The organism is Dechloromonas sp. CZR5 (genome assembly GCF_008711155.1).
Taxonomy (GTDB): Bacteria; Pseudomonadota; Gammaproteobacteria; order Burkholderiales; family Rhodocyclaceae; genus Azonexus.
On the sequence record NZ_VUYQ01000002.1, the window covers coordinates 57,672 to 111,462 of the forward strand.

Sequence of the window (53,791 nt, forward strand, 5' to 3'; positions counted from 1 at the left end):
CTCGAACGATTCGCCGGACACTCCGGACTGCTCGGCTGCCGGTTTCCATACCGACAGGGTCTCGACGCTGACACCGACACGTTGCGACATCTCGTCCAGCGCATCACCAGTGTCGATGGCCGATTTGACCATCGCGGTCAGACCGGCCACAGAGACAGCCACGCCGAGGTTGGCCAGCACGCCATTGACGCTCTTGGCGGTGTCGGTCAGGCCACCCAAGCCCCGCTTGATCGAGTCGAAGGCGGTCTTGGTCTGGTCGACGGCACTGATCAGGATTTGGGCACGATTGCTTGCCATCAGACTTTGTCCAGTTCTTGTTGAATCGCCCGCGCCAAGGCAGGTAGTGCGCGTTGCACGCCACCCGCCAGATTCAGTCGTCGTTTGAGATCGACGCGCTTGACCAGCACGGCGATGGGAATCTCCTGGCCACGCTTGATCTGCTTGGCCCCGGTACGACCACGCTCGGCACGCTTGAAGCGGCCCAGCTGCCCGGCGTTCTCTTTGATGTTCTCGGCCATCAGCAGCACGCGTCCGTTCTTCTCGATGAAGAAGGCATTGCCCGAGCGCATCAGGCCATCGATGACCGCCTTGAAGCGCTTGGGGCCGATGCGCCCGGGCAGCAGCGGTATCAGCAAATTGCCGCTCACCGTGCCGCCTTTTTCATGCAGACCGAGCCAAGGAATCTTGCTGCCGACCAGCAAGGCGGGCAGCAGTTCGGGCTTCTTGTCGAACACCTTCACGCCCATCGAAGAGATGAATCTGTTGCGCTTGACGGTGAAAGCACTGCGCATCTCGGATCGCGCCGCATCACGCACTTCACGCCCGCCCGATTGCATGCCCTTGGCGACAGCGGTGTGGATGGCACGACGCCGCTCGGTGCTCCACGCCGCCAACTGGCGCGGGTCCAACAAGCCGGTGGTGGTGAGCGAGAGGCGCATGGGTCAGTCCTTGAGCAGATCGCGTTGCAGTTGTTCGATGCCTCGCTTCTCGCCCTGTGCTGCCACGGCATGAATGCCGAGCAGCTGGGCAAGTTGCTGCCGTTCGATCTGTCCGTCGGCATCCAGAAAGGCTTGCGCCTGCGTGAGCGTGTAGGCCATCACGTCGCCCAGGCGGTGCCCGGTGCGGATCAGGCGGGCGACGGCACTGTCCCAGCCGAGGTCGTCAGTGAACGCAGCGTCGGCGCGAGTCGCTGGGCCGCACCCTGAATCGCCGGGACGACATGCGCCACGAAAAAATCCGCGTTCACCTCGAACACGGCGGCGGCCAGTTGCACAGCGTCCTCCAGCGACAGGTCGTTGATCCACGCGCGTTCACGCCGGGTGGTGATGGCCAGCAAATCCAACACGGCATCGCCATGCCGTCCCAGCAGCGCCATCCAGTCCGGATCACTGGTGATTTCCTCGGCCAGCGGGCGCACCACGGCCAGCAGCCGTGGCAACTCACCCAGCCGGATCGGCGTCAGTTCCAGCGCGGTGCCGGACAGCGTCACGACCACAGGCTCAGGGGGGAATGTCTTGAAGCCGTCCATCACAGCAGCACCAGACGGCCGAACTGACCGAGATCACCACCGACTGGCTTGGTCAGATCCGCCAGTACCTGGCCCGACAGCTCGAACTTCAGCAGTTCGTCCGTGATGATCGAGAGTTCCTTGGCCGGGTTGATGGCCACGCGGTAGAGGTCGATCACCACCTCGCGGTTGCCGTCGGCGGTGTTGAGCCCCTCGAAGCGAATCCAGCGCTCGGGCAGTGGCTGGGTGAACATCGCCGTGCTCTGCGCCGCGCCATAGGCGTAATCGACGGTGAACGGCTCGGTGTACGGGCCGCCCGACGTGGCATCCAGCACCACCAGTGAACCGTGTTTGGCATTGACGCTGTAGTGGCTGACCGGGAGCGTCTTGGGCGTGACGTCCGAGTCCTGGATCTGCACGGCGGACACGTTCTGCATGGCCAGCGGATACAGACTGCCCGGGGTGACCGGGTTGGGCAGCAGTTCACCGGTCACCGTACCGGGGGTGATCGTGGTCGTGGTGCCGTAGAGCGCGAGCGCAAGATTGGTGGCGATCAGTTCTTCCAGCGTGCAGGCGAATTCACCTTTCTTGGTCTTGATGAGCTGCAGGTCGGTCAGGCGCTGGCCCGACTGCGCTTCCTGGTGCTCGATGGTGTCTACTGACAGCGAGACCTTCAGCTCGGGCACGTTGCCGACGAAAGTCAGTCCAGCCGGGTTGCCGAATTCATCGCGTGCGCCGATGTAGACGCGGCCTTGTCCAGAAAAGTAAGCCATGTTCAGTCTCCTTGGGTGGCTGCAGTTGTGGAAACACCGGACGTGGCATCACGGCGGGTGGGTTTGGAATCAGTGGCGGGGGTGGCCGCTTTGGCCGTGCCTTGTGCGATCAGCCAACGGGCGCTGGCGTCATTCAGATCAAGGCGATCACCTACGAAGAGGCGCTTGCCTGCGTGGGTATGGGGTTTCAGTAGCTCGATGGAGAGGGTTTGCATAAGGTGTTCATCCTGTTTGGGTGAGATCGATGGCGTGGGTGCGGTAGCGGATTTCGTAGCGGGCGGGCAGCGCGACGGCCCCGGCGTCGGCGTCGTCGAACTCCCATTCGCAGTCGATCTCGCGCACGGCGATGGCCAGACCGCCCAGATTCGGGTCGGCGAGCATTGCCGCGTGGGCCGCGACCAGCGTCTGGTCGGCGACGTCGAAGGCATCCGCACCGCGTGCCACCACGGCAAGCCGGACGATCAGCAGCCGGTCGACCAGGTGGTTGGCGTGGGCGGTGATGCTGTCGCCATCGACGAACAGCAGCAGCGCTGGACTGGCCTCGCGGGTGACCGGTACGGCAGGCATGCGTAGCACCGGTGTCGGGGCAATCGCAGATGCCAGGCGCGTGACGATCTCCCGCAAGACGCGCTCGCGGACGGAGTTCATGGGGAGTTCCTCAGAGTTGGGAGAGCGAGGCGCGACGCTCGGTGCCGTCGCCGATGGCGCGCACGTCGCGCACCTGATAGGTATTGCCTGCCACCTCGACGGTGTCCCCGGCTGCCAGCGTCAGCCAGGACGCCGGGTAGTCGATCTGGTAGTCCCGCGACAGCGCAAAACCATCCAGCACGGTTTCGTCGGGGGCACGGAAGGCGCAGTGCACGGTGCTGCCCGCCACCGTGACGGCGGTCAGCAGTCCTGCACTTCGGGCCGCCTCGTACAACGTCGCGACATCCATCAGGCAGCAACGAGCTTGATCAGCACGCCAGGGCGATGGCACATCGGCAGCGGGTTGCTCTGCGTGTGCAGATCAGTGCCCCGGTCGAACTTGCGTGGCTCCTGCTTGGCATACAGTGGCTGGCCGATGGTGTTCACGGTCTCGTTGAAGTCCGCTGGCGCGAAGTAGGTCGCGAAGGTATCCACCGTGCCGACCGGGAAGGCATGGGCTTCCCCTGCGGCAATGAAGCGGCGCGACCCCAGCGTGCCGTCGGCCTGCACAAAGGACGCCTGGCCACGGTATTCCTCGAAGGTGATGCCGCTGTAGCTGAAGCCCGAGCGCATGTCGTTGATCAGCACTGCGCCCTGCTGCCAGTTCTGGTAGGCGGTCTTGACCTCCTTGTGGGTGGTCAGTGCCCGGAAGAACTCGGTCGAGCACAGCACATGCACGCCGGTCGAGAACTCGCCAGTGAGCCCATCTTCCATGAGGCCCAGCAACTCGAGGCAGGCAGTCTTGATTTGCCCGTTGTCGGCCGCCGTCGAAAACTCGAAGGACACCGATTGCGCAGTGATGTCGAACTCGTCGAACAGATCGACGAGCTCACTGCCATCAGCGTCGAGGATCTTGCCTTTGAGCGCACCCATGCGCAGATGCTCCAGGGTGATCGCGTGCTTGTTGCGCATGGTCTCCAGATGGCGGGCCATGACACCGCCGATGGCTTCCATTTCGGTTTCGGAACCGAAGGCGCGCAGTCCTTGCACTTCCTCGGGCAGCACCACGTCGTCGTGGGGGATGTGCGGGATCACGAAGGAGCGCAGGTTGCGCTTGCCACGCTCACCCACCGTGCCGGGCGAACCGGGCGCCCGGGTGGGCAGCAGATTCAGACGACCGGCGTACTCCTCGACGATGATCTGCCGGGTGCGCACCGGCTTGGCCGGGAACAGGTTGAGTTGCTCCAGCCGCCCATAGCGGTTGGGCAGGAGGTTGATGGCGGCCGTCAGGCTGGCCATCGAAAAGCCGGGGTTTTCAAAAGGGTTCTGCATTTGGGATCTCCAGAAATGACGAAACCCGCCAGCGGCGGGTTTTGGGGGGAGTGAAACGGAGCGTTGGAAGTGCGTCAGGCGCGGGTTTTAGGCACTCTCGCGGGCCAGGACTCCACGTTCTGCGAGTTGCTTGATGGCAGCCACTTTGTGCGCAGTGCTGATGCCGGTCGGCCAGACCAATGCGCCGCGCGCGACGATGGCGTGGCGGGCGATCAGGATCGCGTCCTCACGGTCGATCAGCGTCGCATCGACGTCATTGCCGAGCACGCCAACGGCGGTTTCCGTGCCGTCCGAGGCGCTCGGGTCGAGGGCCTTGAGCTTGGCGGTAGCCGTTTCGCGACCCACCACGGTGCCCAGCGACAGGTTCTGCGCGGCCGCGACGGTGTCCTGGTCACGCGAGTAGAGATTCGGCGCTTCGTACTTCAACAGGTCGCCGAGATTCTTGGGTTGAGAGACAGTGGGCATGGCTTACTCCTTGGCGGTGAGCTTCTTGACGGCAGCGACCACCGGACTGTTTTCCGGGCGCTGAATGGTTCCTGCCTCTGCGGTGATGCGCGAGGCGATTTCGGGTTGGTCGGCACGGGCGTCGAGCAAGGCGCGGCGCACCTGCGCTTCCGAGAAGCCTGCTGCGAGGAATTCCGCCGTGCGTTGGGATTGGCCCGCGATCAGGCACATCTCTGCAATGGCCTGAGCTTGGCCGCGCCCGCTGGCGAACGACTGCGCCAATGCGGCTTGGGCGGCAGGCGTCGGTTCAAGATCGCTGTCGGTCTGCGACTGGTCGCCCTGTGGGTCGGTGTCGGCCGGACGCTTAAGGTTTTCGTGGTCGTCTTTGGGGTCGGTCATGGTGTTCTCCAGGGTGAAAGGTTTGCTTCGGGGCGGGTTTGAAATGGATTGAGTGGACAAGCTTCGCGGCGAGGCGCGGGCCACGCCAGGCTGCGCCAACCGCTGCTTGGCCGCCAACGCGTCGGTGAACTCGGTCATCACCGCATCAAACGGCATCACCGCGTCGGCGAGGCCTGCTGCCACCGCCTGCTCGCCATAGAACAGCCCCGCCTCGGTGGCGCGCACGGCATCCGGATCGATGCCGCGCATCTGTCCGACCTGATTCACGAAGATGTCGTAGAGGCGATCCACCTCGGTCTGCAACGCGGTGGTGGCCTGGGGGGTGAGTGGCTCGTGCGGGGAGAAATCGTTCTTGTGGCTGCCCGCGAAGACAGCGGTGTAGTTCAGGCCGTCCTTGGCGTCCTTCACCGACTGGTCGACGTGTAGCGCGATCACGCCAATCGACCCAACGCCAGCGGTCTGCGACAGCGTCAGGCGTTGGCAGGCAGCCGCGATGGCAAAAGCCGCCGAGTACGCGGCATCGTTGGCGTGCGCCCAGATCGGCTTGATGGTGCTGGCGGCGCGGATGCGCTCGGCCAACTCGAACACACCCGAGGCCTCGCCCCCGGGCGAGTCCAAATCGAGCAGGATGCCCGCCACCTGCGGGTCGGCCAGCGCGGCATCCAGTCGGGCTTCGATCTCGCCGTAGGACATCAGGCCAGAGGCGGCTTCGATACCCATCGAACGTCTGACCAGCGTGCCGACCACCGGGATGACGGCAATGCCCGCCTGACCCGATGTGGCGTTCTGGCGCGGCATGGGCAGCGGCATCGCCATGTCCAGATCGGGCAAGCCGATGCGGGAACCCAGCACGGAGAGGATCACGTCGAGTTTGGGACGCGCAATGAGGAGCGGCGTCCCGTAGAGGCGGGACGCCAGATGAACGAGTTGCATGTCAGTTGTCCTGTTGGTCTTGCGGCACGGCCACTGTGGCGGCCGCATTCATGGGCGCGCCCAATGTCGATGGTTGGGGCGCTTTGTCATGGCGCGGGTCGGAGTCGAAGACCAGACCGAGCGCATCGGCACGCTGGTTGTCGGCGGCGATCTCGCGGTCGATGTCCTCGGCGTCGTAGCCGAAGGCCGAGATGGCTTCCGAGCGAGACAGCAGCCCGGCGCGAATGGCGGTCAGCATCGCGTCGAATTCCTTCTTGGGATCGACCCACTGCCAACCCTGTGGAATCCATTTGGCCGCGAAGTAGTCGCGCTTCTTCTCGGTGAACTGCGGCAGCGCCAGCGCGCCTTCAAGTAGCGCCTGCTCCATCCAGGCACGCCAGATCGGGCGGCACAGCTGGTGGACGATCACGCCGTGCTGGATGGCCTCACAGCGGCGGCGAAATTCCAGCAACCCGGCCCGGATCGACGAGTAGTTCACTTGCGTCAGGTCGCCGGTCAGCATCTCGTAGGTGATGCCCATCGCCGCTGCCACCGCCCGGAACTGCATGCGCAGGAATTCGGCGTAGCTCGCGCCAACGTCGGCAGGCTGACTGAACTTCACGTCCTCGCCGGGCTCCAGGATCTGCATCGTGCCCGGCTCCAGCCCGGCCAATGCTGCACCACTGGCATCCGGCAGTCCCTCACCCATCAGGTTGTCCTCAGGTGACAGGCGCGTGATGAAGCCCGCGAACATCGCGGCGGTTTTCTTGCGCACGAGCTCGGCGTCGTCGTACTGGTCGAGTTCGTTGAGCTTGACCAGTGCGCGCGCCAGCCACGGTTCTCCCCGGATCTGTCCGGGCCGCAAGGGACGAAACAGGTGAATGATTTCGCTGGCCGGGACACGCACTGTGTCGAGACCGCCCACCACGCCACCAGTGCCCGACATCGGAGCCAGTGAGCCATCACCCGGGTGTGAGCGATACAGGTGGTAAGCCACCCGCCGTCCGAGCTTGTCGAATTCGATGCCCGCACGGATCACATTTCCCGAAGCCAATTCCTGATTCAGCGTGGCTGGCAGGTGTTCGGGTTCGAGCAACTGCAATTGCAGGCCCACCGGCAGGCCATCTTCCGGGCGGCGATAGCGCAGCCGCACCAGACATTCCCCGCCTTCGAGCATGGCGCGACAGGCCAAGGCCTGCAGTCCGTAGAAATCAGTCAGTCCGGCGGCATCGGCCTCCTCGCACCAGTCCCACCACAGGCTATGAATGGCTTCACGCAAGGGCTGATCAGCCAGCATGCTCTGCGGCTTGATGCCGGTGCCGATGGCGTTCGAGACAAAGGCCTCGACGCCTGCCGCTGCCCAGGCATTGCGGCGTACCAGATCGCGGCTCTTGGCGCGCAATTCGTTCTGGGTGAACGCCAGCGCTGCAACCGCACCGGGATTGCCAATCTGCCACGCCAGGGCGCGACGGCCACCACCGATACCGTCATAGAACGGGGTGCCGCCAAGCAGACTCATGCCGACGCGTCTACGCATTCGGTCAAACCATCGCATGTTCAGAACCCTTTGCCGGTGGTGACCCGGATCTGGCGTGGCGCGCCAGGCCACAGTCCGGTGTCCACGGCCTGCTCGAAGAGGTCGCGCTTGACCGCCGCAATGGCAGCCTGGAGTTCATCGACGCTGCGGTACTCGACGGTCTTGTCGCCAAAGGTCACGCGCTTTTCGCCCTTGACAAGCGCCGCTTCCAGTGCGTCGAGGTGTGCTTGTGTGTAGGCCATCAGCGGAACACCGTAAGGTTGATTTCGGAGGAGTCGTCGAACGATGCGGCCGTGGTGGCGCAACTGATGTCGACGTACTGGGCGGTCTTCAGGTCGGTGCTGGATCGCACGATGGCAATGCGCTGCGTGCCACTGTTGGTGCTGCTGCGGGCGAGTGCCGTCCAGCAATAGTTGGCGTCGGGCATGGCAACGGTGAAGGTCACGCGGTAGCGACCCGCCGCCGTCCGGGTCACGCTGGCCACGTTGTGCGACGACCGCACGACGATCTGGTTGCCGACGTAGCCGAAGCACACCCACGCCCGGGCCAGACCGGGGTGGGTTGCGTCGATCTTGGTCTTGACCTCGAGCCCGACACGACTGGCCAGCGCACTGATGCGCGATGCGAGGCTCATCAGACAAGCACCCCCACAAAGACCGCGACAAAATCGGTGTCGGTGTTGCCGACATCACTGGCCGCGACGGCACCGATGTTGCTGCGCGCCTGGAGTTGTTCGGCGACGGTCAGCGACTGCGCCGCATCGAAGCGCACGCGGTTGTTCACGGCAGCGAGCAGCGCATCCAGACCACTGGTGCCGTTCTGCAGCAGTTGCTGGATTTCCACCAGCGTGTCGTACGCGGCATCGGCACCGCCCAAGATCTCGGTCTTGAGCGCATCGAGCAGCGAGACGATTTTGTTGGACGAGTACGTGGTCGTGGCCGCGACGTGCGCATCGTCGATCACCGCCGACGACACCACGGCGGCTTTCAGTTCGTTGATGGCCGCGACCAGATTCGACTTATCGGTGGTGGTGAGGTTGGCCAGGTTGCCTGCCTTGGCGCGGACGTCGTTGAACTCCTGCGCGACGCGGATGACCAGACTTTCGATACGGGTAGCAAGACTCATGTTTTCTCCTTGATGTGTCAGGACAGCCAGCGGCTTTTGATCACGCGCCGACCGGTGTTACGGTTGCCAGAAACAGCGAGGCCACCGCGTTGGGTGGCCTCGTTGATCGATTCAGTAGGTGTTTCAAGGGCTGGCGGACTAGACAGCCCCAGTTGTCGCTCCAGTTCCCGCCAGTGGCGTTCCTCGAAGCGATCCAGTCCCGCCGCCGATGCAGCCGCGCGGGCGTAGACGTAGCAGTCGAGCGCCTCATTGCGCTCACGCATCTTTTGCCACTCACGCACCGGGAAGCCGTTGCGGTCGCGGCGGGTGATCAGTTGTTCCGCGCAGAGTTGCTGGATGAACTCAGCATCGATCTTGGGCAGATGGACGAACCCGGCCGGGAACACCGTGGTCAATCCGTCCTCGCCAACATCGGCGCTCTTGCGCAGGTTGTTGTAGAACTCGAGCTTGGCGATGCTGACCGCCACCGAGTACACCTTGATGCCCCGGCGCAGCTTCTTTCCACCCTGCGAGACATCGATGGCGGTCGGCGTGCCGATCAAGGCTGCACCACGAGGTACCCCCTTGACCGCCATCACACGCGAATCGCGGCAAGCCCGCACAAAGGCGTAGGCCTCCTGCGTCGCAAAGCCGGTATCCAAGGCAAAACGCACCAGCGGCATCGCCGCGCCGGAGGCGTGTGTCCAGGTTTCGGCCAGCATTTCAGCAAGGCGCTTCCATACCGCGTCGCGGGCGGTGTCACCCATCAGCACGCGGTGCTCAACCAGCCAGGACTCCTTGCCGCGCCCAAAGGCCCAGACCGACGCCTCGATGCGATCTTTCTGCACGTCGGCCGCGCCGACCAAGAGCAGACCGCCTTGCGGCACGCTGCCGACGCGGTAGTCCTCGCGGCGTTCGACCAGTCGTTGCCAGTCCGGCGCTTCGCCTTCCTCGACCCAGGTTTCACCCAACTCGGTGTTCTTGAAGGTCTTGATGGCGGCGGCCGATCCCGACTCTTTACTGACGGCGGCCTCCCACGCAGCGGCGATCTCTCGCCACGAACGCCAGCCCACCGGGCTGTACAGCGACGACAGGTGGAAGCCTGCCGTCTTACCCGCGCCATCGGTGATCATCGCGCGCCACTCGCCGTGCTCCAGCATCCACGTCTTGTGGTGCTCGGCAATCGCGGTGTCACATGACTCGCAGATGTAGGCGGCGGTCTCCGGTTGCCCTCTGTCCCAACGCAGCTGCTCGAAACGCAGCCACTGACGGTGGGAGCAATGCGGACACGGCACAAAGTAGCGACGTTGGTCACTGGCCTCGTACTCGCGCTCGATAGCCGATGCCCCTGAGATCGTCGGCGTCGAGACGATGAAGATCTTGCGCCGCGCGAAGGTGCGTGTACGCGCCTCGGCCAGCGAGATCGCATCCCCTTCACCCTCAACGTCCAACGGATAGCCGTCGACCTCGTCGAGAAACAGATACCGCACCGGCATCGAGCGCAGTCCGACCGCGCTGTTGGCCCCAGTCATCACGAGCACGCCACCCCGGAACTCCTTGGCCAGGATGGTGTTGCCGGAATCCCGGCTGCGCGCCGGTGCAATCAGTTCGGCCAATGCCGATGACTCTTCGATCAGCGGATCAATCCGCTGCTTGGAGTTGCGCTTGGCCATCTCTACTGTTGGCCACACCGCCATCATCGGGCCCGGCGCGTGGTGGATCACGTAGCCGATCCAGTTCGATCCCATCTCCGTCGCGCCAAGCTGGGCGGCTTTCATGAACACGACGCGCTCGACCGGGGAGGTCGGCGACAGGCAATCCATGATTGCTTTCAGGTACGGCGTGCGGCTGGTGCGCCAGCGCCCCGGTTCGGCAGATGCCTTACTGGAGAGCATCCGGTGGCGATCTGACCATTCGGACACGGTGAGCAGCGGGTCTGGAGTCAGCCCTTCGCGCCACGCGCGTTCGATTTCTGCCGCGCCTTCGTAATCCATGTCCATCAATCCACCCTCGGGCGCATCTCGCCCAGTTCCTGCAGGTGCTCACGCACCGCCGCCTCCAAGGCGATGTGCATCGTGTGGGGATCGACGCCGAGCTTGGCTGCCATTTGTGCCGAGATGCGTGCGGGCCAGTTGAGCCACGCATCGCGTTCGGAGCGCGCCAGCTTGAAGACATGGGCGATGGCCTGCGGCCGATCCACCAGCTCGCCCTTGAGTCGGGCCAGACGCACCTTGTTGGTTTGCGCCTTGACCACTTCGTTGACCGTCCGCGCTTGCAACAAGGACGTGCCACCTGCTGCGGATGTTGCCAATGAGGCTGCTTGCCCGTCTCCTGTGGCCCCGCTGGATTCCTGGACGGCGACCTTGACCGCGCGGGTGGCCGTGCCATTGCGCGGTGCATCGGAATTGCGCGCCCACTCGCGGTCGACGCGCTCGGCATCAATCGTTCCGTCTGCCTCCGGCGTGATCCGCCCAGCAGCGATGGCCTTGCGCACCGCTGCATCGGACACCCCTCGGTGGCGTGCGTAGGCACGAATCGAAATACCCATATTTCCCCTTCGGGGCACCTTCAATCATTTGTTCGTCATTCCTTCGGATTGAGCTTGGCTTCCATCTGGAACAGCGCGTTCATACGTTCGTCATCAACACCATGAAAGGACACGGACATGAGCAAGCTCGAACAACTCCTGACCCAGATCGCGCAAAACAAGCTGGGCATCGAAACCCTGGAAACCCGCCGCTCAGACAGCCTCGATTTCCACGATGTGGCGGTCTGGTGCCTACGCGATGCGCTTGAAGCCGCCTTCAACGCGGGTCTCGAGCAGGGGCGCAATGCCAACCCGCCAGACAAGGCCAACACCTGATTGCGAAGCGAAGAAGCCAAGCAAAAAGCGCTTGGCTTCACTTGAGAACAGCGCGTTCATCACATCACCGTCCACCACATCGAAGGAGCAAAACATGACCACCACTCAACTGACCCCTGCCCAGCACGCGATCCTGGCCCACGCGGTTGAACACACCAGCGGCAAGATCGACTGGTTCCCCGACAACATCAAAGGCGGCGCACGCAAGAAGGTGCTCGACGGACTTTTCAACCGCGCACTAATCACAACCGACGGCACCAACTGGTTTGTCGCTGCGGAGGGCTACGACGCCCTGGGCATTCCGCGTCCCGACGTGAACAGGAAGGGCATCGGTCAGTTCGAAGCCAATCTCGACCGGATCATCGCCAACGCTGAAGGCGCGCCTGCGGCCGCGAGCGATCCCGAACTGGAAGCCGCCGTAACCGCCGCAGAAGCAACGTGGGTCAAGCCGCGCACCCGCGAGAACAGCAAGCAGGCCGAAGTGATCCGGATGCTGCAACGCCCCGAGGGCGCAACCATCGGCCAGATCTGCACCGCCACCGGTTGGCAGGCGCACACGGTGCGCGGCACCTTCGCCGGAGCCTTCAAGAAAAAGCTCGGCCTGAACATCGTCTCGGACAAGCCGAAGGGTGGCGAGCGGATCTACCGCATCGCCTGAAAACGAGCACAGCGAGTTTCGGCGAAGCCAAAAAGATGGCGAGAGGAGCCATGAATAGCTTGGCTTCTCTCCCCACCAGCGCGTTCATACAGATGTCGTGATTGACGACGCCATACCAGGAAAACCGCCATGAGCACCATGACCATCACCATCGAACGCACCCCACGCACTCTGCAGTTCGCAGGCCAAAGCCTCCAGGTCGAAGAGTTGAGCATCCGCCTACCGTTTGCACGCAAACCTGCCGACCTCGGCGAACCGGGCGGGAGCGACCAGCACAATGTCTACGTCACCGAGACCAAGGAGCTCACCCCTGCCGAATTCGACGCCTTTGGGCGCAGCCTGCTGGTGTCACGCGACTGGCTGCGTGGCAAGGGTGGCGGCACTGGCGACGGCTACCTCTGCGTCGAGGTCACTGCTCCCGGACGCCCTTACCTCTACGTCAATCCCGAGGGCGGTGATTACGCCCGCTACGTAGCCCGTCTCGGGTAAGCGAAATTGATCGAGAAAGAGGCCAGGAACAGCTTGGCTTCTCAATCGAACAGCGCGTTACTACAGGTGTCGCAACGATCAACCCGGAGAAGACACCATGACCACCAACCAGATACCCACCACCCAGAACGAAGCCTGGGGTTTTTGGGGCACGATGAACGAACACGCCAGCGCCGCATGGCCCCTGGCCATGAACGCCATTTCGGACGCCACCCACCAGCCCCTCGAATCGGTGCGGACCTTCCTCGACAGCCGTCACGGACGCCACTTTGCCGACGACGTCCAGAACGGCTTGTACCAAGGCCAAGCCTTGCAGGATGCGATCAAGGCCGCCACCCAACGTTGGATGGGCTGGACGATTGGCCGCCAGACCAGCAAGCAGTACGGCATCCCGCGCGGCCTGCCTTACCTGACAGGCTTTGTGATCCACTGCGAAATCTGCGAAGAGCTGGCTGCCTGATGAAAACGCCCGCCACCGAACGGGAGCAGGCACTGCGTTGGCTGACTGCCAACCGGCGTCCAGACATCTCCATCGAGCAGGCTGTGCTGGTAATGTGCATTGCACTGCCCTGAGATCTCAGCGCGGTTATCCGTAATCTGCGATTGATTCGTGCTTTTGCAATGCTGTATCGAAACGGCCTAGTAGTATTGCCTGCTCCAAATGACTGCGTTCGGCCAGAAGCAGACATTCGTTTTGCTATTTATATTCTATTGAGCCTAAATCCGGAGAATGGAGAATCAAATCTGCAAGGCTTGCCACCGGACCGCTTAACGAAGTTTCTGAGCGATGTACGAGATAAAGATCTTTGTAAACATCTTCTTCAATCGGAATTGCATGTAACCATCCGCTTGCCTGTTCATGCTTGACCGCGCTTTCCATCACAAGCGAGATTCCTAGCCCTGCGTGGACCGCGTGTTTGACCGCCTCGGTGCTACCTAACTGCATACCCACTGTGAACTCTGCCGAGTCGGCACCGGCATATTGTTGTAGTAGGCGCCCAGTTCCGGTAGCCGCTTCGCCTCCAAGCAAGTTCTGGGATTTTAACCACTTAAGTGGAATGGTCGACTCGGCAGCCCAAGGATGGCCGGGGCGAACAATGACAACCATCCTCTCGCGCCGCCATACTGTTGAGACGAACCCAGGACGTGAGTCCCACCACTCCATTACCGCTACATCCACTTCAAGCGTTTCCAGCAAAGCGGCAATCTCGATATTTTTGCCGATCCTCACATCGATCTTGTTTGCTAATTTATCTTGGAGCGCCTTGATATAGGGTTGTAAAAGATAAATGCCGATATTGGAGCTTGCACCAACGACCAGGCTTTTATTGTGGAGGGCTGCCGTAGCCTTATGGCTAGTACGGAGCAATTGTTCCGCATAGGGGAAAAAAATCTTTCCCTCCAATGTCAGGCTTTGCGGCATTGTTGCGCGGTCAATCAGCCGGGCCTGCAAAGACTGCTCCAGCCGCTTGATATGCTGCGTTACTGTTGGCTGGGACAATCCAGTTTGCTTCGCCGCTTCGCGAAAGCCCCCGCATTTGACGACGGCAATGAACGTCGCCACACGCTCCAGATCTATCACGCCGCCTTTACTCCCGGATACGGCAGATTAATCGCGCCCATCGGTTTTTCACCAGCGAGTGCCTGGATGATGTTCATCGCTGCCTGCCGCTCGATTTCAAGCCGAACTTCCTTGACCGCCGATCCCAAATGCGGCGTAAAAAACGTTTGTGCCGTATTGTCGAGCAGCGCCTTGGGGATAGCCTGCGGGCGATCAGCGCGTATCCATTCTTCCATCTCGAAGACATCGGCTGCATATCCAGCTAGTTTTCCAGACGCCAGTGCTGCTATCACCGCATTCTCATCCACGACCGAGCCGCGACATGCATTGATCAGGTAGCTACCGGTTTTCATCTTGGCCAACGCGGTGGCATCGATCAGATGCAGTGTCTCTGCGGCCATCGGAACCATCGGCACGACATAATCACATTTTTCGAGCAGTTCATCGAGCGTGACGCGCTGTACGTGCCAAGCCTTTTCTTGTTCGGCATTGAGCGGAATCGGATCGCAATACAAGAGATTCATTTCAAAGCCAGCCAAGCGCTGGGCGATTGCACGGCCGACCGCCCCCATACCAATGATGCCAAGCGTTTTTCCTGTCAAACCAGAGCCATATAGTGTCGGCCGCCAGCCTTGGAAGTGTCCGCTACGGATTTGCCTATCGCCTTCCAGCATATGCCTTGTCAAACCGAGAAGAAGGCCGATAGTCAGTTCAGCGGTCGGGATCGTAAGCAAATCCGGCACAATCGTAAGCCATACACCGTGGCGTGTGCAGGCGTTGACATCGAAGTTATCATAGCCTTTAAGCGCGGCGCCGATGACACGCAGCTTTGGACATTCCTCGAGAAACGCGCTGTCGATGCTGTCCGGCATGAAAGCCATGAGTGCATCCGCATCTTTGGCTCGCGCAATTACCTCAGAACGCGGCAAGGTTTCCCGTGTGGTGTTGGGGATAACATCGGCGCTAGCGGACAACAATTCGATGATTTCCGGGTGCACCCAGTGGGTGAGGACGACTTTGGGCTTCATAAAAACCTTTGTAAGCTTTGGGAGTTATTTGAACTTGCGACGCAGGAAGGAGCTGAAGGCGTCGACGAGGGTAACCATGCCTAAAATAACCAGCAAAATAGCCGAGACATCCTGGTATTGCATGATGCGCAGAGAGCCCATCAGCTCGAACCCGATTCCACCGGCGCCGACCATGCCCATCACGGTCGAAGCACGGAAGTTGTATTCCCATCGATAGATCGCGGTATCGGCCATTTGCGGAAGCACTTGGGGAAAGATCCCATGAAAAATCACCTGCAATGGCGTGCAGCCCGCTGCATGCGCGGCTTCTACCGGTGCCGGATCGGCATGTTCGATCGATTCCGAAAAAAATTTGGCGATCATGCCAACCGAATGTAAGCCTAGGGCTAAAACACCCGGCAATGCGCCGAAGCCAACGGCTGCCACGAACAGGATGCCCATGATCAGTTCGGGTATCGATCGCAAAGCGTTTAACAGGCCGCGTGTGGCTTGATACACGAGTGGATGAGGGCTAGTATTCCGCGCGGCGAGCACTCCTAAGGGAATGGATAGCAATACCGCGATTGCCGTGCCGGCGATACTCATGGCCAAGGTATCCAGTACCGGTTTGACCCAGGTGCCAGCCTGCGAGAAGTTCGGTGGGAACATCTCGCCGGCAATTTTTACCAGGCTTGGCATGCCATCCTTCAATCGCTCGGCATCAAATAGGCCGACGTAATACCAGCAACCGATCACAATCGCCAGCACAACGGCAAACTGCAGTATCGTGCGGTTCCATACGCGCTGGCGCTCGGCCAGAATCAAACCAAAATCAGCTTGCATGCTGTCGCTCACTTAGAACTTCGACAGATCGAGCTTGAGCAGTGTGCCAAGGCTGCGCACCACGTCATAGTCTTTGTCGCTGATCGGGCCGAAACCATCGGCTTTGAAAGGTTTCAGGACTTCCGGATCTTTGAGATTCAAGAAGGCTGCACGGATCTTTTCCTTCAGTTCCGGCTTCAGATTGCTGCGCATGGTCCACGGGTATTGCGGATATGGCTTCGATTCGGCAAGAACTTTTACTTTGTTGGGATCGACCAGTCCGCGCTGAACCAGGGATTCAAAAATCGGCTTACTCAAGCCGCCAGCCTGCGCGTGACCGTTTTGCACGGCCATGGCCACCGCGTCATGCGCACCGGCAAAGTGTTCGCGATAGTTTTCGCCGGCTTTCAAACCGTTTTCCGCCAATATCGACTTCGGAATCAAATGGCTGGAGGTGGATGCCTTATCACCGTAAGCGACATTCTTGTTGACGATATCACTGATTTTGGCGATGCCGGCGCCAGTATTGGCGATCAATACGGACTGGTAGGTAGTGCTACCCTTTTGCTTCATCGCTGCGAATGGCTCGATGTCGCTCTTTTGCTTAGCCAGCACATACGACAAGGGGCCAAAATATGCCATGTCGATACGGCCGTGACGCATGGCTTCGATCATTGACGAGTAATCAGTGGTAACCACCAGCTCAATTTTCTTTCCCAGCTCTTTTTCCAGATAGATTTCGAGCGGCTTGTTGTTTTTAATTACGGTCGATGCGTTTTCGTCCGGCAGCAGCGCAACTTTGAGCGTTTCTGGATCGGGATTGGATGATGCATGGCCAATGCTGCAGACGGCGGCAAGCAAGACAGACATTAATGCGGATGCGAGTTTTTTCATAATCAATCCTTTACGGTAGCAAGTTGCATGGGAAATGAAGTATCGATAAGCCGTTCCTCTCGAGCGTCTTGTGGAACGCTCAAAGAAGAACGGGGTACTTGTTCATACAGCGTGTCGTAACTGGCTTGATCCAAAGTCTGCGGGGCGGCATCAAAAATGACTCGGCCATGGGACAGGCCAATAATACGGTCGGCATAACGTTGAGCGAGGTCTACCTGATGCAGGCTGACGACCGCCGAAATCCCGTCCTCTTTACAAATGCGGTGCAGCAGACTTAGCACTCGCTCTGCAGTAGCAGGATCGAGGCTGGCTACCGGTTCATCAGCCAACACCAGTTTAGGTTGCTGAGCCAGAGCCCGGGCAATACCGATGCGTTGCTGCTGGCCGCCGCTCAATGCGTCGACACGGCTTAAGGCTTTGTGCAATAAGCCGACTCGGTCCAGACTTTGCAGGCATATGGATTGATCCTTCGCCGGGAGGGGGAATAGACTGCGTAATGCCGTGTGGTAGCCCATTCGGCCCATCGAAACGTTTTGCAAAGCCGTCAGTCGGCCAATCAATTGATGCTGTTGAAACACCATGCCAGTCTGTCGGCGATGCATGCGCAATGCACGCGAGTTCGCCAAATTTCCTAAGCCGGCGACAATGGTGGTGCCGCGCTGCGACGCATGCAGCGAGTTAATACAGCGAAGTAGCGTGGATTTTCCAGCGCCGGAAGATCCGAGCAATACGGTGAACTGTCCCTGATGGAGTTTGAGAGTGGTGGGATACAGTGCAATCGCATCACCATAACTGACTGAGACATTCTGTAGTTCGATCATGACACCTCCGGCAGATTTGAATTCGTAATCAAAAATGATGACCTGATTACGAATCTGAATTGCAGCGATGGTAATGTCGTGATATGACACCCTGATGACTCGTTGATGTCATTTTTGTGACATGGTCGCGGGTGCCTGTGAGGGAAATAAGTTGTGCTATCTATGCCAAATATAGACGTCTGCTATCGGCCAGGAGTGGACGCTGGTCAGCGACCGCTAAGTGGTCAGGTGCTATGGTGATCGTGAGTGATCGTCCTAGCTCATTAAACGTACTAGACCACAATTCCGCATGTCCCTCACTGACTTCCAAACACTTGTTCTTGATGAAGGGCTCGCCGAATGGTTCGCCAACCACGGCGGCGCCAGCGCGAGCACCATTGCTGAGAAGCTCTCGGTGTCACATGAGCAAGCACTGGCAGCGGTTGAGGAGCTTGCGCATCTGGGCTATGGCACCCTAAATCGTGACGTAAAGCTGGTCGCGCTGAGCTTCGACCCCGCCAACCCTAGTGGTGGCTTTACCCAGAGGCCATTCACGACCCACATCTTCTTCCCCTCCAGGGGCGCGCTGCGTCGGGCCTTCTACGCTTCTGAACTACCGGCACAAAACCTAACCGAGTACGTTGTAAGACTGCACCTCGGTACTCAGCAGATTGAACTCATCTTCTTCTCCGAGGAGGTTCTATCTCGCTACTTTGATCATCCGGAGCTGTACGACATTAGTGACAGTCTCGCCGGCGGAGAGATCAACGCACGTGGGGAAGATGTTGACGATCGTTATCTGTATGTCAGGTATGGCAAATGCCGACTTCGAGACGGAAGAATTGCAGTCACTGCGATCTGCAAGGATCTTGCTGACATGGGAGTGTTGGAGCAAAGGTACTGGCACTCCCATGAACTGGTAAAGCCAGACTTGGAGTCCAGCGATCCCAACTTCCAGGCCTTTCTCGGCAGAACCTACGATGGATCTTGGGTCGAGTACCCTGACCCCATCGCCGATTTGATCGCCGCAATGCGATCTCTGAACTCGATCGTGTCGCCCGGCGCGCTTTTCACTCGACTCGAGAACGTTCACCTTCGCGCGCCAGTTGAGCAAACGTACAAGTCCTTCTGCGACTGCGCTAGCGAGCTCTACAAGATCATTGGCCCCGACGCACTCTCTCAGGCGACCATGAAGGACATTCTCCAAAATAGGTTGGGGTTGTCTGCATCCGACTTTGTGCATCATCAGTCAAAGCGCCCCCTCAGCAGCAGCCAGCTGCTGGCGTTGCTTGAGCAGCAGTTCAAGCTACCTGGCAGTCTGTCGGAGGTCCTTCGTAAGGTATCTGCGCTCCGAGTCGATGCTGATCACAAGATCCTAAATCGGGACGAGAAGCCGTCTACGTACTCAGAACAATTCGCCGCGTTGTGCAGCCAAGCTACCGCAGCCGTCGAGGAGCTTGCCGGAGCGCTGACGCCGTCAACCGAATGATGCCTAACTCTGCGTTGGGCGGCTGCTTTCAGTCGCGCTACTGACCAAAGGCGAAAGGCCACTCTGGGTCGATCTGAGCCGCTCACCTATTTTTTGGTGAGCAAGGAATGGAAACCACCTTGGTGCACCGCAGCAAGCAGTTTAGGCATAAACCGCAGATTGCGGATACCCATCCTCCGGCGCATCGCCGAGGAAGAAGATGCCAGGCAGCCCGGCCAGCCATTCAACTGGCGCACACTTCCTGGTCTGCTGCCTCGCGGATGGCCGTCTGGCCGGTGAAGTCCTCCCACCGGCGCACGATCACATCCACGTACTTCGGATCGAGTTCGATCAGCCGCGCGACGCGACCTGACTTTTCGGCCGCAATCAGCGTTGTGCCAGAACCACCGAACGGATCGAGCACCACGTTACCCGGGCGGCTCGAATTGCGGATGGCTCGCTCGACCAGCTCCACCGGCTTCATCGTCGGATGCAGATCGTTCTTCTGCGGCTTCTTGATCGCCCACACATCGCCCTGATCGCGGTCACCACACCAGTGGCGTTGCGCACCCTCGGGCCATCCGTACAAGATCGGTTCGTACTGGCGCTGGTAGTCGGCACGGCCCAGCGTGAAGGTGTTCTTGGCCCAGATGATGAACGTCGACCACTTGCCACCGGCGGCGCGAAAGGCGGCCTGCAGCACATCCAGCTCGCTGGATGACATCGCCACATAGATGCCGCCCCGGCAGTTCGCCACGGTGGGCGTCAATGCTGCCAACAGGAAGTCGTAGAAGCCATCGCCCAAGTTGTCGTTGAGGATCGCGCGGTCCTTGCCGCGCATCTTGTCCTTGGCGCTGTTGGCATAGTTCACGTTGTACGGCGGGTCGGTGAAGACCATGTCTGCCATGTCGCCTCGCATCAGCCGGGCATAGCTCTCTGCCACGGTCGAGTCACCGCACAGCAGTCGGTGCTGGCCCATGATCCAGACATCGCCCGGGCGCGATATTGGAATTTCGCCAACCTCCGGTACCGCGTCCTCATCGGTCTGCCCCTCGTTGTCCGGCTCGTCGCCCGCGATCAGTTCGGCCAGCGCGTCGGCGTCGAAGCCTGTGATGTCCAGATCGAAACCTTTCAGCTGCAAAGCCTCAAGTTCGATCCGCAACATCGCGTCATCCCAACCAGCGTTCTCCGCGATGCGGTTGTCTGCGATGACCAAGGCGCGGCGCTGGGTCGGGCTCAGGTGATCCAGTACGACCACGGGCACGATTTCCAGCCCGAGTTTCTGCGCAGCGGCCAAGCGGCCATGCCCAGCGACGATGACGCCGTCACTGCCCGCAAGGATCGGATTGGTGAAGCCAAACTCGGCAATCGATGCAGCGATCTGCGCCACCTGGTCATCCGAGTGCGTCCGCGCATTGCGGGCATAGGGCAGCAGTTTGGCTGTAGGCCACTGCTCGATCTTGTCTGCCAACCAGGACGCGCTCATTGTTCGACCTCCGAGGTCGCCAGCCGTTCTGTGGCCACGTCGTCGAAGGACTGGCCCGATTTGATTCCAAAGCCTGCGATGAGCGTGACCGGCACGCCGGGGTGGTTTTGCTGAAAGCGCTTGATGGCCACGTCCACGTACTCCGGTGCAACTTCCACACTGCGGCAGATCCGGCCAGTGCGTTGCGCGGCCAGCATCGTCGTGCCACTGCCACCGAAGGGCTCGAACACGACGTCACCCGAATCGGTGTAAGCCTTGATCGCAAACTCCGGCAATGCCACCGGGAACACGGCCGGGTGATCAATGTCCTGCCCGATCTTGCCCTTGTGGCGCATCACGCGAATCACCGAATCGGGGATGCGGGTGTCCTGCGTCGGCTGACCCTTGTGCGTCCAGCCGCCGACCTCGCCATCCTTACCACGCATCGCTGTGGACGACCCGTCAGCGCGCAGGTGCGATTCCTGGCCTGCGTGCTTGCAAGGCACGATCTTGTTGGGTTTGCGGGTGCTGCGATTGAAGTGGAAAACAAACTCGAAGCTGGGAGCTAATCGGCCCTGCCAGTCGCCGGGCATGCCTGGCCCCTGATCCCAGACGTACCACGCGAAGCGCCGCCACCCTTGCTGACGCATCCAGGACAGCCAGCCGTCCCAATAGGGGATGACTTCGTTGTCGCGGTGGATCAGCCCAAGATTGACCAACACCTGTCCGGCGTCCGTTATCGGCAGATGTGCGAACACACCGCGCATCAGTGCATCCCAATCGACAATGCCGCCGGAGGTGTAGTTGCGCTGGTTGCCATACGGCGGCGAGGTGAAGCAAAGCTGCGCGGTGTCACCCTGCATCAGCGTGGCGACCACGGCTGGGTCGGTGGCGTCGCCACAGATCAAGCGGTGCGAGCCGATGGCCCAGACATCTCCCTCGCGCGACACCGCCACCACTGGCGTGTCAGGTACGTCATCGGTCGTATCGAGTTCATCGGCGTTTGCACCATCCTGCGCCGCCGGTTCACCTTCAGTCGACGGGGCATCTGCCAGCAGCGCATCGATCTCGATGTTCTCGAAGCCGGTCAGCGCCAGTTCGAAACCCGCTTCGGAAAGCTCCGCCAGTTCGAGCGCCAACATCTCCTCATCCCAGCCAGCGTCAAGCGCCAGCCGGTTGTCGGCGATGACCAAGGCGCGCTTTTGCGCGGTGGTGAGATGGGCCAGTTCGATCACCGGCACCTGATCCAGCCCCAGCTTGCGTGCAGCAGCCAAACGACCGTGGCCCGCGATGATGCCGTTGTCGCCATCAACCAGTACCGGGTTCGTCCAGCCATATTCGACGATGCTGGCGGCGATCTTGGTGATCTGCGCATCGGAATGTGTGCGCGGATTGCGGGCGTAGGGAATCAGCGCCTCGACCTTGCGGTACTCGACGTTGAGCGTATTCAAAGAGGGTGTCCTGAAAATAGAAAACCCGCCGACGACAACCGTGGGCGGGTTTTTGGGGTTGGTGCGAACTGACGGGGTGCGAACTGCGAACCGTGCGAACCTTGGTTCGCACCCTGACGCTAAAAAAGCGCCGCGCTCGCGCCCCCCGCATTGGTTTTTGGCCAGGAAGGACCCGTTGATTTCCGGGCTGCTTCCTCTGCCGTCACCTCTGTCCAGACGATAGATGAATACTACGCAAGATCAGGTCGTTTTGTTGCAGGGGCAAAAACCGCTGATTGCCGCGTGATGGTGCACATCCCCGACCATACGCGCCAAATCACGCCAAAACCCTACGCGACCACCGCACCATTGAGTTGATCTGCGACCGTCTGCAATGCCCGCTGCCAATGCCGCCATGCCGTTGTGCGGTCGCAGGCAAAGCGGATCGTGATGTCACGCCAGCCATAGCGCTTCGCGCGCATCCATACGAGATGCCGTTGCTCAACTGGGAGCCACTGCACCCAGCGCATGACTTCCAGCATTCGTTCAATCGCGTCTGGACTCGGCGGAAAGGATCGATAAACCCTCTCGTCAGCTGCAAAGGTCTCCCACTCGTTTCGGACAATGGCGGGCCAGCAGTTGAAGTAACCCTGCACTCGAACAGGAGGCAACCGTCGACTGGTGCTTGCTGCCTCTTCAAACCGAGCAGCAACGTCCTCGATAGTCCACTTAGTCATTGCGTCGCCCTCCGTAGAGCCGGTCACCGATGCGTCGCACGATCTCGCGCTCGATGAAGTCCAGACGTTCGTCGGATGCGTTGACCACCAGGATGTGTTGGTCACGCCAGCCACGTTCCTTGATCGAGTCCAGATCCGTGGCCTGCGGCTGCAGACGACCCAGGGGGCAGCGGTATTGGGGTGTCGGCACCTTCATGTCACACCTCCTGTGTCTCGACAGCCCAGTGCAGCAAGGCCAGGGCGTCGGCTTCGTTGTCGTCGACTGGGGTGTGACCACGCAGGCGGACGGACGCGATCATGTCGTCCTTGCCCGCATTGCCCTTGCCGGTCGCGTGCTTTTTGATCGTGCCGACCGGAACGCCTTGGTACGGAATGTTGTGATGCTCACACCATGCGGTCAGGTGTCCCATGAAACCACCGTAGGCGTGCGCCGCATCAACGCCAGCGTGCCGTCGAACTTCCTCGAAGAACACCGCGTTGATGTGGTTGCTGGCCGAGAGCAGTTCATTGAGCCAGCGCTTGAAACGGAGAAAACGCATGCCGCCTCCCTCAAATCGCTGCGGCTTGAAGTGCTCCGTGCCGCTGGTAATCGTGCCGTCCAGGTGCAGCAATGCCCACCCAGTGTGTGTGCCCAGATCAAGGGCCAAGATCGTCGTGTTCATCGTCGTGCTCCAGTTCAAGGGCGAGTGACGGATGCGACGGGTTCTTTGAAGAACATCCCTTACGTGCGCGCACGCGTAGCGCGTCAATCAGGAAACCCGTCAAATCCGTCACTCGCCCGGATTGCTCAGTCATCTCGGTAGGGGTAGCCGTGGCTGTACGGCTTGGGCCTGAGGGCGATGCCCGTGATGCCACGTGCGCCCCCGGTCAGCCGACATTTCTCGAACTTGCGGGCCGCCATCAGTTCGGAAAAGCGCTTGACCGAGCCCACGTATTCACCTGCGCGCTCTGCCCATTCGCGCCAGTCGGCGAACAGTTCGGACACGCCTTCGCGGTGGGTCTTGGCCAGCAGGCAGCGCTCTTCGATCCACTGCCCGAGCGCGTCCTCGGCTTCGAAATACTCTTCGGTCGCCGACACCACGCTGGCGGGCGGTTTCAGGCCCTGGCGTTGCCATAGACTGCAGCCCTCGACTGCCCACGCCAGAATGCCGTCCCGTTCCTTGAGCAGCTTTTCGGTCAGCCTGCCGTCCCGCCGTTCGGGCGGGATCGTCACCGTGAACGGGATCAGGTGCAGTCGCCGCTTCATCGCCTCATCCACGTTGCGGATCGATGGCTTGTGGTTGCCTGCGATCACCAACTTGAACTGCGGCACGTACTCGAAGAAGTCCTGGCGCATGAAACGCGCGGACACCTTGTCGCCACCGGTGATGGCCTTGACCTTGGATTCGTTCCAGCGCCGACCCTGTTCGGTTTCGATGGATGACACGAAGCGTGCGCCGCGCAGGCCTGCCAGATCGGTCGGATGCCGGTCGGTGCGCGCCTCCATGAAGGTGTCCATCGGAGCGTTGGCCGCGTAGTCGCCCAAGATGGTGGTCAGGACGTTGACGAACACCGACTTGCCGTTCGCGCCCGTCCCGTACAGAAAGAACAGCGCGTGCTCACTGGTCACGCCCGTCAGGCAGTAGCCGACCATCAGTTGCAGGTAGGCCATCAGCTCGGCGTCGCCACCTGTGACGTCGGCCAGGAACGCGCGCCACGTCGGACTGTCGCCCTGCGGTGTGGCCGTGGTCACCTTGGTCATCCGATCATCGCGTCGGTGCGGTCGCATGCGGCCCGTGCGCAGATCAACCACGCCGCCTGGTGTGTTGAGCGCCCAGACGTCGGCATCCCACTCCTCGGCGGTGGACGCGTGCTTGGGATCGGAGCGTGCGATTTTCTCGACGGACGAGATCGTGGCGGAGCTGGCCAGCTTGCCTTTGAGCCGAGGGCTGTCCGCTTGGAGTGACGCCATCCGGCAGATACCGCGCGCCAGGTGAGATACATAGAGGATCTGATCGGGATTCCAGCGCACGCCAGTCCAGACCAGCCACTTGCCCCACAGCGCGCAGTAGCGCCAGTCCTCGCCATAGCGACGGGTGAAGGCCGAGGACAAGCCGTCCTCTGTCGTCCAGTCGACACCGGTCAGCAGGTCCGGTGGTGGCGTCTCCTCGACCGAGCGCATCACCGGCATCCGTTCGCCGACGGCAAGGAATCCACCGACATCGAAGCCTTCCGGGATGGCATCGGCCGCATCCCAGCCATCCGGTTTGTCATCGGGTGGCACCAGGATGGCGACCGTGGTTGCACCCGCGTTCAGGATTGCTTGCGATGCACGGTCAGCGTAATCCCAGCCTGGCGCATCCCGGTCAGGCCAGATCAGCACGGATTTGCCCGCCAGCGGCGACCAGTCGGTCTTGTCGACGGGCGCATTCGCGCCATGCATGGCCGTGGTTGCCACCACGCCGATAGCGATCAGTGCCTGCGCGCACTTCTCGCCCTCGACCAACACAACGTGGCCAGCAGCAGCCAACCCCGGCTGGTTGTACAGGGGGCGAGGATCGGGCGGAGCCATCTTGCGCCGCTTGGCATCCCACGGCCGGAACTCCTTCTTGCGCCCGGGCGGGTCGTAGCGGTAAACGACCGCAATCAGTTTGCCGGTGGCATCGAAGTAGTCCCACTTGGCCGTGGCCGGGCCAAGTTCATCAACCGGCGCTTCCTTCTTGGCGCTGCGCACCGGCACTGATCGCGAACGACCGAGCAGATCGGCAGCCTCGTCGAGCACCCGGGGAAAGTCGGTGTGGACGTTGGCCCCGAGGTAGGCGGCGATCAAGGCAAAGATGTCACCGCCATCGCCCGTGGCTCGATCCGTCCAGAGACCAGCCTTCTCGCCTTCGAGTACCACCTCGAGGCTGTCGCCCGGGCTGCCCAGGATGTCCCCGATCAAAAACTTGCCCCGACGCTTCTTTCCCGCCGGAAACATTGTGGTCAGAACTGATTCCATGCGTGCGATCAGTTCAGTGCGAATTTCGTCCCGCTCGCTGTCATTAACGTTGCGCCGGCCCGCTTCTCCCGGTGGTGATGTGTCATTGAAATCAAGCATCGGCAGCACCCTCGTGTGTTGTCTGCTGTGCAGCGATCCAGGCTTCCAGTTCGTTGGGCTTGAAGCGAACCAATTTGCCGACGCGGTAATGCGGAATGCGACGCTCCTGTCGCTCCTTGGCGTGTGAGAGCCAATACGACGGCAGGTTGAACATCAGTGCAGCCTGGCGCACGTCGATCAGCTGCTCGCCAAGTACGTGATTCAAATTCGAGGTATTCATGCTTGTGTCCTCCAGCAGCGGTCTTGCCACGCGCACATCCGGCATTCGAAATGGGTCGGGTCATTGAAGGCGCGCGGCAGGAGGTCTCCCGCCTCGGTGGCCGAAATGACCTTCACCGCCCGATCCGACATGCGTTGGGCCAGGGCTGCGTCAAAGGGCACGGCCTCGGTGTAGATCTCCATCGTGTCGGCGTTGAGTGCCGTGAAGATCGCCGGGTGCTCGTGCAGTTCGAGATAGGCTTGGTAGATCGCCACTTGCGCGGCGTAGACCGGCTTAGCGACAGCGAGGCGGCTTTTCTCCAGCTCGCGCCAGGACTTGTTGCCCAGACACTTGTTTTCCCAGAGCGCGGGATAAGCAAAACCATCCGGCCCGCCGACGATGACGCCGTCGATGTGGCCCTGCAGGCGTCCGTCAACGACAGAGAAGCCGAACTGCTCGCCGTCGGCCTTGCGGGTGCGCAGGTCAAAGCCAGCATCCCGGAGCCACGCGACCATGCAGTCCTCCATCACATGACCACGCTCGAAGATGCGCAGCATCCGGCCCGGGACATCACGCCCGTGGTCGATGGGCGCCTTGGCATACTCGAACTGCAGCGCACGCTCGCAGGCCACGCCGAGACGCGAGGCCCCGAGGTACTGGCGTTCGGACTGGCGGGCGCGGGCCTGCTGCATCCCGGCGTCGACCAAGACGGTGACCCGACCGGAGATGCTTGATGTGGAGTTGAAGTCGATCATGGCTTCCTTCCCTTCGGCTCTTCCCAGGGGAGGTCGTCCTCCAGATCCGCGAACGGGTTGGTCAGAGGGTCGGGCGCAGGCGTCATGCCACGCACCGGCGGGTACTTGCTTGCCTCGTGGTGCGCGACCATTGCCTCGGTGTAGCAAGTGACGATGGCGTCGATCACTTGCAGCGCCTCGGCTTCGGAGTAGTCGCCCAGCGGCTTGGTGAACCCGATCTCGCCCGCTGCCTCGCCAAAGGCCTTGAGGCACTTTTTCATCGCGGCCAGTTCGACATCAGACGGATCGATCATGACGACCTCCTTGCTGTCGACGCGACCTTCTTTGACCCGCAGCCAGTTGCCGTACAACGCGTGAAACGCGTTTTGGCAGCGCTGCGAGCAGAACACCCAATCGATGGGGTAGCGCCGGGGATTGCCGACACCGTGACGGTTGTCGGTGTGGCCGAATCCCCGGGCCTGTCGTTTGCAGACCCAGCATTTCATCGGCCTCCCTCACTGCGCCCAAGACGGCTTGCCGGTCACGGGTGGGCGTTGCGGAGTCGGTGCCTGATACGCAGGCGCAGCGGCCTGCGTCGGAGCGCCGGAATTTGCACTGCCCGAAGCCTTGGACGGCACACCCATCAGCTTTGCGTAGTCGGGGTGATCGGGCTCGACCGCGATCTTGACCACGTTGCGGTCTTGACCCTTGCTGTCTTTTTCGATGTCCACGCGTGCCAGAAACTCCAGGCCATCCAGTTCATGAAAGCCCTGGATGCGGCGCGCAGCGGCCGCCTGCGGACTGTTGTCCTGGGGGTGGACGTTGCGGGCGCTGTTAAGCGCGGCGCGGATGAAGCTGCGCCCCATCTGGCCCCAGGTCGGGCCCTTCTTGGAGTGCAGACCGATGTTCGACCACATCTTGCGCTTGGCGTGATCACCAGCCGTGACCACGAATTCGGCTGCGAGATAGATGGAGCCGGTCTCGAAAGACTCGGTGGCGTAGCCGCCGCCCCAGCCTTGTTCCGGGTCGTCATAGCCACCGGGCTTGATGGTCATGCGCACGGGCACGACCGCGCCCTTGGGGATCAGGTCAAAACCGGACTGTTGGGGATCGGCATCTTGGAAATCAAAATAGTTGGACGACATGGCGATTACTCCTTGGATTCGGTGGTGTTTTCAGTAGTGGGGATGCCGCTGCTGACGGGCGCTGGCGACTGGCCAGCACACTTGGCGATCAGCGCGCCCAGATGCGGCGGCTCCAGCAAGTCGAGGCGACCGCTGCGGTCTTTGGCCGGGAAGCCATAGGGATTGACGGTGTGCGTGACGAAGGCGCGGTAGGCGCTGCCGTCGTCAGCCTTGATCTCGGCCAGCGTCACGACCTCATCGACGATGCCGGGCAGTTCCAGACTGGTCTTGCTGCCTTCGATCTGCGGGACGAACACCTTGCGGTTGTAGTCGTCGAGGCGTTCGTCGAGGATGGCCACGAACACCACGTTTTTGCCGCGTGCGTGCTGGAGGTGGGTCAAGGCGCTGACCATTTCCTGGCCGAGCAACCCATAGGCTGCGCGCAGATCGGGTTTGCCGGAGCGGTCGCTGGTGGCACCGGGTTGTGTCTTGCACCACGCAAAACACTGCCGTGACAACTGCGTGATCGAGTCAAGGAAGAAGGTCTGGTACCGGTCCAGCTGCGCCGGGTGGCCGAATTTCTCAATCACGTGGTCGTAGTGCGCCTGCGAAAAAGCGCTCTCCGGCGGCAGCGACTTGTCCGGACCCGCGAGGAACACGAAGAAGTCGCGGCTTTCGGGCCACGATGCCGGGCGGATGGTGTCGCCCGGCCAGTCGGCCACGGCGAGATCGCCCGCCTCGATGTCGAGGAACAAGGTGGTGGCAGGGTCGAGGTCTTTGAGTCGGGTGGTCTTGCCGATGCCGGATTTGCCCAGCATCAGCAACTTCACACCTTTGCGCTCGGCCAAGCGCTGCTGCGCGGAAATGATCGGGAGGGACATCACGCCACCTCCTTCAGTTGTTCAGCGACCGCCGGATTCCAGAGGATCTGGTAGCCGCTGTGGCCGTTGCGCGAGTACGGCATGGCTTCGGCCCATGCTTCACCGGCCTCAGTCAGCTCCCACTCGTCCCGGTCGTTGCGGAACTGAAGGCCGCCAGATGCCAGCAACTGATTGGTGGCCTTGGCTGAGCGATTCAGCAATTTGCCGAGCTGGGTGGCGTTGAGCGAGCAGATCGGCTCATTGGCGGCAGGCAAAGCGCGGCGCAGCACTTCCGTGGTCAGGCCGGTGTTTTCCTGAATGCAGGTCAACGTGGCAGCCATCGCAATGCCGGTCTTGACGCCCGGCACCTTGGCGACCGCTTCGCCGATCAGCAGGATGGCTGTGACCCGGTCGTGGGTCGGCGCGGGCAACGCGGCCATCGTGGGGGTAGCCGAATACGCGCCTGTCTTACGGATCGCAGGCAGCACTTCGTTGGTGACCCAGCGCTTGAAACGCTTGGCGGCATCCTTGGTGCTACCGAGGATCAGGGCGTAAAGCCCCGACTCATTGACGTGGTTTTGGCGTTGACGGCCACCCGCCGTAAGGGTCTCCAATTTCTGGAGATCCTCTGCATCGACGTGGGACTTGATCGCCTGAGACGGATTGCCCATCTCCAGGGCGTCGCAGACATCGGTGGCGTTGAACCACGGCTGCCCGAGTTCATCGACCTGGACGCGCACGGCGTGCGCTTCGAACTGGAAGGGAATGATCGCGCTCATGATCAGACCTCCCACGACACGTCGGCGATACGGTCGGCTCCACGCGCGGCACGCTTGCGCACCTCGGTGTGGAGCTCTTCCAGCGCGGTGCGACGGCGACCGAGCGCCTGCGATTCCGCATTGGCCGTCTGTATAGCGAAGGCCAACTCGTCCACCGTGGCGGCATCGAGAGGGACAACGACGTCCTGGCCGTCGGCGCGGCGATACCGGATTTCGTCGGGAAGGTGTTCGCCGTAGATGGACGGCAGTTGCTTACGCAGTGAAGCGATGAGATTGGTGCTCATAGTCATTACTCCGAATCGATGGAAAGGGTGAAAGACGGCTTGCCGGAATCCACAGTGCGAGCGGGGGCGAACTGCTGTTGCAAGGCAGGCGGCCAGTTCGTGAAGCGGGATTCGGGGACGGACAACTTGATGTCGAGGTAACCGTCGACCTTCTCGCCTGAGGCGACGATGCGTTCGGCGATTTCGGCCAGTTGCTTCTGATCCCAACTGACCTTCTTGGGCAGCTCGAACTTCAGATGCAACGGGCCATCGCTGATGTGTGCGGCGCCGAAGTCACGGCCGGATTCGCGCAGCGCGGTACGGGCCTGCTCGCCGTAGCACTGATCCAGTGCCGCGTCGAACTTGGTGCGCGCCTTCTTGAGCCAGTCGATTGCCGCGTCGAGGTTTTGGTCGATCTCGTGTTTCTGCGCGGGCGGCAATGCGGCCAGTTGGCTGACGGACATCTCGGCGATGTCGGCGGGGAAGATGGTGATGTCATTCATCGCATCTCTCCTCAAACGGCCGCGCGTTCGGATGTCGAGTCGTGCAGCGCTTCGCGCTCAAACTCGAGGATCGCGTCGACCGGGTAGCCGACACGCTTGGACAGCTTCAGGTAGCGTGGACCGCGACCCTCACTGCGCCAGCGCTGCAAAGTCTTGGGGCTAACGCCCCAGCGTTGCGCGAGCTCGTTCTCGTTGAGCACGCGGCGATCACCGGGTGACATGGTGTTGATCGCCTGCTGTGGCGACCGGGGGATACTGCTGGCTGGTGTCTGCATGGAATGCTCCTGTGACGTTGTTGAGTAACAGGTGTCATTCCAAACGTCGGGTGGCGAACCTTTAAGGGACGCAATGGCGAACCACGACGGAACTCCAGGTTCGCCAATGGCCCAGTGCAGAAAAGCAAACGGCGAGCACATGGCTCGCCGTCATCGGGTGTGTCTGGAAGCAGATCAGGCGTGGGAGAAACCGAGCAATCGACGCTGCGCAGCCCAATCGCGCGGCAGTTGCTCTTGGCGGCCACGCAAGGTGTGCAGATTCAGGTGGCGTGGCTGACGTCCTTCGAATATCGCCTCCACGATATCGGGGGCCAGCATGGTCATGCGCAAGACCTCGGCAGCCCAGCCCGGTTCCACTTTCATGGCGTGCGCCAAGTCCGTTGTCGTGGGGTAGATGCCATCGTCGATCAAGCGCTTCCAGTAGAAGGCTTTGCCCAGCGTTTTGATCATCGGCACATCGAAGCCACCGATCCGGTCCCCAATTTCGGGGGCTGGCGGTATCAGCAGCTTCCGGTTCTGGCGGCGCTTGATCGTCAGAGGCACCAGGGTGACCCGCTGCCCCTCGCTGACATAACTGCGCGCCTCGGCTCCGATCTCAATGCGGACGGCGCGCTGGCGCTGGTGAGTCGTGGCATTCATGCCCAAACCTCCTCGACACGTTTTTGGGACTCTTCGATCAAGGGATGCGTGCTGATATCCGCACCGAATCCGATCCAACCGTCCTCCCGCCAAACGATATCCAGGCCGTGCCCGTGTAGTTGCACGCGTTCGATTAACAGCCGTGTGATTCGTTGCTGCTCGGCAGGGAACAGTTGCGACCACACGTCACCGATGCGCTGCATGGCAACCACCACCTGTGCCTCGTCCAGCGTCGACCCCGCCGGATGCTGCTGGCAGGATCGCCATACAGCGATCAACATTTGCGGCGATGAAAGCGCCGCATGGATTTGTGCCAGCACCGCTTCTTCGATCTCGGCGGCTGGCAGGTGGCCCACGTCCGGGGTATGCGGAGCCAGGCTGGCACCTGCGTTGCGCCGCTTGTGCAGGTAAGGCACGTAGTAGCGGTACTGCCGACCGTTTTTCTTCTTCACGAAGGAGTGCAGCATGCGTTGGCCATCCGGTGCGAACAGCAGCCCCGCCAGCAATGCCGGATGCTTGGCACGGTGTTCGCGCGGTGCCTGCTTTCGTCTCTCGATAAAGGCGTGTGCCGCGTCCCACAGCTCTTGAGAAATGATGGGGTCGTGCTGGGCCGAGTACCACGTGTCGTGATTGCAGATCTCGCCAAGGTAGATGCGGTTTCGCAGCAAGGTAAAGAGGTACTGCTGATCGATGCTTCGCCCCAATCGCTCCCGGCCGGACTGGGTGACCCATGCCTTGGTGGTATGCCCTTCGATTTCCAATTCGCGGACGAGTCGCGCAGCCGAGCCGTGCTCGGCGTAGCGGCGGAAGATGTCACGTACCAGCACGGCTTCACGTTCGTTGACGACGAGCTTGCGTTCGACCACGTCGTATCCGAGAGGTGGGACTCCGCCCATCCACATGCCCTTGGCCTTGCTGGCGGCGATCTTGTCACGGATGCGCTCGCCGGTGACCTCGCGTTCGAACTGCGCAAATGACAAAAGGATGTTGAGCGTCAATCGCCCCATCGATGTGGTGGTGTTGAACTGCTGCGTGACGGAGACGAAGGAGACGCCGTTGCGGTCGAACACCTCGACCAGCTTGGCGAAGTCCGGCAGGCTCCGTGTCAAGCGGTCGATTTTGTAGACGACCACGGTATCGATCTTCCCCGCTTCGATGTCGATCATCAGACGGCGCAACCCGGGCCGTTCCATGTTGCCGCCCGAGTAGCCGCCGTCGTCGTATCCGTCGTCGACGGCAATCCAGCCCTCATGCCGTTGGCTGGCAATAAAGGCCAAGCCTGCATCACGCTGTGCTTCGAGGCTGTTGTATTCCTGGTCGAGCCCTTCATCAGTGGACTTGCGGGTGTAGACGGCGCAGCGCTTCTTTGGCGTGACTGCGGGAGTTTGGTTTCGACGCACTGAGCTCATACCGCCCCCTTCTTGGAGCCAGGTGCCTTCAAGCCAAAGAACACCGGGCCTGACCAGTGGCTGCCCGTGATGCGTTTGGCTACAGCGGACAGGCTTTTGAAGCGTTGCCCCTGGTACTCGAAATCATTCGATCCACGCACCAGCACACGATGCTCAATGTCGTCGTAAATGCGTGTGAGAACGGAGCCGGGCAGTAGACGTTGACTATCGCCGCGCAGTTGCTTGGGCAAGATGCCAGTTTCACCAACCTCTTCGAGCTTCTTGCGCAGTAACGGTTTCAAGCCGCCAAACGCGCGCTCCTGCATCCGGTAGGCCAGGCGACTTTCCAACCAGACACGATGGTGGTGATTTGGCCGCTCTTCGAAATGGTCGTCCCAGAGCGCCCAAAGATCGTCCATCGAAAGATGGGGAATAGCCGCGACGCGGGCGGCGACTGAGGCGGGCGTTGGTGAGGTTGCGTGTGCTGTCATGGGCGAACTCCGTTGTTGTGATCGGGGTTCGCATTCACGCGCTGTTGGCCGGGGAAGCCAAGGCAAACATGCTCGCTGTTTTCGGGGGTGTCGCGCGATTGGCGGGCACGAAGGCGCAGCAGCGCAGCAGCCAACAGGTCAGCGATTTCTTGATGCCCGTGCCGTGGCCGGTCAGGTGATGTGCAAATTGAGATAGGTTGGATTTCTGTCATGGCAAGCATTCCGATGGAAAACGCTGCTCATGCTAGAAACCAAGAGCACTTCGCGTAACGTGATTTAGCGGGAGTGCGCGGCTTTGGCGCTATGTTTTTTTGGGCCGGTACCAAGCCGCGCGCTGGCCATTCACTTCCCGATACCGAAGCTCGAAAAGGCCGGATTCGTGTACGACCTGCCGCCAACTGCTGCACCCATACTTGGCCGGTAATTGATCGGGATGCCGTTCTGCAATCCATCGTCCAGCGCTGGCGACCGGCGTCCACTCTTCGACAGCCAACTCATCTGCTGCCTCACGCAATGCGCGAACAATTCCGGCAGCAGGCCAATCCACCGAGCCATCCGGCGCTATACCGTTGATCACCAGATCACGGAAGGCATCGGACTGGGCAAAATCAGCCGCCAGGCGACGGGCCTGATCCATGTGCTCCGCCCAGCCCCGCAGTTGCTCAAAGTGTTGATCGATGCGACTGTAGGCCGCCACCAAGGACTCTTGCGCACCACGGCATCCGTCCAGATTCCAAAGGTCGTGCTGGTCGATGAAGTGGTGCACCAGGTTGTTTCGCAGCAGCACCAGATCTTTCAGATCATTCTGCGTCCTATCGAAATCCTCGGCAGACATCTGCAAGCTCATCTTCATCTTGAACGAGATGATGTTGTCGGGCGCATCTGGTTCTGCGACCTCTTCTTGCTCGCCGTTGGTGACATACGTTCCGAGCAGCGTGCCAACCAATGTACCCAGCGTCTTGTTTGCGGCATCCGCAATGCGCTCCGCCTGGTTCGATTCGAGGGGTAATCCTGACGCGGAGATTTCGTGGTGGGCCACGATGGCCTTCATCAGTTGTTCGTACTGCTGCAGACGCAAGAGACAACGGCCCAGCATTCGCTGCACCTCGCGTTGCAAGGTCTGCAGCTCTTCATCTATGGGTTGGATCGGCAAGCCTGTCATCGAGGGACTCACCGAACTGGCAATTGCCCGGTCGAGACGAACTGATCGAAGCTGTCAAAGCTCTCGCCGTCTTGCCAAGACCGATCCCATGACCGTGGTTCAGCACTTTCCAGCAGCAAAAGGGTGAGGACGCGATCTCCTGTGGTGTAGCTGTGCTTGAACTCGCGTAACTTCATGTGTGGCGCCTCCTCCGGGCACCAGATCGCGGCAGACATCTCCGTGCCATCCCACTCCTGCTCAACGGTGGAATCAGCAGCCAGGGTGCCGGGAATTGGTTCCTGCGGATCGTCAGTGCGCCGAATGCGGGCGCGCGTCTTGACCGCGCTGGTGCTGCGCCATTCGTACTTCACGAAGCCGTTGTCCCAATAGACAAGGATTGCCCGCTGCGTCGTGAATTTGATGAACCGGATGCACAGCGCCTCGAACGACACCTGGAATCGTTTGGCAAGCGCGCTCAGGACATGCAGGTCGATGCGCTGGTTCGAGATCCACTCGCGCAGCAAGTCGCCAGGCATCAGCAGGTTACTGGCAAAGTCGTCCGCCTCACGTTCGATGACACGGATGGTGTCAGCGCCGGAGTACACGCTTTCCTTGTCGCAGTTGAAACTTTGCCGCTGATCTCGGTGGAGGATGAAGTGGCCCAGCTCGTGGGCGATGGTGAAGCGCTGGCGTTCTGGATTGGCCTTGCCGTTATAGAAAATACCCCACTCGGCCGTGTCCTTTGGGTTGCGAACGAGCATGCCTTCGCAGGCATTGACGTCCAGCACCATCGGGGCTTTGATCTCCCGCACCCCTTTGCCGTAAGGCGTCTCCGGAAGCATCTGACGGACGACTTCCAGATCCACAGCATCCGGCATGCCGTCTGCGTGCCAGGCCCGCAACCATTTCAAGACGGTGCTGGCTGCGATGGAACCGGTTAGGGGCTGGGATGCGCTCAATTGTCGGACCGCCTTAACTCTTGTCAGGGAACATGATTTTGAGTGCCTGACGGTAGCGATCCTTCTCCTCGTCCGTCATTCCGGCGTACTCACGGAAGAAGGCCACATCTTCTGGGCTGGCCTGAGGTACCTGTTCGATGGGCTCGCCCATGATGTCCTCCATCGTCACGCCCAGCACCCTAGCCAGGGCCTGGACCCGCTCAGCGGAGGGACGCTGGCCGTCCTTCATCTCCAGTTCCCATATGTACGCCTTGGTACAGCCGACTTCGTCGGCGACCTGTTGCAAGGTCAATTTCTTCGCCTCGCGTAAGCGTCGCAGGCGTGCTCCGAACGCTGAAGCCATAGCGATGCTCCTGTAGGGGAAAACAGTCAGTTAACAAAAACAAGACCGCTAGTATAGCCGTGAGATACAAATGAGGTCTAGATGTGCCGATTTGATTGACAAGCGGAAATCCGAGGTTCAGAATCGCTCTTGTATCTCGCTACTTTACTTGTGCGAGGTGCGTGTTCAGTAACCCAGTCGCTGGCCAGTGCAGTCCGTACATCGGTCGCAGACCTTCGACGCCGATCCAGAAAGGACGATCAAGATGAAGAAGACCTTTGTCGACGTGATGCTCGAGCTGCCGGTGGATGCCACGCTGCGCGACTTCTTGACTACCCACAGCCTGCCTGTGCCCGATGGCTTTGCCTGGGATGACACACCGGAGACCAGCCAGTTCCTGGTCGAAGCGGTCAAGGTCTGGCCCGACATTGCTGCCCGCGACCGGATGACGGCCAACCTCATGGCCAGCGTTCAGTTGGGCGATGCGGCAGGCAAGCAGGCGATGTTTGAGGCGGCCGTGACCGACGGTGCCGCTTTGGCGGGTTTGACGCTTTGCGCAAGTGACATTCACCGCTCCTTCTGGCTCTACGTCCACCACCCGGCGCTGTTCGAGCGCGCCTATGACTTCAGCTTTTGGGAGCAGCATGGGCAGCAGACGCAGCAATACGATCTCGGCTTGAAGCGCCAGCCGAACGGTTCGGATGCCAATCTGACTGCGTTGCGTCACGCCATCTCGGCCTTCTACAAGCGCGAACTCCAATGTGGTGACGGCAGCGTGGCGCACTTGGTCGAGCGCAGCCCAGGGGTGTTCCTGTTGTCAGTCCATGTCAAGGACATGGCGATGCTGCGACTGGAGTTCGAGGGCGCAACCCTGAAGCGCAGGGTCGGCAACCCCAACATTCACATGGTGCTGGAGTACGCCAAGTCCACCGGTGTCGTGCGCACGCTGGTGCGCGGCGGCGCGAAGTACCAGCAGATGCTGGTCGAGGCCTTCGCGGAGCATGTGCTGGGCGTGAAAGCGAGCGCTCACAAAATCAAGTCGCCGACGCTGGATTTGTCGATGCTGCGCACCGGATTCGATGTGCCGGAGGTCTTTGAGGACGGCTTCTCGATGGTTCAGCTGAAGGCACTCACCCTGCTCAGCCCCGACACGGCGCTCAAGATCGAATGCACGGCGATGCAGTCCAGCCAGCAACGCTCGGTGCACGATCTGCTGAAGGAGAAGCTGCCTGGCCCGCTGGAGGGGCAGTGGGCGGTGACGGCGGCGCAGGTCAATCTCTATTACCCGCCCGAGCCGGGCAGGACACGCCCCAAGGTGGTCACCATCGAAGTGACCAGCAAAGGGCGGCTGAACCTGCACAAGTTCGATGCCAAGATGCAGGCACAGCTGGAAGGCTACCTGGTTGCAGTGGGCATCTTGCAGAAGGGCCAGACTCTCAGTGCACAGGAATTGCCGCCGGAGACCGACGCAGTCAGTTCCTCATCGGCCTTCGAGGACTGACCAATGGCGACGCACGATGCCTGGGCCCTGGTTTGCCGCCTGTTCGCGGGCGGCACGCCGGTGCAGCGTTCCACGCTGTCGCCACGAGAGGTATCGGCTTTGCCTGTGCTCGGCAAAGCGGTCAGGCCAACAATGTTGGATCAGTCCTTTGTGCTCTGCCCGCACTGCCAGCAGCACCGGGCGCAGGTCTGGAGTGATGGTCGGGGCGGCCGGATCTGCCGGTGCCCGGATTGTGGCCAGGTGCCCGTTGAAGCAATCGACGGTGCGGCGTTGGCCCTGGATGAAGACTGGCTGCGGCAGAAAATGCGCCGCGCCCTCGACATCGAGAGCCGTGACGACATCGATGACTTGGGCGACGGAGCCTGGCGAATCGGTGACGCCCGCTGTTCTCCAGTGTTGCTGGCCCGAGATCTGACACGAGTGCTGCATGAGCCGAACTTGCTGGATCGTGTGCGCGTGGCGGGCAGCAGCATCCGGGTCATCACTCCCAGGCCGCGCATGACTCGCGGATCGCCCTTTGGCTCGGGTGTGGAATGGCTGGCGCTGGAAGAACGATTCACGTTCTATGGCGGCGGGATCTCGTTCATCCCTTCGGCACCGTCTGCAGCGCCAGCAGTGGCCGATCCGGCCGCACCTGTGAACGGGCCATTTTCGGCGGACTTCAAGTGGGCGACGCTGCCGGACGTGCATGCCACGCCGATTCGGTTCACCGATGGTCAGGCCAAGGTGTTCGAAGCGCTGTGGTCGTTCAAGGGAGCCGAGGTGGACGGAGAAAGGATCATGCAGCGCGCTGGCCAAAAGAGCGACAAGCCGATTGATCTGTTCAAGATCAAGTCGAAGGACAAGGGCAAGCCGGAGCACGAGGCTCGACTGGCGGCCTACGGAGCACTCGTCGTCACGCAGCAACGAGCAGGGCTGTATGCGATGCCGTGTGCGACAGAGGGAAAGGAGGCGACCGTCATGACATGAGTTCAGCACCGAAGCGCCTAGGCTCGCGCCGACTTCAAGAGCCTGACCTTTTCATTTTTTGGAGAGCTTGAAATGAGTGGAAAGAATCAATGGGTTGTACCCATCAATGGCGGCGATCAATGGGGTGTGCGGGGCCAAGGCAACGACCGTCTCACTTCCATCCATGACACGCAACAGCAGGCGATTGAACGTGCGCGGGGTATCGCCATCAACCAGCAGAGTGAGATGTTCGTTCAAAGGCGCGATGGTCAGATCCGTGAGCGCAACAGCTACGGTGACGATCCATTCCCGCCCAAGGGCTGACATGGAAGCACGCCTCGCGGGTTTGCCCTTCTGCTTTGCTCATGCAAACCCGCGAGCCAACCATTCGCATCGGCGCGCGCACAAGTGGTTGATGAACACCGCTATCTGCGTGTGCTACGGCGAAGAAGTTAGCGCCGATTTCGAGAGAAGAGAGGGCGGAACGGAGGGCAACCGGGGATGTTCCTGCCTGGCCATAGGACCCCGGGCGCACACGCAGAATGTGCGGGAACCCCGCGTGTCATGCGGGAAGCACAAATGAAAACGCCCAACTGAGAACAGTTGGGCGTTGAATTTTGGTGGACCGAATGAGGATCGAACTCACGACCTCCGCATTGCGAACGCGGCGCTCTCCCAGCTGAGCTATCGGCCCATTTCACGGAGCGCCAGTGTATAACACTTCTCCCGAAGGCGGAATATGACGCGGGAACTGAGACATCCCCTCGGGACTCCGATACTTATAGTCACCCGGAGTCACTGCCATGAACGCCTGTTCGCTCGCCGACCGCCACTGCCAAGCCTGTGAAGGCGGCGTTGCACCACTGGATATCGCAGCCGCGACGGAAATGCTGCACGCCCTGCCGGAGTGGGCACTCAGGGAAGAACGACTGGAGAAGACCTTCGTCTTCCGCAATCACTACGAAGCGATGGCCTTCGTCAATGCCGTCGCCTGGGTATCACACCGCGAAAACCACCACCCGGAACTGACAGTCGGCTACAAGGATGTCCGGGTTCGCTACTGGACGCACGCCATCGGCGGCCTGTCGGAAAACGACTTTATCTGCGCCGCCAAGCTGGAAAAACTGCTGAACCTCTAGATTTGCCCAGCTCCTGCCACGGCGCGGCGCAGGCGGTCGGCAACGGCGGTCCATGCCGCGTCGGCGGGCAAGGCTTCGACGACGATCAGGTCGACGCCGGCATGGTCCATGTCGCGCAAGGCGGCATAGAAATCGTGCGCGTAGCCTACCGGGTCGGCCGGCATCAGGCGCCAGGCGTGCGGCATGCCGGCCTGCGGCGGCTGGTTGGCGCTGATCACGGCGCACTTCCCGCCGCGATGGCGCTGGGCGTTGATGAAATCGAGAAGGCGCTCGCCCGACACCATGCGCAACGGCGTCACCGGCGCGTAGTGCGCTTCGAGCGACCCCGAGACGCGCGGGGCGCCAGCGGCGGTTTCGACGACCGGCTGGCGGCCGAGCACCGCTTCGAGATGCATCGGCGAGATATGGCCGGGACGCAGGATGACCGGCTCGCCGCGGGAACAGTCGACGATGGTCGATTCGATACCGACCTTGCATGGTCCGCCATCAAGGATCACCGAGACCCGACTACCCAGTTCCTCGGCGACATGCCCGGCCGTGGTCGGACTGATGCGTCCGAAGCGGTTGGCTGACGGCGCGGCGATGCCGGCATGTTCGCCCTGGGCACGGGCAAAGCGGCGTAACAGGTCGAGGGCGACCGGATGGCCGGGAACGCGCAGGCCGACCGTATCCTGGCCGCCGGTCACGACATCCGGCACCCAGGCCTGCTTTTTCAGGATCAAGGTCAACGGGCCTGGCCAGAAGGCTTCCATCAACTCCCAGGCGACGTCGGGAACTTGCTCGGCCCAACGGTCGACGGCGTCATGTCCGGCAACGTGAACAATCAGGGGGTGATCGGCCGGACGGCCCTTGGCAGCGAAAATCTTGGCTACCGCTGACGGCCTGGCAGCATCCGCCCCCAAGCCATAGACCGTCTCGGTCGGGAAGGCAACCAGTTCGCCGGCGATCAGCAGGTCGACGGCACGCTGGTAATCCGCGTCGGAAGGCGTCATCAGTCCTTGATGCCGATAGCGGCCCGAGCGGCCAACGCAGCCTTCTGCACGGCTTCGGCATGCTCGCCGATAACCGTGAAGTGGCCCATCTTGCGACCGGGGCGGGCGTGGTGCTTGCCGTAGAGGTGCAGCTTCAGGTTCGGGATGGCGTACAGCTTGGCCCAATCCGGTTCGCGATAGGTATCCCCGTCGTACCAGAGGTCACCAAGCAGATTGACCATCACCGATGCCGAGTGAGCGCGTGCTTCGCCCAGCGGCAGGCCGCACAAGGCGCGAACCTGCTGTTCGAACTGGTCGGTGACGCAGGCATCGAGGGTGTAGTGGCCGCTGTTGTGCGGACGCGGCGCCATTTCATTGACGATCAGCTGACCACGGCTGACAAAGAACTCGACGCCCATGGTGCCGATGTAGCCCAGCTTTTCGGCGATGCGCGCGGCGACATCCTCGGCGTCGCTCTTGACGCAGCCGGTGGTACGGGCAGGCACGATGGACACATCGAGAATGCCCTTGGTGTGCTGGTTTTCGCCGGTCGGGAAACAGGCGACCTTACCGCTTTCGTCACGCGCCAGGACGACCGACACCTCGTAGTCGAGCGTCAGGCGTTGCTCCAGCACGCAATGCTCACCCTTGAAGTGACCGAAGGCGATCAGCGCTTCCTCGCGGTTATTGACCGTCGCCTGCCCCTTGCCGTCGTAGCCGAAGCGGGCAACCTTCAAGATGGCCGGAAACAGGGAAGCATCGGCGTTGCGGATGTCGTCTTCGCTGTTGATTGCCGCGAAGGGACCGTGCGGAAAACCGTTGTCGCGCAGAAAGGACTTCTCGGCGATACGGTTCTGGCAGACGGCGACAGCCGCCGCATGCGGACGCACCGGCACGAACTTGGCGAGGTAATCCAGCGTATCGGCTGGAACGTTCTCGAACTCGGTGGTGATCGCCGCACAGCCCGCGGCAAACTCGTCGAGTACTGCGTAGTCGTTGTAGTCGACGCAAAAATGGCGCTCGGCGATCTGGCCGGCCGGGCTGTTCTTGTCCGGATCGAGGACCCAGACCTGATAGCCCATTTCGTGGGCGGCGGAAACGAAGAAGCGGCCGAGCTGGCCGCCCCCCAACATGCCCAGCGTGGCGGGCGGCAGGATCATGGTCGACGACATGCGGCTTACACTTCCGGCAGTTTCATGGCCAGCACCTTCTCGGTCTGGGCCTGGCGGAACGCCTGCAGCTTCGCTTTCAGCGCCGGGTTCTCGTTGGCCAGCATGGCGACGGCGAACAGCGCGGCATTGGCGGCGCCGGCCTCGCCGATGGCGAAGGTGGCGACCGGAATGCCCTTCGGCATCTGCACGATGGAATGCAGGGAATCGACACCGGACAGGGCCTTGGACTGGACCGGCACGCCGAGCACCGGCACGATGGTCTTGGCGGCCAGCATGCCCGGCAGATGGGCGGCACCGCCGGCTCCGGCGATGATCACCTTGAGGCCGCGCTCACCAGCCATGGCGGCGTAGTCGAACAGCAGATCCGGCGTGCGGTGGGCGGAAACGACACGGGCCTCGAAAGGCACGCCGAATTCCTTGAGGATCACGGCAGCGGCCTGCATGGTCGGCCAGTCGGAATCGGAGCCCATGACGACCCCGACGAGCGGTTGGTGTACAGCGTTCATTTAGCGAACCCCTGCCTTGCGTTCAGCGGCCTCGATGGTGTTGGCCAGCAACATGGTAATGGTCATCGGACCGACCCCGCCCGGCACCGGCGTGATCTGGCCGGCGACTTCGAGACAGTCGGCGTAATCGACGTCGCCGCACAGCTTGCCGTCGGGCAGGCGGTTGATGCCGACGTCGATGACGACGGCGCCCGGTTTGATCATGTCACCCTTGACGAACTTCGGCTTGCCGACGGCGGCGACGACGATGTCGGCACGCCGGGTGTGGAAGTTCAGGTCCTTGGTCTTGGAATGGCAGACGGTCACGGTGGCACCGGCGTTGATCAGCAGCATCGCCATCGGCTTGCCGACGATGTTGGAACGACCGATGACCACGGCTTCCTTGCCGGTCAGATCGACATTGCCCTTCTCGAACATCTTCATGACGCCGTACGGGGTACACGGGATGAAACGCGGTGCGCCTTGCGACAGGGCGCCAACGTTCTCGGCATGGAAGCCGTCGACATCCTTCTCGGCGGAGATGGCTTCGAGCACTTTCTCTTCGTCGAAATGCTTCGGCAGCGGCAGTTGGACCAGAATGCCGTGAATGGACGAATCGGCGTTCAGTTCGGCGATCTTGTCGAGCACCACCTGCTGGTCGACATCGCGGTCATAGACGATCTTTTCGGAATGCATGCCGATAGCCAGGCAGCCATTGACCTTGTTCTTCACATAAACCTGGGAGGCCGGGTCTTCGCCGACCAGAATAACCACCAGACCGGGCTTGTGCCCCTTGGCCGCCAGCGCCTCAACGCGGGCCTTGAAGCTCTGGCGCAGTTCGTCTGCCAGCGCCTTGCCGTCGATAATTTGTGCCGTCATCGTCGCATCCAACAAAAAGAAAACGGGAAAGGCAACTGCCTTTCCCTTTGAATTGGAATGGATTTTACCAGATTCAGGCCGCAGTCAGGCGATTGCCGCTTCGGCAGCGCCAACAGCCGCCCTTCCGGACTCGAATGCCTGGCGGTTGAGGGCGACGACTTTCTCGCCCTTGCGCTGGAAGCGCTTGAGTACGCAGTCGAGCAGCACGTCAGCCGAGAACGGCAACTGATCGGCAATGGCGCCTAGCATGACGGTGTTGCCGAGGCGGATATCGCCCAGGCCCTGGGCGATGGTCGTGGCATCGAACGAGACCACCCGTCTGCCGCCTGCCTTCATCTGGCCGACCGGGTCGGACGGGTAGTCGTAGAGACCCAGTTCGACGACCGGCGGCACGAAGCGCGAGTCGTTGACCAGCGCCGCCGCCCCCGGCCGCAGCATGTGCATCCAGCGCAAGCCTTCTGCCGCCTCGAAGGCAAGCAGGACATCGGCCTCACCCGGCGCAATCTGCGGCGACAGGACGCGCGGCCCGAAACGCAGGTGCGAGGACACCACGCCACCGCGTTGCGCCATGCCGGCGACTTCGGTCTTCTTCGCATCGTGACCCAGGGCGATGGCAGCCTCGGCGAGAATTTCGGTTGCCGTCATGACGCCCTGACCACCGATGCCGACAACGAGAATATTGGTCGTGCCGCTCATGCCGAGCATCCTTTCTTGACCAGGGTAATGGGCGACACCGGCGCGTAGTGCTGGATGGCATCCGGCGCGCAGGGCTGGACACACAGACCGCAACCGGTACACACCGACGATTCGATGCGCACGAAGGACAGATCGACCTCGCGCCCGGACCCCTTCACTTCCTTCCCCCTGCGGGTGACGTGAATGGCCGGGCAGCCGACATCGAGACAGTTGCCGCAGCCGGTGCACTTGTCGTCGAGCACCTCGTAGGGCTTGAGCTTGTGGTAGTCCTTGATCAGTACGCAGGGCTGATCGGTCACGATGACCGACACGTCGGGCACCTTGACCTCATCGCGGATGGTCTTGAACAAGGTGGGCAGCTCGTACGGATTGACCTTGTGCACCCGCTCTTCCTTGACGCCCAGCGCCTTGACCAGCTTGACGAAGTCGATGCGTGGCGCCTCTTCGCCGTGGATATCGCGCCCGTTGCCCGGGTTGTCCTGGCCGCCGGTCATGCCGACTGCGCGGTTGTCGAGCAGCAGGACGGTGACATTGGCCTTGTTGTAGACCATGTCGAGCAGGCCTTGCATGCCCATATGCAGGAAGGTCGAGTCGCCGATGACGGCAACGATGCGTTTGTCCTTGTCGGCTTCGCCGCGCCCCTTGTCCATGCCGAGCGCAATGCCCATCGAGGCGCCCATCGACACACAGGTATCCATGGCCTGCCACGGATGGCCGGCCCCCAGCGTGTAGCAGCCGATGTCGCCGGAGATATTGAGGTTGCGCACCTGCGACAGGGTGTAATAGACACCGAGATGCGGACAGGCCACGCACATGGTCGGCGGTCGCGGGAATATCTGCGCCGGGCGAATGGCCGGCGCCGCCTCGTCGACCGGCTCGCCAAGCAGGCGGGCGATGGCCGGCTTGAGCACGGGCGGCGCCAGCTCGCCCTGCAGCGGCAGGATGTCTTTGCCGATGACCGCGATGCCCTGCGCCTTGAGTTCGGTTTCGACCAGCGGCTCGACCTCTTCGACGACGACGGCCTGATCGACCAGGGCCGCCAGTTCGCGGCACTTTTCCAGCGGCAGCGGGCAGGAGAAGCCCAGCTTGAGGACCGGCGCGTTCGGGAAGGATTCCTTGACATGCATGTAGGCCGGGCCGGAGGTGATGAAACCGATACGGCGGTCGCTGCCCGGCTCGATCACGTTGAGCGGCGAGCGCTCGGCCTCGGCACGCAATTCGCCGTCGCGCTTGAACATCAGCGGAATGCGCTTGCCGGCATTGCCCGGCACCATGACGTAACGTGACGGGTCCTTCTTGAACCCGGCGCCGACGTGGGCGTTGCGTTCACCAACGGTGACCAGCGCCTTGACGTGGTTGATGCGGGTCGTCATGCGCAGGATGACCGGCACCTGGAATTTCTCGGAGAGCACGTAGGCAGCCAGCGTCATGTCGTAGGCTTCCTGCGAATCCGCCGGCTCGAACACCGGCACGTGGGCGAAGCGCCCCCAGTAGCGGGAATCCTGTTCGTTCTGCGACGACGACAGGCCGACATCGTCGGCGATGGCGATGACCAGTCCGCCATCCACGCCGGTCAGGGTCAGCGTCATCAGCGCATCGGAGGCGACATTCATGCCGACATGCTTCATGCAGCAGAAGGCGCGCGAGCCGGCATAGGCGGCGCCGATGGCGACCTCCAGCGAGACTTTCTCGTTGACCGACCATTCGGCATAGATGTCCGGATAGGTCGATATGACTTCGAGCATTTCGGTCGACGGCGTGCCGGGATAGGCGGCAGCCACCTTCACGCCGGCCTCCCAGACCGCGCGGGCGACCGCTTCGTTACCGGACATCAGAATCCGGCTGGCTGCCGGCGCGGGCATGACTGCCGCCATATCGACTCCTCGAGAAATCAATTGAAAACCCACGATTATAGGAAGGTCATTTTTTATGGATTTGATACAACGCAATTCAAACAAGCTTTTCACCTTGTGTCACAAACCTGCACGATTGATGAACATCAATGCCCGGTGACGACATGTACAAGGACAATGTCCGCGTTGCCTCCATCGCGCCGCCATGAACGCCGCCACGCTCGACCTCGCCCCGCCAGAAGCCCCTGTCCGCCACATCCCCGGCAACAAGGGGATCTGGGTCGGTATCACCTGCGAGTTCGTCGAGTTCGCTGTATTGTTCGCGGTGTATTTCATCGCCCGCGCCCATTTTCCGGACGCCTTCCACGAAGGCGCCCAGCGCCTGAATATCCTCGCCGGCACCAGCATCACCCTGCTGATGATCACCAGCAGCTATTGCATCGCCTGCTCGGTCAACGCCATCCGCCAGAACAAACACCGCAGCGCCGTGATCTGGCTGGTCGCCGGGCTGGTCATCGCCCTCGGCTACCCCATCGTGAAGATCCTCGAAATCAACTGGAACCTGGCGCACGGCATCAACGGGGAATCGGGGATTTTCTTCACCGTCTACTATTACCTGACCTTCAACCACCTGGTGCATGCCACCTGGGGCATCCTCGGCATCCTGTGGGTACTCGCCCGCCTGCTGTTCCACGGCTACACGGCCGACGATTACGCCGGACTCGAGGCACTGGCCAGTTACTGGCACGCCACCGACATCATCTGGCTGGTCATCTTCCCCTTCTTCTACGTCCTCGCCTGAGCATGCCCGCGAAAGACCATTTCCCCCTGCTCACCGCCGCCTGGCTGGCCCTGGTGGCGCTGACGCTCGCCAGCCTCGGACTCGGCGAATGGTTCCGCGCAGCCGCCTGGCTGCCCGCCCTGGTCGCTGCGATCATGTGGCTCAAGGGCATCGTGATCGCCCGCTGCTTCATCGAATCGCACATCGCCCACCCCTTCATTGCGCGCGTGCTCACGGTCTTCATCGCCTTCGCGCCGATCGCCCTGCTCATCACGGCCTTCTTCGGCAACACCGTGGCCCGCTGGGCCAGCATCTAAGCAGCTCCACCCACTGGCGACCGAACGTCCGGCACGGGCGATTTCGGTCCGTCAACCCATCCGGCATACGTGAAATCCCTAAGCAAAAATACCCGAAAAACATGCTCACCTTTATTGCACGATGCGAATTTTGTTTTTACAATGCGAAACACGCATTAGGGAAAGTACGGACGCGCGAACCGGTCCGCAAGGAGTAAAGTTGTTTTGCTAAACACAGGCAAAACAGAATGAACACCAACCGTGGAGACAAACATGGCCAACCAGCCGAATGCACTGCCTGATCCTGCCGACGTCGATCCGCAGGAAACAAAAGAATGGATGGATGCCCTCGAAGGCGTCATCAACGTCGAAGGCCCGACCCGCGCCCACTACCTGATCGAGAAAGTCATCGGCCAGGCCCGCCAGCAGGGAGTCGACATTCCCTACTCGGCGAATACCGAATACATCAACACCATTCCTGTCGACCAGCAGCCGAAGTACCCCGGCAACGCCGACATGGAAATCAAGATTCACTCCTACATCCGCTGGAACGCCATGGCCATGGTCGTCCGCGCCAACAAGGACACCAACGTCGGCGGCCACATCGCCTCCTTCGCTTCTGCCGCCGCCCTGTACGACGTCGGCTTCTCGCATTTCTGGCACGCCCCGTCCGCCGACCATGACGGCGACCTGATCTTCTTCCAGGGCCACTCGGTACCGGGCGTCTATTCGCGCGCCTTCATGCTCGGCCGCTTCACCGAGGAGCAGATGGACAGCTTCCGCCAGGAAACCGGCGGCAAAGGCATCTCCTCCTACCCGCACCCGTGGCTGATGCCGGATTTCTGGCAATTCCCGACCGTATCGATGGGCCTCGGCCCGATCCAGGCCATCTATCAGGCCCGCTTCATGAAGTACCTCGCCTCGCGCGGCCTGATCGACGCTGCCAAGGCAGAAAAGCGCAAGGTCTGGGCCTTCCTCGGCGACGGCGAGACCGACGAAGTCGAATCGCTCGGCGCCATCGGCATGGCCGGCCGCGAAAAGCTGGACAACCTGATCTTCGTCATCAACTGCAACCTGCAGCGTCTGGACGGCCCGGTACGCGGCAACGGCAAGATCATCCAGGAACTGGAAGGCGAATTCCGCGGTTCCGGCTGGAACGTCATCAAGCTGATCTGGGGCACCCAGTGGGATACCCTGTTCCAGCGCGACAAGACCGGCATCCTGAAGAAGCGCATGATGGAACTGTGCGACGGCGAGTACCAGACCTTCAAGGCCAAGAACGGCGCCTACGTCCGCGAACATTTCTTCAATACGCCGGAACTGAAGGCACTGGTCGCCGACTGGACCGATGATCAGGTGTGGAACCTGAACCGTGGCGGCCACGACCTCTTCAAGATCTTCGCCGCCTACAACGCCGCCGTCACCCACAAGGGCGCTCCGACCCTGATCCTGGCCAAGACCATCAAGGGCTTCGGCATGGGCCAGGCCGGCGAGGCGATGAATATCTCCCACCAGCAGAAGAAGATGGACAAGGAGCAGATCGGCCGCTTCCGTGACCGCTTCAACCTGCCGGTACCGGACGACAAGCTGGAAGAACTGCCTTACCTCAAGTTCGCCGAAGACTCGCCCGAGTACCAGTACATGCGCCAACGCCGCATGGACCTCGGCGGCTTCCTGCCGTCGCGCCGCCGCAAGGCCGACCCGCTGGCCATCCCGGCCCTCGACACCTATGCCGCGCTGTTGAAGGCTTCCGGCGAAGGCCGCGAACTGTCGACCACGATGGCCATCGTCCGCATCATGAACATGCTGCTGAAGGACAAGCAGGTCGGCAAGAACGTCGTGCCCATCGTGCCGGACGAGTCCCGCACCTTCGGCATGGAAGGCATGTTCCGTGCCGTCGGCATCTGGAACCAGGAAGGCCAGAACTACGTGCCGGAAGACCATGACCAGCTGATGTTCTACAAGGAATCGAAGACCGGTCAGGTTCTCCAGGAAGGCATCAACGAAGCCGGTGCGATGAGTGACTGGATCGCCGCCGCCACCTCGTACTCGGTGCATGGCGTGCAGACCATTCCGTTCTACATCTGCTACTCGATGTTCGGCCTGCAACGCACCCTGGACCTCGTCTGGGCGGCTGGCGACCAGCGCGCCCGCGGCTTCCTGGTCGGCGGTACCGCCGGCCGCACGACGCTGAACGGCGAAGGCCTGCAGCACGAGGACGGCCACAGCCTGATCCTGTCGCAACTGGTGCCGAACTGCGTCTCCTACGACCCGACCTTCCAGTACGAAGTCGCCGTCGTCGTCCAGGACGGCATGCGCCGCATGTTCGCCGAACAGGAAGACGTCTTCTACTACATCACCGTGATGAACGAGAACTACGAGCACCCGGACATGCCGGCTGGTGCCGAGGCCGACATCATCAAGGGCATGTACCAGTTCAAGAAAGGTGGCGAAGGCAAGCTGCGCGTCCAGCTGCTCGGCTCCGGCACCATCTTCCGCGAAGTCATCGCTGCCGCCGACCTGCTCAAGAACGATTGGGGCGTCGAGGCCGACATCTGGGGCTGCCCGTCCTTCAACGAACTGGCCCGCGACGGCCAGGACACCGCCCGCTGGAACCTGCTGCACCCGCTGGAAGCCCCGAAGCTGTCGCACGTCGAGCAGAAGCTGGCCGGCGCCGAAGGTCCGGTGATTGCCGCAACCGACTACATCAAGCTGTTCTCCGAGCAGATCCGCCCGTTCGTCAAGAACACCTACATCACGCTGGGCACCGACGGTTTCGGTCGTTCCGACACCCGCGAGAAGCTGCGTCACCACTTCGAAGTCGATCGTCACTGGGTCACCCTGGCTGCCCTGAAGGCCCTGGCTGACGAAGGCAAGATCGAGCGCGAGAAGGTTGCCGCCGCCCTGGTCAAGTACAACCTGGATCCGGCCAAGCCGAATCCGATGTCTGTTTAATCGGGAGGAGACGACAATGAGCCAAATCATCGAAGTCAAAGTCCCGGATATCGGCGATTTCTCCGACGTGCCGGTCATCGACCTGTTCGTCAAGGTCGGCGATAGCATCAAGGTCGACGACGCCATCGCCACCCTCGAATCCGACAAGGCGACCATGGACGTGCCGAGCACCGTTGCCGGTGTGGTCAAGGAAGTGCTGGTCCAGCTCGGCTCCAAGGTCAGCGAAGGTGCGCTGCTGATCAAGGTCGAAACCGGTGCTGGCGCTGCTGAAGCCGCCCCGGCTCCGCAAGCAGCTGCCCCGGCCGCAGCGCCCGCGCCTGCCGTCGCTCCGGCTCCGGTTGCAGCGCCGGCCGCTGCCCCTGCTGCCGCGCCGGCCGCATTGGCCCCGGCCCTGCCGATCGGTTCCAAGGTTCATGCCTCGCCGTCCGTCCGCGCCTATGCCCGCGAACTGGGCATCGACCTGAGCAAGGTCACCGCCACCGGACCGAAGGGCCGCCTGGTCAAGGAAGACCTGACCAAGTACGTCAAGGCCGTGCTGTCCGGCGCCATTTCCGGCCCGGTCGCCTCCGCCGGCGGCGGCATCAGCGGTGGTGGCACGCTCGACCTGCTGCCCTGGCCGAAGGTCGATTTCAGCAAGTTCGGTGAGATCGAAGTCAAGCCGCTGTCGCGCATCAAGAAGATTTCCGGCCAGAACCTGTCGCGCAACTGGGTGATGATCCCGGCCGTGACCTATCACGAAGACGCCGACATCACCGACCTCGAAGCCTTCCGCGTCCAGTTGAACAAGGAAAACGAGAAGTCCGGCAACAAGCTGACCATGCTCGCCTTCCTGATCAAGGCCTGCGTCAAGGCCATGCAGCGCTTCCCGGAATTCAACGCCTCGCTCGACGGCGACAACCTGGTGCTGAAGAAGTACTTCAACATCGGCTTCGCGGCCGACACCCCGAACGGCCTGGTCGTGCCGGTGGTCAAGAATGCCGACAAGAAGGGCGTCTTCGAGATCGCCAAGGAAACCGGCGAACTGGCCAAGCTGGCCCGTGACGGCAAGCTCAAGCCGGCCGACATGTCCGGCGCGTGCTTCACCATTTCCAGCCTGGGCGGTATCGGCGGCACCTACTTCGCGCCCATCGTCAATGCACCGGAAGTCGCCATCCTCGGCGTCAACAAGTCGGCCATGAAGCCGGTGTGGGACGGCAAGCAGTTTGTGCCGCGCCTGACCCTGCCGCTGTCGCTGACCGCCGATCACCGCGTCATCGACGGCGCGCTGGCTACCCGCTTCAACGTCTATGTCGCCGAACTGCTGGCCGACATGCGCCGCATGATCGTCTAAGGGAGAGTGAGCATGAGTCTCGTTGAAGTCAAAGTCCCGGATATTGGCGATTTTTCCGACGTTCCTGTCATCGACCTGTTCGTCAAGGTCGGCGACAGCGTCAAGTTGGACGACGCCATCTGCACGCTGGAATCCGACAAGGCCACGATGGATGTGCCCTCGCCGGTTGAAGGCACGGTCAAGGAAGTGCTGGTCCAACTCGGCTCCAAGGTCAGCGAAGGTACGCTGCTGATCAAAGTGGAAGCCGGTGCTGCGGCGGGTGCAGCGGCTCCGGCCGCCCAGCCTGCCGCCCCCGCTCCGGTGGCGGCACCGGTTGCTGCCCCAGCAGCAGCCAGCCACGGCGGTTCGGCCGACATGGAATGCGAAATGCTCGTCCTCGGCGCCGGCCCCGGCGGCTATTCCGCCGCCTTCCGCGCCGCCGACCTCGGCCTCAAGACCGTCATCGTCGAGCGCTACGCCACCCTCGGCGGCGTCTGCCTCAACGTCGGTTGCATCCCATCCAAGGCCCTGCTGCACGTTGCTGCAGTGATGGAAGAGGCCCAGCACGCGTCCGACCTCGGTGTCACCTTCGCCGCCCCGACGGTCGATATCGACAAGCTGCGCGCCCACAAGGACAAGGTCGTCGGCAAGCTGACCGGCGGCCTGGCCGGCATGGCCAAGGGCCGCAAGGTCGACATCGTGCGCGGCTATGGTGCCTTCCTCGATCCGAACCACATCGAGGTCGAAGTCACCGACGGCACGTCGCAAGACAAGACCGGTGCCAAGAAGGTCATCAAGTTCAAGCAGTGCATCATCGCCGCCGGTTCGGCGGCCGTGCATCTGCCCTTCATCCCGCGCGACCCGCGCATCGTCGATTCGACTGGCGCGCTGGAACTGCGCTTCGTGCCGAAGAAGATGCTGGTCATCGGCGGCGGCATCATCGGCCTGGAAATGGCCACTGTCTATTCCACCCTCGGCGCCCGCGTCGATGTCGTGGAGATGATGGACGGCCTGATGCAGGGTCCGGATCGCGATGCCGTCAAGGTCTGGGAGAAGCAGAATGCCAGCCGTTTCGACAAGATCATGCTGAAGACCAAGACGGTCGCTGTCGATGCCAGGGAAGATGGCCTGTACGTCACTTTTGAAGGCGAAGGCGTGTCGCCGGAACCGGTCAAGTACGACATGATCCTGCAAGCCGCCGGCCGGGCGCCGAATGGCAAGAAGATCGCCGCCGAGAAGGCCGGCGTCGTCGTCACCGACCGCGGTTTCATCCCGGTCGATGCGCAGATGCGGACCAACGTGCCGCATATCTTCGCCATTGGCGATGTCGTCGGTCAGCCGATGTTGGCCCACAAGGCGGTGCATGAGGCGCACGTCGCGGCGGAAGTCGCGGCCGGCCACAAGGCGGCTTTCGATGCGCAGGTGATTCCGGGCGTGGCCTATACCCATCCGGAAGTGGCATGGGTCGGCTATACCGAGGAGCAGGCGAAGAAGGAAGGGCGCAAGGTCGAGACGGCCAAGTTCCCGTGGGCGGCTTCCGGCCGCGCCATCGCCAACGGTGCCGACTACGGCTTCACCAAGCTGATCTTCGATGCCGAGACGCATCGCGTCATCGGCGGCGCCATCGTCGGCCCGTCGGCCGGCGACATGATCGGCGAGGTTTGCCTGGCGATCGAAATGGGCTGCGATGCGGTCGATATCGGCAAGACCATTCACCCACACCCGACCCTGGGCGAAACCGTCGGCATGGCTGCCGAAGTCGCTCACGGTTCTTGCACGGATGTCCCGCCCCCGCGCAAGAAGTAAGGATCTCAGAGCCTCTGCGTTACGCTAAGCAATTAGCGTTCGGTTTGGGCGACGGCTAGCGCCGTCGCCTTTTTTTCATCCGGCGCCGCGCTCGTCACAGCGCGCTTTTCGCCAGATCGGCCGCAACGCATGCCATCCGCCAGGGAGCGGATCATCCCTCCGGGCGCGACGGCTTTTCCCGCGTTTCATTCACGCCTTGATCTGGATCGACTGCAGCAACCGGGCGCAGCGCTCCGCCAGGAATCCCCGCAGTGCCTGCACCATCGGGCTGACCTGACGCCTGTCGGCGCAGATCAGATTGAGCGGCGCCAACTCGCCCGACCATTCCGTACACAGGCCCACCAGCCGGCCGTCCCGCAAATCGTCGGCGACATCGAGCGTCGATTTGTAGGCGATCCCATGGCCGGCCAGCGCCCAGCGGCGCACCGCATCGCCGTCGTCGGAAACGCGGTTGCCGCGTACCTGCACCGACACCTCCCGTCCATCACGGAAGAAGTGCCAGCGGTCATGAACGGTATCGCCCAGCGTAAAGCACAGGCAACTGTGGTCAATCAACGCTTCCGGATAAGCCGGCACGCCGGCACGTGCCAGATAAGCCGGCGCCGCACACAGGATGCGACGGTTCCGCGGCTCAACCGGCAGGGCCACCAGGCTGGAGTCGGGCAGGGCGCCGTAACGCAGGGCAAGATCCACGGGCTTGCGATAGATGTCGGTCAGCCGGTCGGAGAGCAGCAGGCGCAGCTGGATGCGCGGATGGAGCACCTGGAAATCATCCAGCCAGTTCAGCACGACATTGCGCCCCAGATCGGAAGGGAGCGACAACTGCAAGATTCCGCGCAAGGCGGCACTGCCGGTCAGTGCCGCATCCCGCCCGTCGGCCAGCACCTGCAGCGCCTGCCGGCAAGGCTCCAGGAAAACCTGACCTTCGCGCGTCAGGCGCAGGCTGCGTGTGGTACGCAGGAAGAGCGGGGCATCGACCTCCGCCTCCAGCCGCTTCACCGCCAGGCTGGCCGCAGCCGGGCTCAAGTCCAGATGCCGGGCGGCCGCCGACAGGCTGCCGGTGTCGGCCGCCAGAACGAAAACCTCCATGTCCCGCAACATGCGCATGGCGCCATCCTAATGCGCCTCCCCGCAATTTTCAACGAATCATTGAAAGTCAATCTCCATTTGCCTGCTTTTTAAACAGATGGATCGCTCGCATCATTCGTCCATCGCCATTCAACCCGACGTGCAAAGCCATGGACACCGCCCCGACGCCACCCGAGCACTGGCAGTTCGATCACCTCAGCCTGGTCACCTCATCGCCAGCGGACGGCACCGCCAGCGTGCTGGCCGATCTGCTCGGCCTGCGCCCCGGCTATCGCCCGCCGTTTCCCTTCCCCGGGCGCTGGTTCTACAACGGCGATCAGGCCAGC

Annotated in this window: 66 protein-coding genes and 1 tRNA gene (2 of these 67 only partly in view); 15 read left to right on the top strand and 52 right to left on the bottom strand. The window is 61.7% G+C overall.

Annotation, left to right across the window (positions count from 1 at the left end; all coding sequences use genetic code 11):
* The 17 genes from F1002_RS05230 to F1002_RS05305 all read right to left on the bottom strand — a co-directional run.
* Positions 1-297: the 5' end (the start) of a phage tail protein gene (locus F1002_RS05230; RefSeq protein WP_150427999.1), read on the bottom strand. 2,409 nt of this gene lie to the left of the window's left edge; 297 of the gene's 2,706 nt are visible here — the first part of the coding sequence; the start codon lies at positions 295-297; its stop codon lies beyond the left edge, outside the window.
* Positions 297-938 carry a DUF6441 family protein gene (locus tag F1002_RS05235; RefSeq protein ID WP_150428000.1) on the bottom strand — a complete coding sequence of 214 codons (642 nt, stop codon included), beginning with the start codon at positions 936-938 and terminating at the stop codon, positions 297-299. Before F1002_RS05235 ends, F1002_RS05230 begins: the two co-directional genes overlap by 1 nt.
* 3 nt (positions 939-941) lie before the next feature.
* Complete coding sequence (locus F1002_RS20935) at positions 942-1,097, bottom strand: hypothetical protein (RefSeq protein WP_009521710.1); 156 nt, start codon at positions 1,095-1,097, stop codon at positions 942-944.
* 29 nt (positions 1,098-1,126) lie between these two features.
* Entirely contained in the window at positions 1,127-1,528 is a 402-nt protein-coding gene (locus tag F1002_RS05240; RefSeq protein ID WP_150428001.1) for a hypothetical protein, read from the bottom strand.
* Positions 1,528-2,280, bottom strand: a complete 753-nt coding sequence (locus F1002_RS05245) for a hypothetical protein (protein WP_150428002.1) — start codon at positions 2,278-2,280, stop codon at positions 1,528-1,530. The genes F1002_RS05240 and F1002_RS05245 overlap by 1 nt, the downstream gene beginning before the upstream one ends.
* 2 nt (positions 2,281-2,282) lie before the next feature.
* Positions 2,283-2,495: a hypothetical protein gene (locus F1002_RS05250; RefSeq protein WP_150428003.1), complete on the bottom strand. Its 213-nt coding sequence runs from the start codon at positions 2,493-2,495 to the stop codon at positions 2,283-2,285.
* A gap of 7 nt (positions 2,496-2,502) precedes the next feature.
* Entirely contained in the window at positions 2,503-2,928 is a 426-nt protein-coding gene (locus F1002_RS05255; protein WP_029043079.1) for a hypothetical protein, read from the bottom strand.
* Positions 2,929-2,938: 10 nt separating this feature from the next.
* On the bottom strand, positions 2,939-3,142 hold the full coding sequence (locus F1002_RS05260; RefSeq protein ID WP_223879476.1) for a hypothetical protein: 204 nt from the start codon (positions 3,140-3,142) through the stop codon (positions 2,939-2,941).
* 74 nt (positions 3,143-3,216) lie between these two features.
* Positions 3,217-4,239 carry a major capsid protein gene (locus F1002_RS05265; protein WP_020200538.1) on the bottom strand — a complete coding sequence of 341 codons (1,023 nt, stop codon included), beginning with the start codon at positions 4,237-4,239 and terminating at the stop codon, positions 3,217-3,219.
* 87 nt (positions 4,240-4,326) lie between these two features.
* Positions 4,327-4,704, bottom strand: coding sequence for a head decoration protein (locus F1002_RS05270; protein ID WP_020200539.1), 378 nt, complete (start codon positions 4,702-4,704; stop codon positions 4,327-4,329).
* Positions 4,705-4,707: 3 nt separating this feature from the next.
* Entirely contained in the window at positions 4,708-6,015 is a 1,308-nt protein-coding gene (locus tag F1002_RS05275) for a S49 family peptidase (RefSeq protein WP_020200540.1), read from the bottom strand.
* A gap of 1 nt (position 6,016) precedes the next feature.
* Positions 6,017-7,531 carry a phage portal protein gene (locus F1002_RS05280; RefSeq protein ID WP_223879477.1) on the bottom strand — a complete coding sequence of 505 codons (1,515 nt, stop codon included), beginning with the start codon at positions 7,529-7,531 and terminating at the stop codon, positions 6,017-6,019.
* Between the two features lie 20 nt (positions 7,532-7,551).
* A complete protein-coding gene (locus F1002_RS05285; RefSeq protein ID WP_009521720.1) occupies positions 7,552-7,773 on the bottom strand; it encodes a phage head-tail joining protein in 222 nt (73 codons plus the stop codon).
* The gene (locus F1002_RS05290; protein WP_020200542.1) at positions 7,773-8,165 is read right to left on the bottom strand and encodes a hypothetical protein; all 393 of its coding nucleotides are present in this window, start codon (positions 8,163-8,165) and stop codon (positions 7,773-7,775) included. Before F1002_RS05290 ends, F1002_RS05285 begins: the two co-directional genes overlap by 1 nt.
* Positions 8,165-8,656: a hypothetical protein gene (locus F1002_RS05295; protein WP_020200543.1), complete on the bottom strand. Its 492-nt coding sequence runs from the start codon at positions 8,654-8,656 to the stop codon at positions 8,165-8,167. Before F1002_RS05295 ends, F1002_RS05290 begins: the two co-directional genes overlap by 1 nt.
* Positions 8,657-8,673: 17 nt before the next feature.
* The gene (locus F1002_RS05300; protein ID WP_223879478.1) at positions 8,674-10,629 is read right to left on the bottom strand and encodes a phage terminase large subunit family protein; all 1,956 of its coding nucleotides are present in this window, start codon (positions 10,627-10,629) and stop codon (positions 8,674-8,676) included.
* A gap of 5 nt (positions 10,630-10,634) precedes the next feature.
* Entirely contained in the window at positions 10,635-11,183 is a 549-nt protein-coding gene (locus F1002_RS05305; protein ID WP_029043081.1) for a hypothetical protein, read from the bottom strand.
* Positions 11,184-11,300: 117 nt separating this feature from the next.
* On the opposite strand from F1002_RS05305, the gene F1002_RS05310 reads away from it, so the two are divergent.
* From F1002_RS05310 to F1002_RS05325, 4 genes are all read left to right on the top strand, one after another.
* Positions 11,301-11,498, top strand: a complete 198-nt coding sequence (locus F1002_RS05310) for a hypothetical protein (protein WP_020200546.1) — start codon at positions 11,301-11,303, stop codon at positions 11,496-11,498.
* Positions 11,499-11,592: 94 nt separating this feature from the next.
* Entirely contained in the window at positions 11,593-12,156 is a 564-nt protein-coding gene (locus F1002_RS05315; RefSeq protein ID WP_020200547.1) for a DUF3489 domain-containing protein, read from the top strand.
* Positions 12,157-12,285: 129 nt separating this feature from the next.
* Positions 12,286-12,645 (top strand): hypothetical protein, encoded by a 360-nt coding sequence (locus tag F1002_RS05320; protein WP_020200548.1) that lies wholly within the window; start codon positions 12,286-12,288, stop codon positions 12,643-12,645.
* Positions 12,646-12,742: 97 nt separating this feature from the next.
* Positions 12,743-13,105: a hypothetical protein gene (locus tag F1002_RS05325; RefSeq protein ID WP_020200549.1), complete on the top strand. Its 363-nt coding sequence runs from the start codon at positions 12,743-12,745 to the stop codon at positions 13,103-13,105.
* Between the two features lie 237 nt (positions 13,106-13,342).
* Here the strand turns inward: F1002_RS05325 and F1002_RS05330 are convergent, their stop codons facing one another.
* Genes F1002_RS05330 through phnC form a run of 5 tightly spaced genes read right to left on the bottom strand, consistent with a single transcriptional unit; the run spans position 13,343 to position 17,840 of the window.
* Complete coding sequence (locus F1002_RS05330) at positions 13,343-14,227, bottom strand: LysR family transcriptional regulator (protein WP_004629222.1); 885 nt, start codon at positions 14,225-14,227, stop codon at positions 13,343-13,345.
* Entirely contained in the window at positions 14,224-15,234 is a 1,011-nt protein-coding gene (locus F1002_RS05335; protein WP_029043082.1) for a phosphonate dehydrogenase, read from the bottom strand. The genes F1002_RS05330 and F1002_RS05335 overlap by 4 nt, the downstream gene beginning before the upstream one ends.
* A gap of 24 nt (positions 15,235-15,258) precedes the next feature.
* Positions 15,259-16,056 carry a phosphonate ABC transporter, permease protein PhnE gene (gene phnE, locus F1002_RS05340; RefSeq protein WP_009238668.1) on the bottom strand — a complete coding sequence of 266 codons (798 nt, stop codon included), beginning with the start codon at positions 16,054-16,056 and terminating at the stop codon, positions 15,259-15,261.
* Between the two features lie 12 nt (positions 16,057-16,068).
* Complete coding sequence (gene phnD / locus F1002_RS05345) at positions 16,069-16,929, bottom strand: phosphate/phosphite/phosphonate ABC transporter substrate-binding protein (protein ID WP_004629229.1); 861 nt, start codon at positions 16,927-16,929, stop codon at positions 16,069-16,071.
* Positions 16,930-16,931: 2 nt separating this feature from the next.
* Entirely contained in the window at positions 16,932-17,840 is a 909-nt protein-coding gene (gene phnC, locus F1002_RS05350) for a phosphonate ABC transporter ATP-binding protein (RefSeq protein WP_370452114.1), read from the bottom strand.
* A 199-nt stretch (positions 17,841-18,039) separates the two neighbouring features.
* Between phnC and F1002_RS05355 the strand changes: the two genes are divergently transcribed.
* Positions 18,040-19,218 carry a hypothetical protein gene (locus F1002_RS05355; RefSeq protein WP_020200554.1) on the top strand — a complete coding sequence of 393 codons (1,179 nt, stop codon included), beginning with the start codon at positions 18,040-18,042 and terminating at the stop codon, positions 19,216-19,218.
* A 223-nt stretch (positions 19,219-19,441) separates the two neighbouring features.
* Here F1002_RS05355 and F1002_RS05365 read toward each other — a convergent pair whose 3' ends face one another.
* The 22 genes from F1002_RS05365 to F1002_RS05470 form a co-directional block, all read right to left on the bottom strand.
* Positions 19,442-20,683: a site-specific DNA-methyltransferase gene (locus F1002_RS05365; RefSeq protein ID WP_029043083.1), complete on the bottom strand. Its 1,242-nt coding sequence runs from the start codon at positions 20,681-20,683 to the stop codon at positions 19,442-19,444.
* On the bottom strand, positions 20,680-22,113 hold the full coding sequence (locus tag F1002_RS05370; RefSeq protein ID WP_020200556.1) for a site-specific DNA-methyltransferase: 1,434 nt from the start codon (positions 22,111-22,113) through the stop codon (positions 20,680-20,682). Before F1002_RS05370 ends, F1002_RS05365 begins: the two co-directional genes overlap by 4 nt.
* A 329-nt stretch (positions 22,114-22,442) precedes the next feature.
* Entirely contained in the window at positions 22,443-22,829 is a 387-nt protein-coding gene (locus tag F1002_RS05375) for a DUF6362 family protein (RefSeq protein WP_150428005.1), read from the bottom strand.
* A complete protein-coding gene (locus F1002_RS05380) occupies positions 22,822-23,025 on the bottom strand; it encodes a hypothetical protein (RefSeq protein WP_073656039.1) in 204 nt (67 codons plus the stop codon). Before F1002_RS05380 ends, F1002_RS05375 begins: the two co-directional genes overlap by 8 nt.
* 1 nt (position 23,026) lies before the next feature.
* Positions 23,027-23,491: a crossover junction endodeoxyribonuclease RuvC gene (locus F1002_RS05385; protein WP_150428006.1), complete on the bottom strand. Its 465-nt coding sequence runs from the start codon at positions 23,489-23,491 to the stop codon at positions 23,027-23,029.
* Between the two features lie 125 nt (positions 23,492-23,616).
* Entirely contained in the window at positions 23,617-25,908 is a 2,292-nt protein-coding gene (locus F1002_RS05390; RefSeq protein ID WP_150428007.1) for a phage/plasmid primase, P4 family, read from the bottom strand.
* Positions 25,901-26,128: a helix-turn-helix domain-containing protein gene (locus F1002_RS05395; RefSeq protein WP_150428008.1), complete on the bottom strand. Its 228-nt coding sequence runs from the start codon at positions 26,126-26,128 to the stop codon at positions 25,901-25,903. Before F1002_RS05395 ends, F1002_RS05390 begins: the two co-directional genes overlap by 8 nt.
* Positions 26,125-26,862 carry a hypothetical protein gene (locus F1002_RS05400; RefSeq protein WP_150428009.1) on the bottom strand — a complete coding sequence of 246 codons (738 nt, stop codon included), beginning with the start codon at positions 26,860-26,862 and terminating at the stop codon, positions 26,125-26,127. Before F1002_RS05400 ends, F1002_RS05395 begins: the two co-directional genes overlap by 4 nt.
* On the bottom strand, positions 26,859-27,347 hold the full coding sequence (locus F1002_RS05405) for a DUF6511 domain-containing protein (RefSeq protein WP_150428010.1): 489 nt from the start codon (positions 27,345-27,347) through the stop codon (positions 26,859-26,861). The genes F1002_RS05400 and F1002_RS05405 overlap by 4 nt, the downstream gene beginning before the upstream one ends.
* 9 nt (positions 27,348-27,356) lie before the next feature.
* Entirely contained in the window at positions 27,357-27,986 is a 630-nt protein-coding gene (locus F1002_RS05410; protein WP_150428011.1) for a hypothetical protein, read from the bottom strand.
* Positions 27,987-27,991: 5 nt separating this feature from the next.
* Positions 27,992-28,846, bottom strand: coding sequence for an ATP-binding protein (locus tag F1002_RS05415; RefSeq protein ID WP_073656034.1), 855 nt, complete (start codon positions 28,844-28,846; stop codon positions 27,992-27,994).
* Positions 28,846-29,604 (bottom strand): Bro-N domain-containing protein, encoded by a 759-nt coding sequence (locus tag F1002_RS05420; RefSeq protein WP_150428012.1) that lies wholly within the window; start codon positions 29,602-29,604, stop codon positions 28,846-28,848. Before F1002_RS05420 ends, F1002_RS05415 begins: the two co-directional genes overlap by 1 nt.
* 2 nt (positions 29,605-29,606) lie before the next feature.
* Positions 29,607-29,888 carry a hypothetical protein gene (locus F1002_RS05425; protein WP_150428013.1) on the bottom strand — a complete coding sequence of 94 codons (282 nt, stop codon included), beginning with the start codon at positions 29,886-29,888 and terminating at the stop codon, positions 29,607-29,609.
* A gap of 5 nt (positions 29,889-29,893) precedes the next feature.
* The gene (locus F1002_RS05430; RefSeq protein WP_150428014.1) at positions 29,894-30,370 is read right to left on the bottom strand and encodes a hypothetical protein; all 477 of its coding nucleotides are present in this window, start codon (positions 30,368-30,370) and stop codon (positions 29,894-29,896) included.
* Positions 30,371-30,381: 11 nt separating this feature from the next.
* The gene (locus F1002_RS05435) at positions 30,382-30,645 is read right to left on the bottom strand and encodes an AlpA family transcriptional regulator (RefSeq protein WP_073656030.1); all 264 of its coding nucleotides are present in this window, start codon (positions 30,643-30,645) and stop codon (positions 30,382-30,384) included.
* A 174-nt stretch (positions 30,646-30,819) separates the two neighbouring features.
* Positions 30,820-31,284, bottom strand: coding sequence for a hypothetical protein (locus F1002_RS05440; protein WP_150428015.1), 465 nt, complete (start codon positions 31,282-31,284; stop codon positions 30,820-30,822).
* Positions 31,281-32,693 carry a recombinase family protein gene (locus F1002_RS05445; RefSeq protein ID WP_150428016.1) on the bottom strand — a complete coding sequence of 471 codons (1,413 nt, stop codon included), beginning with the start codon at positions 32,691-32,693 and terminating at the stop codon, positions 31,281-31,283. Before F1002_RS05445 ends, F1002_RS05440 begins: the two co-directional genes overlap by 4 nt.
* Positions 32,690-33,163 carry a DUF2924 domain-containing protein gene (locus tag F1002_RS05450; protein ID WP_150428017.1) on the bottom strand — a complete coding sequence of 158 codons (474 nt, stop codon included), beginning with the start codon at positions 33,161-33,163 and terminating at the stop codon, positions 32,690-32,692. The genes F1002_RS05445 and F1002_RS05450 overlap by 4 nt, the downstream gene beginning before the upstream one ends.
* Positions 33,160-33,375, bottom strand: a complete 216-nt coding sequence (locus F1002_RS05455) for a hypothetical protein (RefSeq protein WP_150428018.1) — start codon at positions 33,373-33,375, stop codon at positions 33,160-33,162. The genes F1002_RS05450 and F1002_RS05455 overlap by 4 nt, the downstream gene beginning before the upstream one ends.
* Positions 33,376-33,464: 89 nt before the next feature.
* Entirely contained in the window at positions 33,465-34,325 is an 861-nt protein-coding gene (locus F1002_RS05460; RefSeq protein ID WP_150428019.1) for an OST-HTH/LOTUS domain-containing protein, read from the bottom strand.
* Positions 34,326-34,333: 8 nt separating this feature from the next.
* Positions 34,334-35,263: an ImmA/IrrE family metallo-endopeptidase gene (locus F1002_RS05465; protein WP_223879479.1), complete on the bottom strand. Its 930-nt coding sequence runs from the start codon at positions 35,261-35,263 to the stop codon at positions 34,334-34,336.
* A 13-nt stretch (positions 35,264-35,276) separates the two neighbouring features.
* Complete coding sequence (locus F1002_RS05470; RefSeq protein ID WP_013517374.1) at positions 35,277-35,606, bottom strand: helix-turn-helix transcriptional regulator; 330 nt, start codon at positions 35,604-35,606, stop codon at positions 35,277-35,279.
* Between the two features lie 244 nt (positions 35,607-35,850).
* On the opposite strand from F1002_RS05470, the gene F1002_RS05475 reads away from it, so the two are divergent.
* The 3 genes from F1002_RS05475 (at position 35,851) to F1002_RS05485 (ending at position 38,358) form a co-directional block, all read left to right on the top strand.
* The gene (locus tag F1002_RS05475; RefSeq protein ID WP_150428020.1) at positions 35,851-37,086 is read left to right on the top strand and encodes a hypothetical protein; all 1,236 of its coding nucleotides are present in this window, start codon (positions 35,851-35,853) and stop codon (positions 37,084-37,086) included.
* 3 nt (positions 37,087-37,089) lie between these two features.
* A complete protein-coding gene (locus F1002_RS05480; RefSeq protein ID WP_150428021.1) occupies positions 37,090-38,055 on the top strand; it encodes a hypothetical protein in 966 nt (321 codons plus the stop codon).
* Positions 38,056-38,127: 72 nt separating this feature from the next.
* Entirely contained in the window at positions 38,128-38,358 is a 231-nt protein-coding gene (locus tag F1002_RS05485; protein WP_150428022.1) for a DUF2188 domain-containing protein, read from the top strand.
* Between the two features lie 294 nt (positions 38,359-38,652).
* On the opposite strand, the gene F1002_RS05490 is transcribed toward F1002_RS05485, so the two are convergent.
* Positions 38,653-38,728 (bottom strand) — tRNA-Ala (locus tag F1002_RS05490).
* 109 nt (positions 38,729-38,837) lie between these two features.
* Between F1002_RS05490 and F1002_RS05495 the strand changes: the two genes are divergently transcribed.
* Positions 38,838-39,173 (top strand): 4a-hydroxytetrahydrobiopterin dehydratase, encoded by a 336-nt coding sequence (locus F1002_RS05495; protein WP_150428023.1) that lies wholly within the window; start codon positions 38,838-38,840, stop codon positions 39,171-39,173.
* Here F1002_RS05495 and F1002_RS05500 read toward each other — a convergent pair.
* The 6 genes from F1002_RS05500 to F1002_RS05525 all read right to left on the bottom strand — a co-directional run bounded on the left by F1002_RS05500 (position 39,170) and on the right by F1002_RS05525 (position 45,250).
* Positions 39,170-40,165: an L-threonylcarbamoyladenylate synthase gene (locus F1002_RS05500; protein WP_150428024.1), complete on the bottom strand. Its 996-nt coding sequence runs from the start codon at positions 40,163-40,165 to the stop codon at positions 39,170-39,172. The genes F1002_RS05495 and F1002_RS05500 overlap by 4 nt on opposite strands.
* A complete protein-coding gene (locus F1002_RS05505) occupies positions 40,165-41,304 on the bottom strand; it encodes a 5-(carboxyamino)imidazole ribonucleotide synthase (RefSeq protein WP_150428631.1) in 1,140 nt (379 codons plus the stop codon). The genes F1002_RS05500 and F1002_RS05505 overlap by 1 nt, the downstream gene beginning before the upstream one ends.
* Positions 41,305-41,321: 17 nt before the next feature.
* Positions 41,322-41,822, bottom strand: coding sequence for a 5-(carboxyamino)imidazole ribonucleotide mutase (gene purE / locus F1002_RS05510; protein WP_150428025.1), 501 nt, complete (start codon positions 41,820-41,822; stop codon positions 41,322-41,324).
* Positions 41,823-42,680, bottom strand: a complete 858-nt coding sequence (gene folD, locus F1002_RS05515; protein WP_150428026.1) for a bifunctional methylenetetrahydrofolate dehydrogenase/methenyltetrahydrofolate cyclohydrolase FolD — start codon at positions 42,678-42,680, stop codon at positions 41,823-41,825.
* Between the two features lie 84 nt (positions 42,681-42,764).
* On the bottom strand, positions 42,765-43,376 hold the full coding sequence (locus F1002_RS05520; protein WP_150428027.1) for an indolepyruvate oxidoreductase subunit beta: 612 nt from the start codon (positions 43,374-43,376) through the stop codon (positions 42,765-42,767).
* Positions 43,373-45,250 carry a thiamine pyrophosphate-dependent enzyme gene (locus F1002_RS05525; protein ID WP_150428028.1) on the bottom strand — a complete coding sequence of 626 codons (1,878 nt, stop codon included), beginning with the start codon at positions 45,248-45,250 and terminating at the stop codon, positions 43,373-43,375. Before F1002_RS05525 ends, F1002_RS05520 begins: the two co-directional genes overlap by 4 nt.
* A 184-nt stretch (positions 45,251-45,434) precedes the next feature.
* Here F1002_RS05525 and F1002_RS05530 point away from each other — a divergent pair, with 184 nt between their 5' ends.
* The 5 genes from F1002_RS05530 (at position 45,435) to lpdA (ending at position 52,376) form a co-directional block, all read left to right on the top strand.
* On the top strand, positions 45,435-46,031 hold the full coding sequence (locus F1002_RS05530; RefSeq protein WP_150428029.1) for a cytochrome c oxidase subunit 3 family protein: 597 nt from the start codon (positions 45,435-45,437) through the stop codon (positions 46,029-46,031).
* 2 nt (positions 46,032-46,033) lie between these two features.
* A complete protein-coding gene (locus F1002_RS05535; protein WP_150428030.1) occupies positions 46,034-46,327 on the top strand; it encodes a hypothetical protein in 294 nt (97 codons plus the stop codon).
* A 252-nt stretch (positions 46,328-46,579) separates the two neighbouring features.
* Entirely contained in the window at positions 46,580-49,261 is a 2,682-nt protein-coding gene (aceE, locus tag F1002_RS05540; RefSeq protein ID WP_150428031.1) for a pyruvate dehydrogenase (acetyl-transferring), homodimeric type, read from the top strand.
* A 16-nt stretch (positions 49,262-49,277) separates the two neighbouring features.
* Positions 49,278-50,591, top strand: a complete 1,314-nt coding sequence (gene aceF, locus F1002_RS05545; protein ID WP_150428032.1) for a dihydrolipoyllysine-residue acetyltransferase — start codon at positions 49,278-49,280, stop codon at positions 50,589-50,591.
* A gap of 12 nt (positions 50,592-50,603) precedes the next feature.
* Positions 50,604-52,376 carry a dihydrolipoyl dehydrogenase gene (gene lpdA / locus F1002_RS05550; RefSeq protein ID WP_150428033.1) on the top strand — a complete coding sequence of 591 codons (1,773 nt, stop codon included), beginning with the start codon at positions 50,604-50,606 and terminating at the stop codon, positions 52,374-52,376.
* Between the two features lie 189 nt (positions 52,377-52,565).
* Here the strand turns inward: lpdA and F1002_RS05555 are convergent, their stop codons facing one another.
* Positions 52,566-53,483, bottom strand: coding sequence for a LysR family transcriptional regulator (locus F1002_RS05555; RefSeq protein ID WP_150428034.1), 918 nt, complete (start codon positions 53,481-53,483; stop codon positions 52,566-52,568).
* 131 nt (positions 53,484-53,614) lie between these two features.
* Here F1002_RS05555 and F1002_RS05560 point away from each other — a divergent pair, with 131 nt between their 5' ends.
* On the top strand, positions 53,615-53,791 hold the beginning of the coding sequence (locus F1002_RS05560; RefSeq protein WP_150428035.1) for a hypothetical protein. The gene runs 252 nt beyond the window's last position; the window shows 177 of its 429 coding nt (coding positions 1-177); the start codon lies at positions 53,615-53,617; its stop codon lies beyond the right edge, outside the window.

Excerpts from the sequence above, each read along its gene's own strand:
- F1002_RS05235 (WP_150428000.1), bottom strand. The coding sequence starts at position 938 with ATGCGCCTCTCGCTCACCACCACCGGCTTGTTGGACCCGCGCCAGTTG.
- F1002_RS20935 (WP_009521710.1), bottom strand. The coding sequence starts at position 1,097 with ATGGCCTACACGCTCACGCAGGCGCAAGCCTTTCTGGATGCCGACGGA.
- F1002_RS05240 (WP_150428001.1), bottom strand. The coding sequence starts at position 1,528 with ATGGACGGCTTCAAGACATTCCCCCCTGAGCCTGTGGTCGTGACGCTG.
- F1002_RS05245 (WP_150428002.1), bottom strand. The coding sequence starts at position 2,280 with ATGGCTTACTTTTCTGGACAAGGCCGCGTCTACATCGGCGCACGCGAT.
- F1002_RS05250 (WP_150428003.1), bottom strand. The coding sequence starts at position 2,495 with ATGCAAACCCTCTCCATCGAGCTACTGAAACCCCATACCCACGCAGGC.
- F1002_RS05255 (WP_029043079.1), bottom strand. The coding sequence starts at position 2,928 with ATGAACTCCGTCCGCGAGCGCGTCTTGCGGGAGATCGTCACGCGCCTG.
- F1002_RS05265 (WP_020200538.1), bottom strand. The coding sequence starts at position 4,239 with ATGCAGAACCCTTTTGAAAACCCCGGCTTTTCGATGGCCAGCCTGACG.
- F1002_RS05270 (WP_020200539.1), bottom strand. The coding sequence starts at position 4,704 with ATGCCCACTGTCTCTCAACCCAAGAATCTCGGCGACCTGTTGAAGTAC.
- F1002_RS05275 (WP_020200540.1), bottom strand. The coding sequence starts at position 6,015 with ATGCAACTCGTTCATCTGGCGTCCCGCCTCTACGGGACGCCGCTCCTC.
- F1002_RS05280 (WP_223879477.1), bottom strand. The coding sequence starts at position 7,531 with ATGCGTAGACGCGTCGGCATGAGTCTGCTTGGCGGCACCCCGTTCTAT.
- F1002_RS05285 (WP_009521720.1), bottom strand. The coding sequence starts at position 7,773 with ATGGCCTACACACAAGCACACCTCGACGCACTGGAAGCGGCGCTTGTC.
- F1002_RS05290 (WP_020200542.1), bottom strand. The coding sequence starts at position 8,165 with ATGAGCCTCGCATCGCGCATCAGTGCGCTGGCCAGTCGTGTCGGGCTC.
- F1002_RS05295 (WP_020200543.1), bottom strand. The coding sequence starts at position 8,656 with ATGAGTCTTGCTACCCGTATCGAAAGTCTGGTCATCCGCGTCGCGCAG.
- F1002_RS05300 (WP_223879478.1), bottom strand. The coding sequence starts at position 10,629 with ATGGATTACGAAGGCGCGGCAGAAATCGAACGCGCGTGGCGCGAAGGG.
- F1002_RS05305 (WP_029043081.1), bottom strand. The coding sequence starts at position 11,183 with ATGGGTATTTCGATTCGTGCCTACGCACGCCACCGAGGGGTGTCCGAT.
- F1002_RS05310 (WP_020200546.1), top strand. The coding sequence starts at position 11,301 with ATGAGCAAGCTCGAACAACTCCTGACCCAGATCGCGCAAAACAAGCTG.
- F1002_RS05315 (WP_020200547.1), top strand. The coding sequence starts at position 11,593 with ATGACCACCACTCAACTGACCCCTGCCCAGCACGCGATCCTGGCCCAC.
- F1002_RS05320 (WP_020200548.1), top strand. The coding sequence starts at position 12,286 with ATGAGCACCATGACCATCACCATCGAACGCACCCCACGCACTCTGCAG.
- F1002_RS05325 (WP_020200549.1), top strand. The coding sequence starts at position 12,743 with ATGACCACCAACCAGATACCCACCACCCAGAACGAAGCCTGGGGTTTT.
- F1002_RS05335 (WP_029043082.1), bottom strand. The coding sequence starts at position 15,234 with ATGAAGCCCAAAGTCGTCCTCACCCACTGGGTGCACCCGGAAATCATC.
- phnE (WP_009238668.1), bottom strand. The coding sequence starts at position 16,056 with ATGCAAGCTGATTTTGGTTTGATTCTGGCCGAGCGCCAGCGCGTATGG.
- phnD (WP_004629229.1), bottom strand. The coding sequence starts at position 16,929 with ATGAAAAAACTCGCATCCGCATTAATGTCTGTCTTGCTTGCCGCCGTC.
- F1002_RS05355 (WP_020200554.1), top strand. The coding sequence starts at position 18,040 with ATGTCCCTCACTGACTTCCAAACACTTGTTCTTGATGAAGGGCTCGCC.
- F1002_RS05365 (WP_029043083.1), bottom strand. The coding sequence starts at position 20,683 with ATGAGCGCGTCCTGGTTGGCAGACAAGATCGAGCAGTGGCCTACAGCC.
- F1002_RS05375 (WP_150428005.1), bottom strand. The coding sequence starts at position 22,829 with ATGACTAAGTGGACTATCGAGGACGTTGCTGCTCGGTTTGAAGAGGCA.
- F1002_RS05380 (WP_073656039.1), bottom strand. The coding sequence starts at position 23,025 with ATGAAGGTGCCGACACCCCAATACCGCTGCCCCCTGGGTCGTCTGCAG.
- F1002_RS05385 (WP_150428006.1), bottom strand. The coding sequence starts at position 23,491 with ATGAACACGACGATCTTGGCCCTTGATCTGGGCACACACACTGGGTGG.
- F1002_RS05390 (WP_150428007.1), bottom strand. The coding sequence starts at position 25,908 with ATGCTTGATTTCAATGACACATCACCACCGGGAGAAGCGGGCCGGCGC.
- F1002_RS05395 (WP_150428008.1), bottom strand. The coding sequence starts at position 26,128 with ATGAATACCTCGAATTTGAATCACGTACTTGGCGAGCAGCTGATCGAC.
- F1002_RS05400 (WP_150428009.1), bottom strand. The coding sequence starts at position 26,862 with ATGATCGACTTCAACTCCACATCAAGCATCTCCGGTCGGGTCACCGTC.
- F1002_RS05405 (WP_150428010.1), bottom strand. The coding sequence starts at position 27,347 with ATGAAATGCTGGGTCTGCAAACGACAGGCCCGGGGATTCGGCCACACC.
- F1002_RS05410 (WP_150428011.1), bottom strand. The coding sequence starts at position 27,986 with ATGTCGTCCAACTATTTTGATTTCCAAGATGCCGATCCCCAACAGTCC.
- F1002_RS05415 (WP_073656034.1), bottom strand. The coding sequence starts at position 28,846 with ATGTCCCTCCCGATCATTTCCGCGCAGCAGCGCTTGGCCGAGCGCAAA.
- F1002_RS05420 (WP_150428012.1), bottom strand. The coding sequence starts at position 29,604 with ATGAGCGCGATCATTCCCTTCCAGTTCGAAGCGCACGCCGTGCGCGTC.
- F1002_RS05425 (WP_150428013.1), bottom strand. The coding sequence starts at position 29,888 with ATGAGCACCAATCTCATCGCTTCACTGCGTAAGCAACTGCCGTCCATC.
- F1002_RS05430 (WP_150428014.1), bottom strand. The coding sequence starts at position 30,370 with ATGAATGACATCACCATCTTCCCCGCCGACATCGCCGAGATGTCCGTC.
- F1002_RS05435 (WP_073656030.1), bottom strand. The coding sequence starts at position 30,645 with ATGCAGACACCAGCCAGCAGTATCCCCCGGTCGCCACAGCAGGCGATC.
- F1002_RS05440 (WP_150428015.1), bottom strand. The coding sequence starts at position 31,284 with ATGAATGCCACGACTCACCAGCGCCAGCGCGCCGTCCGCATTGAGATC.
- F1002_RS05445 (WP_150428016.1), bottom strand. The coding sequence starts at position 32,693 with ATGAGCTCAGTGCGTCGAAACCAAACTCCCGCAGTCACGCCAAAGAAG.
- F1002_RS05450 (WP_150428017.1), bottom strand. The coding sequence starts at position 33,163 with ATGACAGCACACGCAACCTCACCAACGCCCGCCTCAGTCGCCGCCCGC.
- F1002_RS05455 (WP_150428018.1), bottom strand. The coding sequence starts at position 33,375 with ATGACAGAAATCCAACCTATCTCAATTTGCACATCACCTGACCGGCCA.
- F1002_RS05460 (WP_150428019.1), bottom strand. The coding sequence starts at position 34,325 with ATGACAGGCTTGCCGATCCAACCCATAGATGAAGAGCTGCAGACCTTG.
- F1002_RS05470 (WP_013517374.1), bottom strand. The coding sequence starts at position 35,606 with ATGGCTTCAGCGTTCGGAGCACGCCTGCGACGCTTACGCGAGGCGAAG.
- F1002_RS05475 (WP_150428020.1), top strand. The coding sequence starts at position 35,851 with ATGAAGAAGACCTTTGTCGACGTGATGCTCGAGCTGCCGGTGGATGCC.
- F1002_RS05480 (WP_150428021.1), top strand. The coding sequence starts at position 37,090 with ATGGCGACGCACGATGCCTGGGCCCTGGTTTGCCGCCTGTTCGCGGGC.
- F1002_RS05485 (WP_150428022.1), top strand. The coding sequence starts at position 38,128 with ATGAGTGGAAAGAATCAATGGGTTGTACCCATCAATGGCGGCGATCAA.
- F1002_RS05495 (WP_150428023.1), top strand. The coding sequence starts at position 38,838 with ATGAACGCCTGTTCGCTCGCCGACCGCCACTGCCAAGCCTGTGAAGGC.
- F1002_RS05500 (WP_150428024.1), bottom strand. The coding sequence starts at position 40,165 with ATGACGCCTTCCGACGCGGATTACCAGCGTGCCGTCGACCTGCTGATC.
- F1002_RS05505 (WP_150428631.1), bottom strand. The coding sequence starts at position 41,304 with ATGATCCTGCCGCCCGCCACGCTGGGCATGTTGGGGGGCGGCCAGCTC.
- purE (WP_150428025.1), bottom strand. The coding sequence starts at position 41,822 with ATGAACGCTGTACACCAACCGCTCGTCGGGGTCGTCATGGGCTCCGAT.
- folD (WP_150428026.1), bottom strand. The coding sequence starts at position 42,680 with ATGACGGCACAAATTATCGACGGCAAGGCGCTGGCAGACGAACTGCGC.
- F1002_RS05520 (WP_150428027.1), bottom strand. The coding sequence starts at position 43,376 with ATGAGCGGCACGACCAATATTCTCGTTGTCGGCATCGGTGGTCAGGGC.
- F1002_RS05525 (WP_150428028.1), bottom strand. The coding sequence starts at position 45,250 with ATGGCGGCAGTCATGCCCGCGCCGGCAGCCAGCCGGATTCTGATGTCC.
- F1002_RS05530 (WP_150428029.1), top strand. The coding sequence starts at position 45,435 with ATGAACGCCGCCACGCTCGACCTCGCCCCGCCAGAAGCCCCTGTCCGC.
- F1002_RS05535 (WP_150428030.1), top strand. The coding sequence starts at position 46,034 with ATGCCCGCGAAAGACCATTTCCCCCTGCTCACCGCCGCCTGGCTGGCC.
- aceE (WP_150428031.1), top strand. The coding sequence starts at position 46,580 with ATGGCCAACCAGCCGAATGCACTGCCTGATCCTGCCGACGTCGATCCG.
- aceF (WP_150428032.1), top strand. The coding sequence starts at position 49,278 with ATGAGCCAAATCATCGAAGTCAAAGTCCCGGATATCGGCGATTTCTCC.
- lpdA (WP_150428033.1), top strand. The coding sequence starts at position 50,604 with ATGAGTCTCGTTGAAGTCAAAGTCCCGGATATTGGCGATTTTTCCGAC.
- F1002_RS05555 (WP_150428034.1), bottom strand. The coding sequence starts at position 53,483 with ATGCGCATGTTGCGGGACATGGAGGTTTTCGTTCTGGCGGCCGACACC.